36 protein-coding genes and 5 pseudogenes (1 of these 41 running past the window's edge) are annotated in these 57,671 nt (G+C 36.1%); 18 read left to right on the top strand and 23 right to left on the bottom strand.

What is annotated here, in order from left to right:
* Nucleotides 1-218, top strand: the end of a protein-coding gene (locus VKJ25_RS12185; RefSeq protein WP_324236898.1) for a redoxin domain-containing protein. It extends 916 nt beyond the left edge of the window; only the last 218 of its 1,134 coding nucleotides appear in the window; its start codon lies beyond the left edge, outside the window; the stop codon is at nt 216-218.
* Between the two features lie 1,040 nt (nt 219-1,258).
* Here VKJ25_RS12185 and glgX read toward each other — a convergent pair.
* Both glgX and VKJ25_RS12175 read right to left on the bottom strand, forming a co-directional pair.
* A complete protein-coding gene (glgX, locus tag VKJ25_RS12180) occupies nt 1,259-3,382 on the bottom strand; it encodes a glycogen debranching protein GlgX (RefSeq protein WP_324236897.1) in 2,124 nt (707 codons plus the stop codon).
* A 373-nt stretch (nt 3,383-3,755) separates the two neighbouring features.
* Complete coding sequence (locus VKJ25_RS12175; RefSeq protein WP_324236896.1) at nt 3,756-7,553, bottom strand: N-6 DNA methylase; 3,798 nt, start codon at nt 7,551-7,553, stop codon at nt 3,756-3,758.
* 1,117 nt (nt 7,554-8,670) lie between these two features.
* Here VKJ25_RS12175 and VKJ25_RS12170 point away from each other — a divergent pair.
* The gene (locus tag VKJ25_RS12170; protein ID WP_324236895.1) at nt 8,671-10,041 is read left to right on the top strand and encodes an ATP-binding protein; all 1,371 of its coding nucleotides are present in this window, start codon (nt 8,671-8,673) and stop codon (nt 10,039-10,041) included.
* Between the two features lie 655 nt (nt 10,042-10,696).
* Entirely contained in the window at nt 10,697-16,393 is a 5,697-nt protein-coding gene (locus VKJ25_RS12165) for an nSTAND1 domain-containing NTPase (protein WP_324236894.1), read from the top strand.
* A 429-nt stretch (nt 16,394-16,822) separates the two neighbouring features.
* Here the strand turns inward: VKJ25_RS12165 and purB are convergent, their stop codons facing one another.
* Nucleotides 16,823-18,118 carry an adenylosuccinate lyase gene (purB, locus tag VKJ25_RS12160; RefSeq protein WP_324236893.1) on the bottom strand — a complete coding sequence of 432 codons (1,296 nt, stop codon included), beginning with the start codon at nt 18,116-18,118 and terminating at the stop codon, nt 16,823-16,825.
* Nucleotides 18,119-18,919: 801 nt separating this feature from the next.
* On the opposite strand from purB, the gene VKJ25_RS12155 reads away from it, so the two are divergent.
* The 4 genes and pseudogenes from VKJ25_RS12155 (at nt 18,920) to VKJ25_RS12145 (ending at nt 22,764) form a co-directional block, all read left to right on the top strand.
* The gene (locus tag VKJ25_RS12155; RefSeq protein WP_324236892.1) at nt 18,920-19,531 is read left to right on the top strand and encodes a YbbR-like domain-containing protein; all 612 of its coding nucleotides are present in this window, start codon (nt 18,920-18,922) and stop codon (nt 19,529-19,531) included.
* A gap of 108 nt (nt 19,532-19,639) precedes the next feature.
* Nucleotides 19,640-19,951: pseudogene (locus VKJ25_RS12150) on the top strand (LamG-like jellyroll fold domain-containing protein); the annotation flags it as partial.
* Between the two features lie 158 nt (nt 19,952-20,109).
* Nucleotides 20,110-20,544, top strand: a pseudogene (locus VKJ25_RS24615) (calcium-binding protein); the annotation flags it as partial.
* A gap of 309 nt (nt 20,545-20,853) precedes the next feature.
* Nucleotides 20,854-22,764 (top strand): transketolase C-terminal domain-containing protein, encoded by a 1,911-nt coding sequence (locus VKJ25_RS12145; RefSeq protein ID WP_324236891.1) that lies wholly within the window; start codon nt 20,854-20,856, stop codon nt 22,762-22,764.
* A 237-nt stretch (nt 22,765-23,001) separates the two neighbouring features.
* Here the strand turns inward: VKJ25_RS12145 and VKJ25_RS12140 are convergent, their stop codons facing one another.
* The 4 genes and pseudogenes from VKJ25_RS12140 to petL form a co-directional block, all read right to left on the bottom strand.
* Nucleotides 23,002-24,144 carry a HEAT repeat domain-containing protein gene (locus VKJ25_RS12140; RefSeq protein WP_324236890.1) on the bottom strand — a complete coding sequence of 381 codons (1,143 nt, stop codon included), beginning with the start codon at nt 24,142-24,144 and terminating at the stop codon, nt 23,002-23,004.
* A gap of 345 nt (nt 24,145-24,489) precedes the next feature.
* A pseudogene (locus VKJ25_RS24610) lies at nt 24,490-24,594 on the bottom strand (DUF29 family protein); the annotation flags it as partial.
* Nucleotides 24,595-24,980: 386 nt separating this feature from the next.
* Nucleotides 24,981-25,157: pseudogene (locus VKJ25_RS24605) on the bottom strand (lysozyme inhibitor LprI family protein); the annotation flags it as partial.
* A gap of 496 nt (nt 25,158-25,653) precedes the next feature.
* Nucleotides 25,654-25,755 carry a cytochrome b6-f complex subunit PetL gene (gene petL / locus VKJ25_RS12135; RefSeq protein ID WP_324236889.1) on the bottom strand — a complete coding sequence of 34 codons (102 nt, stop codon included), beginning with the start codon at nt 25,753-25,755 and terminating at the stop codon, nt 25,654-25,656.
* 85 nt (nt 25,756-25,840) lie between these two features.
* On the opposite strand from petL, the gene aroB reads away from it, so the two are divergent.
* Together aroB and VKJ25_RS12125 are read left to right on the top strand one after the other, a co-directional pair.
* Nucleotides 25,841-26,932, top strand: a complete 1,092-nt coding sequence (aroB, locus tag VKJ25_RS12130; RefSeq protein ID WP_324236888.1) for a 3-dehydroquinate synthase — start codon at nt 25,841-25,843, stop codon at nt 26,930-26,932.
* A 149-nt stretch (nt 26,933-27,081) separates the two neighbouring features.
* Complete coding sequence (locus tag VKJ25_RS12125) at nt 27,082-27,903, top strand: KilA-N domain-containing protein (protein WP_324236915.1); 822 nt, start codon at nt 27,082-27,084, stop codon at nt 27,901-27,903.
* A gap of 112 nt (nt 27,904-28,015) precedes the next feature.
* Here the strand turns inward: VKJ25_RS12125 and VKJ25_RS12120 are convergent, their stop codons facing one another.
* The 3 genes from VKJ25_RS12120 to VKJ25_RS12110 all read right to left on the bottom strand — a co-directional run bounded on the left by VKJ25_RS12120 (nt 28,016) and on the right by VKJ25_RS12110 (nt 30,691).
* Nucleotides 28,016-28,627 carry a hypothetical protein gene (locus tag VKJ25_RS12120; protein WP_324236887.1) on the bottom strand — a complete coding sequence of 204 codons (612 nt, stop codon included), beginning with the start codon at nt 28,625-28,627 and terminating at the stop codon, nt 28,016-28,018.
* Nucleotides 28,628-29,198: 571 nt separating this feature from the next.
* On the bottom strand, nt 29,199-29,591 hold the full coding sequence (locus tag VKJ25_RS12115) for an alr0857 family protein (RefSeq protein ID WP_324236886.1): 393 nt from the start codon (nt 29,589-29,591) through the stop codon (nt 29,199-29,201).
* Nucleotides 29,592-30,175: 584 nt separating this feature from the next.
* Nucleotides 30,176-30,691, bottom strand: coding sequence for an HNH endonuclease (locus VKJ25_RS12110; RefSeq protein ID WP_483143744.1), 516 nt, complete (start codon nt 30,689-30,691; stop codon nt 30,176-30,178).
* A 527-nt stretch (nt 30,692-31,218) separates the two neighbouring features.
* On the opposite strand from VKJ25_RS12110, the gene VKJ25_RS12105 reads away from it, so the two are divergent.
* The 4 genes from VKJ25_RS12105 (at nt 31,219) to VKJ25_RS12090 (ending at nt 34,413) form a co-directional block, all read left to right on the top strand.
* Entirely contained in the window at nt 31,219-31,554 is a 336-nt protein-coding gene (locus VKJ25_RS12105) for a ribbon-helix-helix domain-containing protein (protein ID WP_324236885.1), read from the top strand.
* A gap of 321 nt (nt 31,555-31,875) precedes the next feature.
* Complete coding sequence (locus VKJ25_RS12100; RefSeq protein ID WP_324236884.1) at nt 31,876-32,034, top strand: hypothetical protein; 159 nt, start codon at nt 31,876-31,878, stop codon at nt 32,032-32,034.
* Between the two features lie 537 nt (nt 32,035-32,571).
* A complete protein-coding gene (locus tag VKJ25_RS12095; RefSeq protein ID WP_324236883.1) occupies nt 32,572-33,024 on the top strand; it encodes an NUDIX hydrolase in 453 nt (150 codons plus the stop codon).
* Between the two features lie 495 nt (nt 33,025-33,519).
* Nucleotides 33,520-34,413, top strand: a complete 894-nt coding sequence (locus VKJ25_RS12090; RefSeq protein ID WP_324236882.1) for an alpha/beta fold hydrolase — start codon at nt 33,520-33,522, stop codon at nt 34,411-34,413.
* A gap of 1,332 nt (nt 34,414-35,745) precedes the next feature.
* Here VKJ25_RS12090 and bioF read toward each other — a convergent pair.
* On the bottom strand, nt 35,746-36,921 hold the full coding sequence (gene bioF / locus VKJ25_RS12085; RefSeq protein ID WP_324236881.1) for an 8-amino-7-oxononanoate synthase: 1,176 nt from the start codon (nt 36,919-36,921) through the stop codon (nt 35,746-35,748).
* Nucleotides 36,922-38,534: 1,613 nt separating this feature from the next.
* Between bioF and VKJ25_RS12080 the strand changes: the two genes are divergently transcribed.
* Complete coding sequence (locus VKJ25_RS12080; RefSeq protein WP_324236880.1) at nt 38,535-38,717, top strand: hypothetical protein; 183 nt, start codon at nt 38,535-38,537, stop codon at nt 38,715-38,717.
* Nucleotides 38,718-38,998: 281 nt separating this feature from the next.
* On the opposite strand, the gene argH is transcribed toward VKJ25_RS12080, so the two are convergent.
* From argH to VKJ25_RS12050, 6 genes are all read right to left on the bottom strand, one after another.
* Nucleotides 38,999-40,393: an argininosuccinate lyase gene (gene argH, locus VKJ25_RS12075; protein ID WP_324236879.1), complete on the bottom strand. Its 1,395-nt coding sequence runs from the start codon at nt 40,391-40,393 to the stop codon at nt 38,999-39,001.
* 373 nt (nt 40,394-40,766) lie between these two features.
* On the bottom strand, nt 40,767-41,006 hold the full coding sequence (locus VKJ25_RS12070) for a hypothetical protein (protein WP_324236878.1): 240 nt from the start codon (nt 41,004-41,006) through the stop codon (nt 40,767-40,769).
* A 588-nt stretch (nt 41,007-41,594) separates the two neighbouring features.
* The gene (locus VKJ25_RS12065; RefSeq protein ID WP_324236877.1) at nt 41,595-43,007 is read right to left on the bottom strand and encodes a GAF domain-containing SpoIIE family protein phosphatase; all 1,413 of its coding nucleotides are present in this window, start codon (nt 43,005-43,007) and stop codon (nt 41,595-41,597) included.
* Between the two features lie 973 nt (nt 43,008-43,980).
* Complete coding sequence (ftsY, locus tag VKJ25_RS12060) at nt 43,981-45,636, bottom strand: signal recognition particle-docking protein FtsY (RefSeq protein ID WP_324236876.1); 1,656 nt, start codon at nt 45,634-45,636, stop codon at nt 43,981-43,983.
* Between the two features lie 516 nt (nt 45,637-46,152).
* Complete coding sequence (gene nusB, locus VKJ25_RS12055) at nt 46,153-46,773, bottom strand: transcription antitermination factor NusB (RefSeq protein ID WP_324236875.1); 621 nt, start codon at nt 46,771-46,773, stop codon at nt 46,153-46,155.
* A gap of 189 nt (nt 46,774-46,962) precedes the next feature.
* Nucleotides 46,963-47,652, bottom strand: coding sequence for a DUF502 domain-containing protein (locus VKJ25_RS12050; RefSeq protein ID WP_324236874.1), 690 nt, complete (start codon nt 47,650-47,652; stop codon nt 46,963-46,965).
* A gap of 723 nt (nt 47,653-48,375) precedes the next feature.
* Here VKJ25_RS12050 and dnaG point away from each other — a divergent pair.
* Nucleotides 48,376-50,382 (top strand): DNA primase, encoded by a 2,007-nt coding sequence (dnaG, locus tag VKJ25_RS12045; RefSeq protein WP_324236873.1) that lies wholly within the window; start codon nt 48,376-48,378, stop codon nt 50,380-50,382.
* Between the two features lie 115 nt (nt 50,383-50,497).
* Complete coding sequence (locus VKJ25_RS12040) at nt 50,498-51,160, top strand: restriction endonuclease subunit R (RefSeq protein WP_324236872.1); 663 nt, start codon at nt 50,498-50,500, stop codon at nt 51,158-51,160.
* A 42-nt stretch (nt 51,161-51,202) separates the two neighbouring features.
* Here VKJ25_RS12040 and VKJ25_RS12035 read toward each other — a convergent pair whose 3' ends face one another.
* From VKJ25_RS12035 to VKJ25_RS12010, 6 genes and pseudogenes are all read right to left on the bottom strand, one after another.
* On the bottom strand, nt 51,203-51,469 hold the full coding sequence (locus VKJ25_RS12035; RefSeq protein WP_324236871.1) for a hypothetical protein: 267 nt from the start codon (nt 51,467-51,469) through the stop codon (nt 51,203-51,205).
* Nucleotides 51,470-51,890: 421 nt separating this feature from the next.
* Nucleotides 51,891-52,352 carry a type II toxin-antitoxin system tRNA(fMet)-specific endonuclease VapC gene (gene vapC, locus VKJ25_RS12030; RefSeq protein WP_324236870.1) on the bottom strand — a complete coding sequence of 154 codons (462 nt, stop codon included), beginning with the start codon at nt 52,350-52,352 and terminating at the stop codon, nt 51,891-51,893.
* Nucleotides 52,345-52,467, bottom strand: a complete 123-nt coding sequence (locus VKJ25_RS12025) for a hypothetical protein (protein WP_324236869.1) — start codon at nt 52,465-52,467, stop codon at nt 52,345-52,347. The genes vapC and VKJ25_RS12025 overlap by 8 nt, the downstream gene beginning before the upstream one ends.
* Nucleotide 52,468: 1 nt before the next feature.
* Nucleotides 52,469-52,669, bottom strand: coding sequence for a hypothetical protein (locus VKJ25_RS12020; RefSeq protein ID WP_324236868.1), 201 nt, complete (start codon nt 52,667-52,669; stop codon nt 52,469-52,471).
* A 458-nt stretch (nt 52,670-53,127) separates the two neighbouring features.
* Nucleotides 53,128-54,970 (bottom strand): annotated as a pseudogene (locus tag VKJ25_RS12015) (SUMF1/EgtB/PvdO family nonheme iron enzyme); the annotation flags it as partial.
* A 761-nt stretch (nt 54,971-55,731) separates the two neighbouring features.
* Nucleotides 55,732-56,259: a pentapeptide repeat-containing protein gene (locus tag VKJ25_RS12010; protein ID WP_375340328.1), complete on the bottom strand. Its 528-nt coding sequence runs from the start codon at nt 56,257-56,259 to the stop codon at nt 55,732-55,734.
* Nucleotides 56,260-56,503: 244 nt separating this feature from the next.
* Here VKJ25_RS12010 and VKJ25_RS12005 point away from each other — a divergent pair, with 244 nt between their 5' ends.
* Nucleotides 56,504-57,040 carry a YraN family protein gene (locus VKJ25_RS12005; RefSeq protein WP_324236867.1) on the top strand — a complete coding sequence of 179 codons (537 nt, stop codon included), beginning with the start codon at nt 56,504-56,506 and terminating at the stop codon, nt 57,038-57,040.
* 204 nt (nt 57,041-57,244) lie between these two features.
* Nucleotides 57,245-57,671 (top strand): DNA cytosine methyltransferase (locus tag VKJ25_RS12000; RefSeq protein ID WP_324236866.1); only part of this gene is annotated, 427 nt, incomplete at its 3' end.

Below are 57,671 nucleotides of genomic sequence, written 5' to 3'. Positions count from 1 at the left end.
TAAAGTTTCCAGAATACGGACCTCATTTCTATAAACCTGATACTGGTAGTGCGGTGATTTTTTCTTGTTCTTTGATGCACGAAGCTACTCCAGTAACATCTCATTTCAGGTTTGCCCTTTTGAATTTTTTCTATGGAGATAAAGAGTCAGAAGCGAGGAAGAATTATGAAAAGAAAGTCCAGAATGATTATAGTACAGTTGTCAGGTTAAATAGTTAGGGCTTGGGTATGGAAATATAAAATCATTGACAGATAAAACAGTAACTTGTTTGTTGGGAAAAAGTACCAGCTTTTAGATCAAAAAGGTTAAAAAAGATAGCACAAAAAGCTCACACAAGAGTAGAAAAATTAAGAGGCAATTTTTTCAAGTAATTCCTCTATAACTCCTATTCCTACTGACTGTTAACTATTCCCTACCTTAACTATCAGACTTTATTCAGCAATCCCTAGTTAATAGTTAGAGTTTACTGAAAAAAGTAGAGGGTGGGAGGAATAATTTTACCTTAGTTTTTTAGTGCTTGTCTATTCAAAATCCTAACTTTTTGAGGATGAAGAATAGAAGAAGGCGCGCTTTTTTCGACCAAAAGAAGACTAATATCAAATCCGTTGGCTTTGGAGAATAAACAGGACTTATGCAAAGGCACTATATATAGAGTATTGGTGCGTTGTGCGTTGCGCGGTTTATATGTCGCGTAGCGTTTCGGCGCTTGAGCCGACATATAAAGCGGAGCTTTGCGGAACGCAAAACGCACCCTACCAATAGCGTTCGTGCGTAAGTCCTAATGAGGAAATCAGGGATAATTATTCTGACTACCGATTCTGTAATTGCCATTTCTCCTGGATTCAGAATTGAGAATTCTCCCCCTACCACTCATACTTTCCATACGCAAACCCTAATTACATTATTAATATCTTCTAAACTTAATTTTAATTGTTGATGTTATCGTTTTAAGATTTGTTCATATTCTAGTATTAATGTTGTTGAAATATTGATTTTTATTTGTCAATCGTTGAGTAGGTTTAAAAGTTTAGTAGGATACTCCATTTTTTGAACGCAATCCTGATCAAATCATGTTAGTATCAATAACTAATTGATATATTTTCATGCTGATTGAATTTTGGTAAATGTTGTAAGATTTGAGCCTAGAGGTTTGGTTTACCAACCCAAATTTAAAGGGTTTTGGAGACCAAACCCCTACAATTTTTTTCTCACGAATGATGTCTGATTTCTATACCAGCATTACTTAATTATTAATTGTTTAAAAACGCTTCAAAACAACAATTGAACGTTCCATCACCGGAATCGGAATTTCACCTTGATAATGCTTACCATTTTCGACAAAATGAGACTTATTCGTATCAACAATAACCACCCAATTTCTATCTTGGAATTTAGGAGAAATTGTAAACTCTATCAACTCATAATGAGCATTAAAAAATATTAGAAAACTATCATCAAAAATCCTTTCCCCACGGTCACCACTAGCCGGAATTTCTTCCCCATTTAAAAATACACCCACAGCTTTAGCAAAATCAATATTCCACTGTTCCTCAGTCATTTCTTGACCATTAGGATTATACCAACCTATATCACTCACAGTTGAACCATGAATTGCCCGACCTTGAAACCACTTACGTCGATGAAATACTGGATGTTGACAACGGAAATAAATTAACTGTCGAGTAAAATCTAATAAATCTGCATTTTCTACTGGCAAATTCCAATCCAACCAAGAAATTTCATTATCCTGACAATAAGCATTATTATTACCTTTTTGCGTCCTGCCAAATTCATCTCCACCTAATAACATAGGTATACCCTGAGATAACATTAAAGTAACTAAAAAATTACGTCTTTGACGATTTCTTAAACTTAATATATCAGGATCATCAATTTCTCCTTCCTCTCCACAATTCCAAGAACGATTATATTCTTCTCCATCATTATTATCCTCCCCATTTGCTTCATTATGTTTTTCGTCATAACTAACTAAATCATTCAAAGTAAAACCATCATGAGCAGTGACAAAATTAATACTTGCATGAGGCAACCTACCATTAGCAGCATATAAATCTGAACTACCAGTAAAACGATAAGCAAATTCAGATAATATTTCCTTTTCTCCTCGCCAAAAATCTCTAACTATATCTCGATATTTACCATTCCATTCTGACCATAATAAAGGAAAATTACCAACTTGATAACCACCTTCTCCCACATCCCAAGGTTCAGCAATTAACTTTACATTAGAAATAACAGGGTCTTGATGCACAATATCAAAAAAAGCTGCCAAACTATCTACTTCATATAATTCCCGCGCCAAAGCTGAAGCTAAATCAAATCGAAAACCATCAACGTGCATTTCTGTCACCCAATAACGCAAACTATCCATAATTAACTTCAATACTTGGGGGTGACGAACATTGAGAGAATTTCCACAACCAGTAAAATCCATATAGTAGCGGGGTTCATCTTCTACTAAGCGATAATAAGCAGCATTATCAATACCTTTAAAAGATAAAGTCGGACCCAGATGATTACCTTCTCCAGTATGGTTGTAGACCACATCCAATATCACCTCAATACCAGCATTGTGCAATGCTTTAACCATTTGTTTAAATTCTCGAACTTGCTCCCCTGCTTTACCACTAGAAGAATAACCACTGTAAGGGGCAAAATAATTAATCGAGTCATAACCCCAATAATTTGATAATTCCTTGTCAACTAAATGTCCTGGGTATCGGAGAAAATGATGTACTGGCATTAACTCTACTGTCGTGATACCTAGAGATTGGAAATAGGCGATCGCACTCGGATGTGCTAACCCAGCATAAGTTCCCCTGAGATTTTCGGGAATGTCTGGATGTAGTTTAGTAAACCCTCTGAGATGAATTTCATAAATTATGGTTTCGTGGTTAGGAATATTTAATAATTGGTCATTTTCCCAATCAAAACTTTCATCAACTACCACAGATTTTGGCATGAGATGAGCATCATCATCTAGGGTGCAGACTAAATCTTTTTCTGGATGATCCCAAGAATAGGCAAATATTTCTTGACCATAAAGTATATCTCCATCTATTGCTTTAGCGTAAGGGTCAATGAGTAATTTATTGGGGTTAAAACGATGTCCTTCGGATGGTTCGTAGGGACCATGTACTCGAAATCCATATTTCTGACCTGGACTAATACTTGGTAGATAGCCATGCCAGACAAAGTTACTTACTTCTGTGAGGGTGAGTCGTGTTTCTTGGTTTTCCTTGTCAAATAGGCAAAGTTCTACGTTCGTAGCATTTTCAGAGAATATAGCGAAATTAGTGCCTTTACCATCCCAAGAAGCTCCTAGGGGATATGGTTTTCCAGGCCAAAGGGGTACATACATAATATAAACGGAGAACTTTTCAAAATTAGAGGACTATTGTTGTAGTTATAACTTATATCATGTCCGATTCACGGAATTTAAAAGTTTGTAGGTTGGGTTGACGAAAGGAAAGCCAACCAAAAGATGTATCTGGAAAAGGGGGAGCCAAACCGGGTTTCTTTGGGTAGTTCAAAAGTTTGTAGGTTGGGTTGACGAAAGGAAAGCCAACCAAAAGATGTATCTGGAAAGGGGGGAGCCAAACCAGGGGAACCCAGAAACCCGGTTTCTTTGTGTAGTCCTAAACTGATTCAAGGAACGTAACCCTGTTCTCGAAACTTATTGATTTCTTGATTTTTTGCCAAAATGCGATCTACGGCGATCGCTACATTTTTTCTCATTCTTCTTCTGAGTCTTGGGTGATATTGGTTTCATCCTCTGCCGATATTGGCGCACTTCTAAGAATACGCTCGCGATCTATAGGTTCGGTAATACTATACAAATCTAGCACTTTGTCATCAATTTCTGCATCTATTTGGACGACTTCATTGAGAAGAGTTTGAATTTCTGTACGTCGTTTTTCCTCGGTAGCAAAGAAAGTATCTAGCTCTTGAGTTTCTCCTGGTAAGGTTGCCTGATCTTTAATTTCGTTCCAGGTTTTACCCTGCCACTGAGGAAGTTTTAAGTAACTGAGTAGATAACGTCTAATTTTATCGTTGTCAGCTACAAGCCAAAGTTTATTATGACGCAATACAATGCTGGTAGGATAGCGAGTGGGAGTAGAAACATTCTTGCTGATTGTGACTCGCAAATCGCAGCGTTCGGGAATAGTAAATAACCCGACGGCTTTAGCATCAAACAAAGTTAGAGTAGAAAAATTGGGATTATTTTCTTGGATTTCACTTAGAAGGCGATCGTAGGGAATTTCGATTTGGATATTACCATCTCTTTGTTTGCGAATAACGTAGCCTTGTTCTCGAAATTTATTGATTTCTTGATTTTTTTTCAGAATGCGGTCTACTTTTTCGACTAACTCGGCTTGAGTTTCAGTATCAGCAGGATAAATAGGAAGTTGACGGAAGGTTTTGGGGTTAATATTAACGTTGTCAAATCGATTTCTATACCAATGATTTAAAACAGATGAGTTAAACAGAGCCAACAAATACTTTAGCTTGTAGTTTGTATCTGCTTGAATTATATTATTAAAGTTGTCTCGGTTATAAAATCCAGTATCATCAAACGTTGCTACAAGACGCCTTTTTAGAGCTTTGTTTCTTAACCGAACCAGTAGAATTTTAGGAGAATCAAAATATTTACGTTCGCGATAACGGCAGAGCCAATGGCCGTACTTAAGATATGGTTGTTTTTCACCCCAGCGCAATTCATATCGCCCCAGAAAGCCAGTGGTTTCAAGTAAAGGATGCCAGTCAGTTTCATTATAACCCACATTGGTTCGGTCTTTAATATATACATTAGCCTGACCTTCAGCTTTTGTCTTATAAACAATAATTCCTTGAGTGCTTTCAGTCACATCTCCTAAGCGCAAAACTTTTTGTGGCGCTCCGTTACCCTTGACTTGAATAAGACAAGCATCTTCAATTTTCTGTATTAGTGCATCATAGCGTATGTCGATCTGATTAGTTGAATTTTCTAACCATCTATATTGTTGCTGTTTAACTGTTTTGCTCCAACTCCTTGTTGTCAATTTATCAAAAGTGTCGCGTACTCCTAATAAATTAATTTGTGGCTGTTGGGTTTGGCGCTGTTCCTCATTACTTTCCTGTGTCAAAAATAGCAAAACACAATCAACACTAGCATCTTTCCAGATTCCTTGGGGCAAATCAACAATTTGCTCGATTCGTCCTGCTTCTAACAAAATCTTGCGCAAAGCAGCAGTATTCTTTCCCATTAAATATGTATTAGGCGTAATAAAACCTAATTTTCCTTGATTGCCTAATAGCTCGATTCCCAGTTGGAAAAAGAATACATAAGTGTCAGGTTGACCGAAAAATACATCTGCATAATCTGACTTCAGTACATTCTTGTATTCATCGCTCAAACTAGGGCCATAAGGTGGATTCCCAACTATAAATGCAAAGCCATTGGCATAAGGTGTGTTGGGCGATCTGCTTTTAATTTGGTCTGCGCGATCGCTTTCCCGTGCAATCAAAGTATTGAACATCAGAGAACGATAGCTTCCCGTCGGACGAGCTAGAGCATCAACATTAAAAATGTTAAAGCGTTCGATTCTTGTAGGTTGACCTCGGTCATTTGCTAGCTTCACCAAATCCAGGACTTGAATCAACAAATTTACTTCTGCCAAGTAACAGGCAAACGGGTTAAGGTCAAACCCATAAAGATTATTTTGTACCCTATCTAAAACTGAAGCAGGATCTTCAATTTCCTCAGTATTGCCTTTATAGCTTTCCACTAACCTTTTTGCTGCTGCCACCAAAAACGAACCGCTACCACAAGCCGGATCTATGAGGCGTTTATTAGCACCAATAATTCCCGATCCAGTTTGATATCCTACCTCATCGAGAATGTAATTAACAATTTCTGGTGGCGTGTAATACTGTCCTTTTTCCTTCTTTTCTTTACGGTCTACATAAGTGCTGTAAACCGTTCCTACTATATCCGAATCTACCCCTGAAAAATTGAAGCGACTAAGTTGATGCAACGTTATCACCAACTCCCTTTGCTCCAAAACAAACCAATTAAATAGATCCCGTCCAGTAAAAAAGTGAGCATAGATATTCTGGGCATTTTTATATGCCATATCTAACAGCGGACTGTAGGGATTACCAGTCGCAAATACCCAATACCGCTCAATATTTTCCTGCCAACGTTTTACCCCACCATCAGAAACAAACCGATGGGGAAAAACTCCTTTATCTTCACAAACTCGGAGCAGCAACAGTCGGATGAAAACAACATAAGCTGCTTGCAAAGCAAATTCATCCTGTCGTTGACTCTCTTCCAATCCTCCTAACATAGTTTCCTCCACTAAAGCAGTCCAAACCATGTAATCATCATGCACTCTAATTTCTGCCTGATAATCTTGCCGAAGATTTGCTTGACGTTGATGCCAGGCAAATACTTTTTCGACGTAGGGTTTGAGTGCATCATTCAGGGGTTGATATCCAGCGGACAATGTAGATGGTGGTTTGGGGGGTTTGGCTTTGTTTTGGTGTTTGCGATTGAATCCCTCATTCAAAATTGCTAAAATTTCGGCAAATACCTCTTTCGGACTGATGTAAGCTCTGGCATCCTGTTCGAGTCGTTTGCATATTTCCTCAATTGCTGCAAAATCGCGATCGCTAAGATCGACCAAACTCTGATTCTGCTGCAAACGAGTTAATACCTTTTCTCGTAACCATTGAATTTCTTGAATAGCAGTTGCTACTGCATTATCGGTAATTCTGTTAGCCCGATCCTGATACTCTGCATACCGAGCCAACTGTTCTGTCAGCAAGCGTCTGGCATTACGCTGAAGCTCTAAAACAAGAGACCGCAATGCTTCCACTAATACAGGTTCGTTGCCACTACCATTTCCCAAAGGTAGAGCTTGCCGTTGCCATTCTTCCTCATCCAAAGCCAGTTCTGCTTCTAATCGTTTCAGACTGGTAAATGCTTCTTTCTGAAACAGATCGAATAAATCGTGCAACTTCTGTTCCGTTGTTTCTGAAAGCGTAGATACTCCTCTTCGATGCCAATCTTGAATCACATTTTTCAGATCGATATTGATAAGATTTTGAGGACGAGCCCAGTTGTAAAATCCCCACACAGTCAACTGTTTGCCATTAGTGAGCCAACCCAAGGTAACGCCCCGGACTCGCATATAACTTCTGAGTTGGGATAGGTGGCTATCGGGATCGTTTAAATCAAAGGTCAAAGAAATTGATGTACTCTTGTTCTCGACAACGAAACAAGTTCCATAGACTGCATCCCTGGGCGCAAAGTCCGGGCGATCGCCCAAATGTTGCTGGTTATAAATTCGTTCTGCTGGTTCAAAGCCCAATAGTCCTAGAAGCGGACTTACTATTGCAGTATCAACTATAGATGCTTCGTCTCCACTTCGTTCATCGTCCGAACGATTTAGATAACTCAAAAAATCCATGCCACTAAAACTTCTTTGAGTGAAAATTCCTAATAAAGCAGATAAAAATTTGTCAAAGCTTTTTGGATGAGTCATGTTATTTCTTATAATCAGGTATTACAAAAACAATTGCTAAGAAAATAATTTCCTAAGTTTTCACCTTGGCATATTTTGTCTTTTCCTTCAAGTGTTTTTCCATAGTTTGATAGTGCTCAATATCTAATACCATTTCTCAAAAAGTTTTCTACATTTTATTGGGCAGGGTAGGGACGTTAGCATTTTTGTTATGCAACGTCCTTACAGGAGTAAGGGAGTAGGGGAAAAGTAAACATCGTTGATAGTCGGGGAGTCGCCAGGGCATTAACTGGGAATATTGAAGGAGCGATCGCTGATTTTCAGGTATATGTAGACTGGACTGATGATGAGGAGGAAAAAGCCAAACGACAAGAATGGATTAAAGCACTGCAAGCAAGGGAAAAGCCATTTACTGATGAAGTGTTGCAGGAGTTGAGAGATTAGACCAAATCCGGGTTCAAAAAATAATCAGTTAACACCTTTTATTATTAGGTGGGGAGATGCAGAAATAGAATCGGGAAAAAAGTAGAAAAATAGTCTGATATTCACCATATTCTCATTCCCCCATCACCCCATTTCCTTAGAAATACTTTTTTTAGCAAGGTAGTGGCATGTCAATAGTAAAATTGTGGATTAGGAACGAGCAACGAGCGAAGACCTCTCCCCCAACCCCTCTCACTCATCAGGAGAGGGGAGAAGTCCCCCCCCAACGCGCTTCTGGGAAAGGGGTTGGGGGGTTAGGTTTTTGCTATATTTTCAAGCTTGACACGGTACTATAGTATAAATACTTAGAGCTGGCTGATTAAATATCAAAGTCTTGACGAGCTTAAGGTTTTACTCTTTTCAGGTACTAATAAAGTACCAGCTTTTAGGTGGTAATGGTACGGTTCCCGAAAAATCATGCATTCTAGGATTTTCGGGAACATAGGGGAAGAAAATCAAGGAACGATTTTTCTGTAGGGACGTTGCATAGTCCCTACTCTTCCATCATTCTCATTCCTTCTGACTTCTGGATTCTCGATTGTGGATCCTTGCTACTTATACTTTTGAGCGTAAACCCTACTTAATAAACCACTGTTTTTTATGCTAATGCGGGATGTGGGCTATAAAATAGAGAAGTAAGTTTATCAAAAACATAATGACTATAAATGTTAAAGCCTTTTTTCAGGCAACAAACCCTGGTAAAGCCTTATTCCAAGATAACCAGGAACTTGAGAAAAAATACTATATTGACTTCTCTTGTGTACGGGGGGGGCAAATAATTGAAGACCTCAAAGACAATATTGCTCTGTGGTCTCCCGACGAACCTACTTGTCAGCTATTCACTGGACATATTGGTTGTGGTAAATCTACCGAACTCTGGCGACTCAAACAACAATTAGAAGCAGAAGACTTTCATGTTGTTTATTTCGAGTCAGACAAAGACCTAGAAATGGGAGATATAGATGTCAGTGATATTCTGCTAACTATGGCGCGACAAGTCAGCCAAAGTTTACATACATTAGAGGAAGTTAAAATAGAGGAGCCAAAAGGATTAAAAAGTATACTCAATGGGGTAAGCAAGCTTCTACACACAGAACTAGATATTTCTGCCGAAGCAGAATTTGGTGTACCTGGAGTTGGTCAGGTTAAAGTTGACCAAGAAGGACTAGAATTTGTGGCTTTGGGAATAGGTAAAATAACAGCTAAAGCTAAAGCTAGTCCACAACTTCGCAGTAAACTAAGAGATTATCTCGGACCTCGGACTAATGGCATTATTGAGACTATTAACCAAGAATTACTGGAACCTGCTCACGAAAAGCTGAAGCAGTACGGTAAAAATGGATTAGTCGTTATTGTTGACAATTTGGATAAGGTTGATAGTTCCCCAAAACCCTGGGGGCGACCTCAACCAGAATATTTATTTGTCGATCGCGGCGAACAACTAGCAAGTCTCCATTGTCATGTAATTTATACTCTTCCTTTAGCACTACGATTTTCTAATGACTATGGTACATTAACTCAACGCTTCAAGAGTACCCCCCAAGTCTTGCCAATGGTGTCGATGGAGTTACGGGATAATAGTCAATGTGTAGAAGGAATGAGATTACTTAGGCAGTTAGTTTTAGCCAGAGCATTTCCTAATTTGAAACCAGAACAACGTCTAGAGAAAATTACTGAAATTTTTGACAGTGAGGAAACTCTAAATCATCTATGTCAGATGAGCGGAGGTCATGTCAGGAATGTATTGCGAATGCTCAATGAAGCTATTAAAAAGCAAAAAGGCTTGCCTATCTCCCGTGAAAATCTTGATAAAGTAATTCAAAATCTTCGCAATGAACGTACTCTGGCAGTAGAGGATGAAGAATGGGAGTTGTTGCGCCAAGTAGCAAAAACTCGAAAAGTTACTGGTGATGATGGATATCAAAGGTTGATTCGGAGTATGTTTGTCTATGAATACCGAGATGATGAAGGCTCTTGGTTTGATATTAATCCTATATTGAAGAATACTGTGGAGTTGAATTATTAAGCAGCAAGAAGTTTAGTAGTGGACTGACACGCCTTAAATGGTGCGTTACTTTTTGGTTATGGGTAGACAAGGGAGACAAGGAAGACAAGGGAGACAAGGAAGACAAGGGAGACAAGGGAGACAAGGGAGACAAGGGAGACAAGGGAGAAAAAATCGCTCTGCACTATTTTAGCTGTGTCAATCCAGTAGTGGACTGTTTCATCTAAAATAGTGCATGATTATTTGTCATTGCCAACGAATGTGTTTACTTAGCATTCCGTCAGGAAAGCAATCTCAGGCCAACTTCCTATTGCATCATTTAAAATGAAACAATCCAGTAGTCCCTATCGACGAAGCGGAAGCAGTCTCCTAAACCTCTGATATCATGTCCGGTTGAATACTTGTTGTATATTTGGCTCTGTGTGGTCTGTGTGGTCTGTGTGGGGAGATGGGGAGTAGAAAGTGTAGATATAATTATGAACATATACTATATAACCGGATTCTATATGAGATTCCTTCCTTAGCAAATTCTGCCCATTCATGCCGCCAAGCGTTTGGCTGCGCGACATATAAAGCGGAGCTTTGCGGAGCGCAAAACCTGCCACTAACTGATAACTGAATTAGATGTGTCTGTCCATTACTGGGCTGATAACTGATAACTGATAACTGAAATAGAATGCCAGATTTTAATCATCATCGAGAATCATTGTCCGAGCTAATGTTTGGCCTAGAAATGTCTCAAGGAGAATTTCGGCTATTTTTAGCTTGTTGTAATACTCTGACTCAGCGCGATCGCCTAATGCAAAAACTCCAAGAATCTTTTTCTGGAGACTTAGCAAGGTTACAGTTAGATGGGTCAGCGAAAGAACTTTATGCCACTATCTCCCAATATTTAGGAGAGCAACAACCAGATGCTCTTATGGTTTCTGGTTTGGAGTCGGTGGCGGATCTTGATGGACTGCTCATTTCAATGGGGTTAGTGCGGGAAGAATTTCCCAAAAATTTTCACTTCCCAATAGTTTTATGGATAGATGCAGAGATTTCCCGAAAGTTTATTCGTTTAATTCCTGATTTTGAAAGTTGGGCAAGTCTGACTGTCTTTGAAACTCTCACTCAAGAATTAATAGATTTTATTCAACAGATGGGTGAGAGTGTTTATCAAAAAGTATTAGAAAGTGGGGCTGGAATATTTTTAGATTATGCCGAGCTAGGTTTGCTAGATTCTACTTATCAAGAATTAGTAAATGCTCGACAGGAATTAGTAAATAGAGGAGTTAATTTAGAAACAGAATTAGAGGCTAGTCTAGAATTTTTGTTAGGAAGAATAACAGATAATTCTACTGAAATAGCATTAGAACATTATCAACGGAGTTTAGAACTTTGGCAAGAAGTTAACAACTCTTTGCGAGTGGCTCATACTAATTATTATTTGGGTTTATGGTGGCGGAGTTATGGGGTGAGACATAGAACAGCAAAACATCAAGCTTATGAGAAAGCTGGCTGTTATTTTCAACACTCCATAGAAGGCTTCGAGACAATTAATCGTTCAGATTTAGTTGCTAAATTTATCAATGCTTGGGGAGAAGTTTTGCAGACTTTGGAATGTTGGAATAAGTTAGAGACGATTGCGAATAGGGCAATAGAACTTTTTAATTCCTCCCAAAATGGAAGTGGGGGAAGTGTCGGAGGTGTCGGAGGTAAATCCTTTTTGAGAAATATCGCTTCCAGACCCTCTACTTCCCCATCTTCCCCCTCCTCCCCATCTTCCCCATCTTCCCCCTCCTCCCCATCTTTCCCATCTTCCACCTTTTCCCACACCCTAGAAATGAAGGGGGATTACTCATCATTTAGATTAGCTTGTGCTTATGGTTTTCTCGCAGAATGTGAATTAGCAAAAAGTCACTATAAACCAGCCAAAAAATTTGCTCAAACTGCTATAGAAATTTTCCACAAAACTTTAACTGCTGCATCTTCTTCTACTTCTGAAACAGACAAAATCACATTAGATTGGGAACAGTATTCTCATCTGGGTAGATATTTATTTTCTTTGGCTAAAGCGGAAAAATATTTAGGTGAAATAAAATCTGTTATAGCTATTTTTGAAGAAGCAAAAAATACGACAAAACCTGAATACAATGCCGATTTTTATCTTGATATTCTCACAGATTTACAACTAATTTATTACCAAGAAAAAGCATATTTAAAAGCTTTTGAAATCAAGCAAGAAAAACTCAAGATAGAACAACAATTTGGGTTTCAAGCTTTTGTTGGTGCTAATCGTTTGAGAGATATAAAACTAAATATTAATCCGGCTTTACCTCAGTCAAAATCTAAAATTAATCAACAAAAACTCACTCAAGAAATAGCTGCATCTGGACGACAGCTTGATGTCAAAAAATTGGTGGAAAGAATTAGTCGCCCTGACCATAAATTAATAGTTATTCATGGACAATCAGGGGTAGGTAAAAGTTCGATTTTACAAGCTGGATTAGTTCCGACTTTAGAAGGAAAATCAATTGCTACTCGTGATGTAGTAGTAGTTTTACAACGAGTTTATGTGCATTGGATTTCCGAATTAGGGAAAATTTTAGCAGAACAACTACAAATAATTGCTAATTTAACAATTGATTCAGAGAATCTAAATTCGGCTGAGGAAATTTTTGTTCAGTTGCGAAATAATGGTAATGATGAATTAAATCTACTCACAGTTATTATTTTTGACCAATTTGAGGAATTTTTCTTTGAAAATAGCGAACCAGAGGATAAACGAGAATTTGCTAAATTTCTCCAAGAATGTTTAGAAACATCTTCTGTGAAAATAGTTTTATCTCTGCGGTCAGATTATATTCATTATTTATTAGATTTTAATCGTTGGGGAAATTTAGAGACAATTAATAATAATATTTTAGATAAAAATATCCTCTATTACTTAGGAAATTTTTCTCCCTCACAAGCCAAATCTGTTATTCAAGGATTAACCGCAAATTCTCAGTTTAAAATAGATAAAAATCTCACAGACAAATTGGTAGAAGATTTAGCTGAGGAGTTGGGAGAAATTCGTCCCATAGAGTTGCAAGTAGTAGGGGCACAATTGCAAGCTGAGAATATTACTACCTTAGAAAAATATCAAGAATTAGGAGATAATCCCAAGGCAAAATTGGTAGAAGAATATTTAGCATCTGTCGTGAAAGACTGTGGGGATGAGAATGAAAAATTAGCTTGGTTGGTGCTGCTATTGTTCACTGATGAAAACAATACTCGCCCTCTGAAAACTAAAGCTGAATTGGAGAAAGAAAGTAAGTTTAATATGGAGGAGTTAGAGTTAGTATTAAATATTTTTGTAGATTCTGGTTTAGTATTTTTGTTGCCAGAAAAACCAGCAGACCATTATCAGTTAGTACATGATTATTTAGTAGGGTTTATTCGCCAAAGAAAAGGCACTGAAACATTAAAAGAACTAGAAGAAGAACGCAAAAAACGACGGGAAGAACAAGAAAAAAGACAAAAATTGGAAAAGCGGGTGTTTAAAGCTTCCGTTTTTGTTTCCTTATCGATGGCGCTATTGACAGTAGCGATGGGAATCTTTGCTGGCATGGCAAAACAAGAAAGTCAAAGGGCAGAAAAGCAAACCATTATTGCTCAGGCAAATGAGGCTAGAGTTTTGTCGTTGTCAGGACAGCGGCTAGATGGGTTGCTCAAAGCTATGGAGGCTAGGCAAAAACAAGGAGATGCTAATTTTCCAGCAACAGGTAAAGCTAGCAACATTATAAATGCTCTCCGAGTAGCAGTTTACAGACGCAACCAAGAAGCATTTAAAGAGTTCAACCGTTTTCAGGGGCATGATAATTCGGTCAACAGTGTAACATTTAGTCCCGATGGAGAGACTATTGCTACTGCTAGTGGTGACAAGACAATAAAGTTGTGGAACTGTCAGGGGAAACTTTTACATACTCTCAAAGGCCATAAAGATTGGGTAATAGATGTAGTTTTTAATCCTGCTGGAGATACAATTGTTTCTGTCAGTCGTGACAATACAGTAAAGTTGTGGAACCTTCAGGGGAAACTTTTGCGGACTCTCAAGGGCCACCAGAATTGGGTTAATGGTGTAACATTTAGTTCTGATGGAGAGACTATTGCTACTGCTAGTGGTGACCAAACTGTGAGACTCTGGAACCGCCAAGGGAAACTTTTGCAAATTCTCAAAGGGCATCAGGGAAAAGTCAGCAGTGTCGCATTTAGTCCGGACGGAGAGACTATTGCTACTGCTAGTGGTGACCAAACAGCAAAACTATGGAACCTTCAGGGGAAACTTTTGCGGACTCTCAAAGGGCATCAGAGTTGGGTTAATAGTGTAACATTTAGTCCGGACGGAGAGACTATTGCTACTGCTAGTGCTGACAAAACAGTGAAATCGTGGAACCTTCAGGGAGAATTATTGCAAACTCTCACAGGGCATCAGGAAGGGATAGCTAGTGTAACATTTAGTCCGGACGGAGATACTATTGCTAGTGCTAGTGCTGACAAAACAATAAAATTATGGAACCTCCAGGGGAATTTGTTGCAGACTTTGGTTGGGCATAAGGATCGGATTTATGGTGTAGCATTTAGTCCGGATGGAGATACTATAGCAACTGCAAGTGCTGACAAAACAGTGAAACTATGGCAACCTCAGAAGCAGTTTTTGCAGACTCTAACGGGGCATGAAAACTCGGTTTTTGGTGTAGCATTTAGTCCTGATGGCAAGACTATAGCAACTGCTAGTTGGGATAATACAGTAAAATTGTGGAACCATCAGGGGAAACTGTTGCGGACTCTGGTTGGGCACAAGAGTTGGGTTTATGGTGTAGCATTTAGTCCTGATGGAGAGACGATTGCTACTGCTAGTCGTGACAATACAGTAAATTTATGGAACCTCCAGGGGAAACTATTGCAGACTTTAAAAGATCATAAGAGTTGGGTAATAGGTGTAACTTTTAGTCCGGATGGAGAGATGATTGCTACTGCTAGTGGTGACAAGACAGCAAAATTGTGGAACCGTCAGGGGGAACTGTTGGAAACTCTAATCGGCCATGATAATTTGGTCATGGGTGTAGCATTTAGTCCGGATGGAGAGACTATCGTAACTGCTAGTCGTGACAGTACAGTGAAATTGTGGAACCGTCAGGGGAAACTTTTGCAAACTCTAACCGACCATGAAAATTCGGTCAATGGTGTAGCATTTAGTTCTGATGGAGAGACTATTGCCACTGGTAGCCACGATCAAACAGTCAAACTATGGAACCGCCACGGGAAACTTTTACACACTTTAGAGGGGCATGGAAATTCGGTCAATGGTGTAGCATTTAGTCCCGATGGAGAGACTATTGTTTCTACAAGTAATGACAATACAGTGAAATTGTGGAATTTTCAGGGGAAACTGTTGCAGACTTTAGAAGGCCATGAAAATTCGGTTTGGGGTGTAGCATTTAGTCCGGATGGAGAGACGATTGCTACGACAAGTGATGACAGAACTGTAAAATTGTGGAAAAATTGGCAGATAGAAAAGTTAACTGATATTGGTTGCGATTGGTTAAATGATTACCTAATTTCTCATCCCCAGGAATTAGATAAACTTAAGGTTTGCCAAACTTATGGACGCAAGAAAGTAGCTTCTGGTAATTTGGTAATAGTGGGAGAAAAATTAGCCAGAGAAAGCAAGGGAAAAGCAGAAAAACTTGAGGAAGCAGTTGCAGTGTTTAAAACAGCTCTGCAATGGAACTCCGATCTTGACCTCAGCCCAAATTTAAAAGCTTGGGCTGTCTCATTGTCGGAGGCAGAAAAATTAATGGAGGAAGGAATAAAATTAGCAAGGGAAGGAAACATTCAAGCAGCAGTGGTAAAGTATCAACAAGCAAAAGAACTTGATATATTAGCATTTAGCTCTACTTGGGAAAATATTAATCTAGAAGCTAAAGCTAAATCTGAGGCAGTAGATGAATTTTTGGATAACGGCAGGGAGCTTGTCAGAGATGGGAAAGTTAAGGAAGCGATCGCTTCCTATCAGCAAGCAGACAAAATTGACCCCACTCAAATTTCTGCTCGTGATTGGGCTTACCTTTGTCGTCAAGGCAGCCTTAATCAACAAGCTACTGATGTGATGTTTGCTTGTGAAAAAGCAGTCACTCTTGATTCGGCAAATGGCAATATTGTTGATATTCGGGGACTTTTCAGGGCTTTAACTGGGGATATTGAAGGAGCGATCGCTGATTTTCAGGTATTTGTAAAATGGACTGATGATGAGGAGGATAAAGCACAACGACAAGAATGGATTAAAGCACTCCAGGCAGGGGAAAATCCATTTACTGATGAGGTGTTACAGGAGTGGAGGGAATAGGTATGATACTAAATCTGGTTTAGAAGAGAGCATTGACTTAATCAAAGAATGAAGGGTTGGCGAAGAATTCCAGAACGGAAAGCAATCACAGCACTTTGAGATTACTTCACTCTGCGATAGCGGAGTGCGTAATGACAACTTCAGGACTTACGCAGCCACCCTAGATATAGTGCTTAAAACCCCATACGCAATAGTTTTTCGACTCTATATTACATTTGCTTAAGTCCTGAACTTTTCAACTGAACATGATATTACACAAACTAAACAAGAAACCGGGTTTATTGCCAGGACTTACGCAAGTGCAACGTATTTTCGTCCGATACGACCCCAGGGAAGCAATCTCAAACCCCTGTTTTTCGTACCTCATGGCTTTAGCCCTAATTGCCTTTTGTTGATAAACCCGGTTTATGTGTAAGTCCTGATAGACTCTTAAATACCTAATCTTTGATACACATCATCTAAATTTTTTAAATGATGTTTCGGGTCAAAACAAGTTGCAATTTCTGCCTCAGATAATTGACTTTTTATCTGTTCATTTTTACTGATTAATTCTTGGAAATTACCATTGGGTTGATTCCAAGCTTGATGAGCGCAAGACTGCACAATTTTATAAGCATCTTCTCTAATCATGCCTTTTTCTACTAATGCTAATAGCACTCTTTGGCTAAAAATTACTCCTCCATAAACATTCATATTTCGCTTCATGTTTTCTGGATATACTAACAATTTCTGGATTAATTCAGTGGTTTCTTTTAGCATAAAATGAGTCAAAATACAAGTGTCTGGTAATATAACTCTTTCCACTGAACTATGAGAAATATCTCGTTCGTGCCACAGGGCAACATTTTCCAAGGCAGCAATAGAATGACCCCGCACTATTCTGGCTACTCCGCTTAACCTCTCGGAACGGATGGGGTTCCGTTTGTGAGGCATGGCACTGGAACCTTTTTGACCTTGAGAAAAATATTCTTCAACTTCTAAAACATCAGTCCGTTGCAGGTTCCGAATCTCTACTGCAAAACGTTCGATAGAAGCAGTCAGTAAAGCCAGAGTTTGTACATACTCAGCATGGCGATCGCGAGAAATTACTTGAGTAGATGCTGTATCTGGTTTAAGTTCCAGTTTTTGACAAGCGATCGCCTCTACTCTGGGGTCAATATTGGCATAAGTTCCTACTGCGCCAGAAATTTTACCTACAGCAATATTCTGACGGAGTTGCACTAACCTCTGGCGATGACGACAAACTTCTGCTAACCATCCTGCTAATTTAAAACCAAAAGTTATTGGTTCCGCATGAATACCGTGGGAGCGACCAACCATAACTGTTTCCCGATGCTGTTGTGCCTGATAGCGAATAGCTTGTCCTAACTCTTCCACGCATAATAACAACACATCTAGACTTGCCACCATTTGTAATGCTAGGGCAGTATCCAAAATATCAGAACTGGTTAAACCTAAGTGAATATACCGTCCGGCATCCCCAACATATTCGTTCACATTTGTCAAGAAGGCAATCATATCATGGCGGACTTCTGCTTCTATTTCCAATACCCGCTGCTGGTCAAAATTTGCCTTGGCCTTAATTTCTTCTACCGCATCAGCAGGAATATAACCAAGTTCTGCCTGAGCTTCACAAACAGCTATTTCTACTTGGAGCCAAGTTTTTAGTTTGGCATTATCAGTCCAAAGTTCACCCATTTCGGGTAAAGTGTAACGTTCTATCAAACTCTTTATATAAAAAAACAACCGTTACATTGTACTACTGGCAACCAGAAATACTGAAGTTACAATTCAAAATTCATGCATTTAAAATTGCAAAGTAGAGTTTTATAACAGGACTTACACAAAGGTACTATATATAGAGTTAAAAAACTATTGTGCAATAGTTTTAAGCACCATATCTAGGTTTGCTGCGTAAGTCCTGAACCACAAACCCGGTTTCTTGGTTGCTTTCCATTGATAGTGAACTGTTAGGGAGTGGGGGAGTAGGGGAGTAGGGAAGTGGGGGGAGAAAGATTTTTCTTGGGTTACTCCTGCACAAAAGCAAGCTACATACCTCAACCCAATCTACATCTGTAGTATCGGCAAAAAAATAGGTTAAAAATCAGGTCAAAACCTTATACACAGGACTTATGTAGACAAACCTAGAAACCCGGTTTCTTGTAGAAACCGGGTTTCTTTGCGTAAGTTTTATTAATATTACTTATTATATATATTAAAAAATAATTATAATAATCTTGGTTTTAATAGAATGTAGTAACCTTAATAAATTAAACAAATATCTATTAATAAACATTTCAATTTATGTAGATTTATAAACTATGAAAACTTCTCAACCAGGAAATTCATATCCCTACTAATATACTTACCATAGTAGCAGTACCTTCTGTTGCTAATTTCCAACCCATCACTCCAGCTAAGGATGGTACGGGTACAACGGTAAATCAAAATGGCGATCGCTTCAATAAGAACTTGAAGATGTGAGGATTTCTAATGTAACTAATTTTAGTTATAAAACAATAGTAGTTGACGATCTATCAAGCTATTCAAACTCATTATCAATGTAATTACAGACAACGATGTACCAACCAATTTACTGAATCAAGCGATCCCTCTATCACCTTCTTTGTCGAAGACAGTGGCGCTTGTGCAGCGGGGATAGCTTTTAGCGATCGCTTTGGAGACGAAATAACCGACGAGAATGATATTGTTGCTCAAAGTACAGGAGAAGCTAGCTTCACAGTCAAACTCACCTCAGAACCAACAGATCACGTAACCATTACCCTGTCGTTAGCTAGTGGTACTCTCAGCGACAACAGGATAACCTTCGATTCCAGTAACTGGGATACAGAAAAAACCGTTACTATAACTGGCCTGACCGAAGACTTGGATACCTTCGATATTACCGCCAGCGATAGCAGCAACGAGGACAACTACAACAGTTTAAACACTACTTTAGGAGTTGTCGAGTTCCCCCCCACCGATACCGCCAAAATCAAAGTAACGGAGGGAGGAAGCACCCAAGACACTGCAGAAATAGCCGTCAATATTAATGGGGTTCAAGATGCCCTAGAAGGACAGCCCACACCAGGACAGTTTACCGTTAGTTTAAAAGATGAAGCATCCGCAGGAGGATAGGAAGTTCCTTATGTAATTTCGGGTACGGCAGATATAGACGATTATATTGTCACCGAAACAGATAATAATATCCCTCCCGAACGAACTATTTCCTGAGATGGAGACAACGATGATGTGGAAATATCTGAGAGCGATGCTTATAATTTCTCTGATTCCTCCTCTTTTACAGTAGAAGCTTGGGTTAAGAACGACCAAAGTAGCGGTGTAGATCAGAATAGTATAGTAGCGAAAATAGGAGGAGGAGGAACTTCACAAGGGTGGGATATGGGGTTGAATCAATCTAACCAACCTCAATTACTTTTGGGAGATGGTCAAGTTTTGGCAGATGGTCAAAACCGAATAAGCATTGAAGGCCCCGACCGTCTGACAACAGGAGAATGGTATCATTTAGCAGCAGTTGTAGATCGCTCCACAAATTAAGCCAAGCTCTATGTAGATGGGACTTTAGTAGATACTCAAGATCTTAGCGTTCTGGGTAGTCTCAGCAATGATTTGAATGTTCAATTTGGAAGTAGGAATAATAGTGATTGGTGGGAAGACGAACTTGACGAAATTCGTATCAGCCAGATGGGGGCGATGTTCTCAATGGTGGTCAAGGTCGCGATCACCTCAATGGTGGTCCTGGTAACGATACACTTACTGGTGGTGCAAGTATTGATCGCTTTATCTTTAATACTAATGAGCCATTCCAAAGTGAGGAAGTTGGTGTAGATAGAATTACTGATTTTTCTGAAACTCAGGGAGGTACAGGAGGTATTATTCTCTTAGACCTTGATACCTTTACTGCCATCAATAGCGAACTAGGGGAAGGATTTAGTATTGTTGATGAGTTTGCTGTAGTTACTAATGGTAAAGAAGCAAGAACTTCTGATGCAGTTATTGTTTATAACAGTAAAAATGGTAGTTTGTTCTACAATCAGAATGGTAGCGCACCTGGTTTCGGTCTGGGTGGAAAGTTGGCAGTTCTGCAGAATCCACCCGATATTACTGCTGATGATTTCTTTCTCCGATAGAGACTGAGAAGAAACCGGGTTTATTGAAGGTAGATGGTAGGGACTATGCAACCTCCGTACAAGGGGATTTGAGACCAACCCGGTTTCTCTGGGCGACATGAAACGTCTTTCTTGGGAACCGTACCAGCAAATTTGATATTACAGCCTAGAAGGCTGTGCTATATCTAGAGACAAAAGTCATAATTAAAAAGCTATAAGTCAAAAGTCATATTATCGAAGAAAGTAAGGTATAAGACAAAAAGAAAGACAATGTTAAATTTTGCACAAATTATGAGAATATAAACTATTAAATTATTACCTTTATTAACCATGACAACTACTACAACAAAATTTCCAATTGACATAGGCAGCTACAAACCTTTGTCCCTCGACCCTACAAACTCCACCCTTACAAATGAACAACGAGAAACACTCAAAGCAAATATTCAACTTTGTCGTGATACAATTATATTCTTTACTGCCACTGGCGCTGCGAGAGGAGTAGGTGGTCATACAGGTGGCCCTTTCGATACAGTTCCAGAAGTAATGATTCTAGATGCCTTCTTCCGAGGTATGGCAGAAAAGTTTGTACCAATTTTCTTTGATGAGGCAGGACACCGTGTAGCTACCCAATACTTAATGGCAGCTCTACAAGGAGACATTCCTTTTGAACATCTTGTAAATTATCGGGCAGCTCACTCTCATCTCCCAGGACATCCAGAATTAGGATTTACCCCAGGAGTGAAATTTAGTTCGGGAAGATTGGGACACATGTGGCCTTACATTAATGGTGTGGCTATGGCAAATCCTGATAAAGTAGTATTTTGTCTCGGTTCTGATGGTTCTCAACAAGAAGGTAATGATGCTGAAGCTGCAAGATTGGCAGTAGCACAAAATCTGAATGTTAAATTGCTGATTGATGATAATGATGTGACTATTGCAGGTCATCCTTCCAGCTATTTAAAAGGTTATGACCTCAACAAAACTCTTACAGGTCATGGTTTGACTGTACTTGAGGGAGATGGAGAAGATTTAGATAGTCTTTACCAAAGAATTTGTCAAGCTGTTACAACTGAAGGTCCGATCGCTGTAATTAATAAGCGGAAGATGTGTCCCGGAATTGAAGGTTTAGAAGGTTCTACCCACGGACATGATGTAATTCCTTTAAAATTAGCGATCGCTTATCTAAAAGATAGAGGCATAACTGAAGCTGTTAACTATCTGGAAGGTATCGAAAAACCCAAACCAAGCTACACTTACTTGGGAGTTAGCGAGAAAGCTGGTTCTAACCGGAACGTATTCGGGGAAACTGTGGTATCTGTTCTCGATGCTATGAGTGAAACAGAACGTCAGAACCACTTATTTGTTGACAGTGACTTAGAAGGTTCCTGCGGACTACAACAAATCCGTAAAGCTTACCCAGAGCGATTTGTTAGTGGGGGTATTATGGAAAGAGGCAACTTTTCTGCTGCTGCTGGTTTTGGTATGGAAGCTGGAAAGCAAGGTATTTTTGCTACTTTCAGCGCTTTCCTAGAAATGTGCATTTCCGAAATTACTATGGCGCGGTTAAATCAGTCTAATGTTTTATGTCATTTCTCCCATGCTGGGATAGATGACATGGCAGATAACACTTGTCACTTCGGTTTAAACAATATGTATGCTGATAATGGTTTAGATGATGGTTATGAAACTCGCCTCTATTTTCCAGCGGATGCTAATCAAATGAAAGCTTGTGTTGAGACAGTATTTACTCAAACTGGAATGCGGTTTATTTTTTCGACTCGCTCCAAAGTGCCTATTATGCTTGACAGTGAAGGTACAGAAATTTTTGGCGAAGGTTACAAGTTTACTCCTGGCAAAGATGAAGTGATTCGCGAAGGTACTGCTGGTTACATTGTTAGTTTTGGTGATGCTTTGTATCGTTCCCTTGATGCAGTAGAACGTCTGAAGCAAGAAGGAATAGATGTTGGTTTAATTAATAAACCGACTCTGAATGTCATTGATGAGGATATGTTGCAGAAGGTAGGTGCTGCTCCTTTTGTATTAGTAGTTGAAGCTTTCAACCGTCGTACTGGTTTGGGTAGTCGTTTTGGTTCTTGGTTATTAGAACGTGGTATGACTCCAAAATTTGCTTATCTTGCTACTCACAAAGAAGGTTGTGGCGGTCTTTGGGAACAGTTCCCTCATCAAGGAATCGATCCAGAAGGTATTATGAGTAAGGTAAAAGAGTTAGTTAAGTAATCTAGGTTAATGAAGACCTTTCCCCCAACCCCTCCCCTTGCAGGAGAGGGGGGAAATTCTCCCCCGGTTCAGACACCGGGTTTCTTTAGCTCTGGACCTAAAAAACAAGCGGAACTTTAGACCAGTTAATCTCCCATGGGATCAAACAGAACCCTGAAAAATTCGCAGCATGAAAAGGGAAACTCCGACCCAGGAGGCTAACTGATAACTGATAACTGATAACTGATAACTGAAATGTCATCTGGTATGAATTCTATTTAACTGTTGTAAAGCCCATTTTGCCGTTTGCTCAACTTCTATATCTTGGTCATATTCTGCTTGTTGCAAGAGATTAGTTATAGGAATCATTAACTCATAAATTCGAGTTAAATCTCGGATAGCATTTTTTCTGACTTCTGCATTATCATTCTGAAGTGATATCGCTAATGCTCTACTCATTGGTTTTAAAGTTCTAACACTAATTTCTGAGAGAGTCGCTAAAATTAAACTTTGCTGTTTAGAATCAGAACTTATAAGTAAATTAACTAATGGTTGAACAGCTCTAGAATCTCCTTTTTGCCCAAGTTCCCAAATAGCTTGATGCCGTTTCTTAGGGTCAAAGTTTTGTAATTCATTAATCAATTGTTCAACAATATTAACTTGAAGTACGGGATAATTATTTTGCTGATTAGTATTGTTAGCATCTTGAACTATATAATTTTCTTGAGTTTCTGGTTGCTCATAATTATTATTATTTTCTTTATTAATCAAAGAATGACTATCAACTATAGGATATTTTTCTACTTCAATATCTTGATGATGCTGTTGGAAACTATTAGGAGAAATTGGGACAGTACCATCTGAATAATTTTTTAGATTGGCCATAAAAGGATTTTCTGCAGCTTCTGGCCATTGATGGCTATAGTTATTTTCAGAATCAGGTAAAGTTACTTCTGATATTTCTTCTGAAGGGGATAAGTCTTCTGGTTCTTGCTCTTCAGGTTGATTATCGTCAAACAGCTTGAGTAAAATAAATACAGCCGTAGCAGTAACCAAAACAGATATCATGCTCAGTAAAAAGAGTGTTTTTCGCCCTCCTAGAGATTTAAGTATGGAACGAATTTTTTTAGGGACTTTTGAAACAGAGGAAGAGGAATTTGATTTTTTTTTCTCGGCCTCTTCAGGTTTTGTCTCTTTCTCCTCTGAGTTGTTATCTTGAGCAAGATACAGAGGGACTGGATAATTTTGATGAGATTTTTGTAGGTTTGCCGTTTTTGTAAAGGTATGATTACTGAATGCCCCTGTAGTAGAATCATAAATGATGGCTTTACTCGCAGTTGGAGAAAAGCAGCAGAAAGTCAACCATGTAACAATAAAAAGAGTGGATTTGTGCTGGAGCATGATGTTCTCTCAGGAGTTTTCAGAGGCAATTTTTACAGACTATATACATAATTATAGTTTAACCTGAGTATTGCTGACATTACTCAAAAACAAGAAAATTTTAGCTGTACAATCTCGAATATTTAGTACAGTTAAGGTTTGACAAAATTGACATAACTATGGCATTCTTTTTCACTTTTGATATAATACGAACCAGGTTTCTATACTTTAGATTTATATTGATACTACTGGATTTAATATTATTCCGGATTTTTATTAATTGATTAAGGTAAGGCAGATGGTTTAGAGGAATAAAGTAAAAATTTCTCCACGCCAATGTTGAGAATTATTAGTTCTTTCTTCTTCTTAATATTGATAAAGTAGTAACTGTTGAATAATTAAAGTTACGAAACTTTGAATAGCACTTTTTTCACTTTTACCCAATGCTTCTAATTCTGCTATTAAGTTTTCATAGTCTAGGTTTTATAATTGATGATTATTTAGTAGTTAAATTGTTTTTTATAACTACTCCAAATAATCTATTTCAGAAAGTAATTTTAAGTCAGCTATCTGTAGGGTCGTTACGCTGACTAACGCACCAAAACTCTATATATAGTGCTTCCCGTGTAAGTCCTGATCAAGTAATTTTAAGTCAGTAATTTGATTAACCATATTTTAATTTTCTGTCTATTTGTGAGAAGATTTAGCGATCGCGTGGCAGAAACCTGGATGGTTTTTGAACCCGTTGTTCAGTTCGGTGAGGCGAGTTAAGCAGATACTATCGCTGGTGGAAAAATAATATAGGGCTAATAGGCAATAGGCAACAGGGGGAATAAATTACTGAGAAGATAAGACTTTTAGCTATTTAGCCCCTCCGGCAACTTGTAAATATACCAGCGCTCATTCCTATAACTCTCAAACTCGCAACTAGCATCCCTAAATTCTAGCCAGGCAATTTGGGCAGACTGAAGTTTCTGTGGTTCTCTTAGAGAAGAGGGCAGTTGCTGATCAACTTGGTTAAGATGGCGATCAACTACTTGATAATTTCCACTTTTAGTTTAGATCGTAAGGTTTGACGACGAATATAGGTTTGTAACTCAAGGGTAGGTTTTTTAGTAAAACCTGTATAGAAGTTTGATTTAATGCCAGGGTACATACTGCCACCAGGACTTAACTCTTGCCATTGTGGATAAACTAAATACCCATTCTTTGTTTCTAACAGGACTTACGCAAAGGTACTATATATAGCGTATCGGTGCGTTATGAGATACGCTTTCCATGTCGCGTAGCGTTTCGGCGCTTGAGCCGACATATAAAGCGGAGCTTTGCGGAACGCAAAATGCACCCTACGGATAGCGTCCATGGGTAAGTCCTATTAAACTGAAAATAGCTGATATTTTTAAAACTTGTTTCATGGTAGTTAGTGATTTATGAGAATAATTTAGATTTTATTACTGGCGGTTTATCCTAACCTCGATAATAACAAAACCCCGTCAAACTTTTGATAGTTTGACGGGATAATATACAATTCTAGATTAACTTAACAACCCGCAAGCCAAACATCAGAACTGTAGCTACACTTAAAGCAGCAAAATAAATCCCAAAAAAAGCAATTATTCCTTCAACAGTCATTAACTTTTCTCCAAAATGGTAAATAAAACTATTAAGATATAAGTTTAATACCAAATGTTCAAAATAGCAAAATCTTAAATTTCTCATGGCATCTATAACTGTCCAACTGCCCCAAAAGTCCTATCAAATAGCGATCGCTCCTGGCAACCTTGACCAACTTGGCCTAAAAATGTCACCCCTTAACTTGGGCAAAAAGGTCTTGCTGGTCTCCAACCCAGAAATATTTGCTCATTATGGGGAAAGAGCGATCGCCTCACTCCAAAAAGCCAATTTTGATGTCTCTCACTGTATTCTCCCGGCAGGAGAGGAATACAAAACTCCCCAAACTCTGCACAATATTTATGATGCTGCTTTAGCACACCGTCTGGAAAGGTCTTCTACAATGGTTGCTCTGGGTGGTGGAGTGGTTGGGGATATGACTGGGTTTGCTGCTGCGACTTGGTTACGGGGTTTGAATGTGGTGCAAGTTCCTACTTCTTTGCTGGCGATGGTGGATGCTGCTATTGGGGGCAAAACTGGAGTTAATCATCCTCAAGGGAAAAATCTCATCGGTGCTTTCTATCAACCACGGTTAGTATTAATTGACCCTGATGTACTGAAAACTTTACCTGTGCGAGAATTTCGGGGTGGAATGGCAGAAGTAATTAAATATGGGGTAATTTGGGATGCTGAATTATTTGGTCATATGGAGAATAGTCAAGGTCTGGATGAAATTAATAGTTTAACACCAGGGTTATTAGAGGAAATTTTGATTAGGTCTTGTCAAAGTAAGGCAGATGTGGTAGCAAAAGATGAGAAAGAGTCTGGGTTAAGAGCAATTTTGAATTATGGTCACACCATAGGTCATGGGGTGGAAAGTTTGACTGGTTATACGGTGGTGATTCATGGGGAAGCGGTTGCTATTGGGATGGTGGCAGCGAGTCGGTTAGGGGTAGAGTTAGGAATGTGGGATGAAGAGAGCGATCGCCGTCAGTTAGGTTTGATAGAAAAAGCTAGTTTGCCGACAAAATTGCCTAGTGGATTAGATATTGAGGAGATTTTGGTTTCTTTGCAGACTGATAAAAAGGTAAAAGCAGGTAAGGTGCGGTTTGTGTTACCGACGGGAATAGGAGTTGTCACAGTGACTGATAAAGTGAGTGCTGATGTATTGAGGAAAGTATTGCTGAGAATGAGTTAATAAATAAAGTCAAAAACTTTAATATTTTACAACAAAAGTTGATTTTGTGATTTAGTGGTTAACGAACTTTTTAGTTCGGAAAATAGCCACTGAATTATTTATAAGAAAACATTATTTTTTATATTATGAATTATTTGGAAAGGAAATGAATCAGAATACACTATATTGAACATCCTGTTGGCGAATTAGTAGTTACTCAGTGCTATTCTGATGGCTATATAAATGTAAGTAAGTTAGCGAGAGCATATAAAAATCAAACAGGAAAGTATAAAAACCCCAATAGCTGGTTTGAAACAGATAGAGGAAATGAATATATAGAGCTTTTATCCGATAGAACAAAACTTGAGGTTTATCAGCTTGTGGAAAAAAAAGGAGAAGGTAAAAATAGAGAAGTTTGGATTCACCCTAAACTTGCTATTTCTTTTGCTATGTGGCTATCGCGTGAATTTGAAATGATGGTGTCTGAGTGGGTTGAGCAATGGCTTTTCGCAAGTCAAAAACCTGCTACTCAAGAACCTATAAATTTGCATCCTTATCAACGTGTTTGGTACGAACGCTTAAGGTTGTTTGAGGAAAAAACTGAACTACCAAAAGGTAGATGGTGTGTTTTTGAAGAAATTGGTAAATTAATGAGGAAATTAGAATCTAAGAATGTGATTTTACATGATAGAGCAACTATTGAAATTTCGGTGGGTAAAACTTGGTGTTATTGGTTAAGAGAGAACGGATATGAAACAGATTTTGAACAGTATCTTCACCATTATCCAGATAAAAGAGGTGAACAACTTGCTAATATTTATCCCTATAAATTACTGGGAGAATTTCATCAGTGGCTACAAGAAACTTATATTCCAGAAAAACTTCCTGAGTATGTCAGAAAATTGGTTACTTCAGAAGAATGTAAACTAATTTCACAAGCTATTGGTTATGAAATTAAACCAGTTTTAAAAAAACTTAAAGCAAATGTTTAAGACAAAAAATCAATATTTATGTTTATACTGTAATGTGGGATATATTGCCCACTAACAGTAGAGCTGAACTGAGATTAAACTCCCTATAATAACCTAAATTTTACGACGATTATCAACCAGAATAAGTATTTTTAATAATAGAAACTAAAATTCCCAACAAATATTGCAAATTTCCAATAAAATACTCACCTACTTCAATATCAACTTGATTTTCTGTTAACCTTAAAAATTTCCAATTACTGCCAGTTGTAATAATTCCATAAATACAATAAATTTGATTATTTTTTTGTTGGTTAAATAATTGAGCAGCCACCATTTCTGCTATACACTGAGCTAATCCAGATTTAATATTATCGTTTTTTGCTTCAATAATTGTCACGACAGGAGCAGTTATTTCTGATTGTTTTGCAGAATAACTAATAATAAAATCACATCTTCCTGTTAATCCTTTACTTTGATTTACGTTAAACTCTGTTCCAGAAAATAAACTAATTTGGCGATTAAAATATTTTCTAAGTTCTACCATGATTGGAGAAATAATTAATTCTGAACGAGCTTTTTCTGTATCAATTTCTAATGCTAAAGGAATATTTTCAGCTAAAATTTCTTTTAGTAAAGCACTAGGATTTACAAATTCTATTGACTTGAATAATTCTACTCGTTGCTGAAGTATTAGGTTAAATTCAGATTCTAATTTTGAGAGAGTAAATTCATTGTAAGACATATTATGGAGGAAGAGGGAAGAGGGAAGAAGGAAAAGGGAAGAAGGAAAAGGGAAGAAGTTATAAAAAACCTCGTCTAGAAATTTATTTTAGCAATAATACAGTATTTGACAACTAAAGTAAAATTTTTTTGCTGAAAACTGCTTTCAATGTTAAATTGAAAGCAGATTAAACTATATGAATAATAGATAAAAATATTGTAGGGATATTTCATAGAATATCCCTACATTCTCAGTTAATATTATTACCTATTTGCCAATGGATAATTAATAATTAGGTCTGGCGTATGGAAATATAAAAGAATATAAATATAAAGCTTTTAGCTTTTTTAAGTCTGGAAAAAGTGTCAGTTTTTAGGTCAAAAAGGTTGAAAAAGTTAGCATCAGAAGGCTCACGCTTGAGGTGAAAAATTAAGAGACAATTCTTACTTCTAATTCCTCTATAACTGTCATTCCTTTTGGGAGGGGTTAGGGGTAGGTTGACTCCCTACTCCCTACTCCCTACTTTCACCAAAAGAGTTTTTCAGCAAACCTTAATTAGAGATAGTTTTCATTATGAATTATGAATTATGAATTATCCATCTAAAATTACTGACGCATTTTCCTCAGTTGCTTGCCACAAGTTAAAAAGTAATAATTCAATGCGATCGCTTAAAGCAGCGATAAAAATTCCATTCTGTTGTTCTGGCTCAAGTGTAATCCAATTTCCTCCTAAACTAACTTCTGCAAACTCATCATCAGCAACACAAAGGGCAATATTTTCCCCACCCTCATCTCTGACAGCTACCTCTAACATTGACAACTCAGGTAAATTTATAGGTAGTAAAAATGCGGCAGAACTTGGTTGAACTACAATTTTTTGACCAACTCGCATAGCCAATATTACCCGTAGTGCTACCAACTGTTCGGGAGATTGAGCTAAACGCTCCATATAAAAGTCAGATTCAGTATAAGTTAATTTTAGCATTCCCGGTGGTCTCTCCTTTTTTAACTAGCTGTTAGCTGTTAGCATTCAGCGTTCGGCTTTTAGTAGCTCTAGGTTAACTAGCTGTTAGCTTTTAGCAGGTTTGGGTTTAAATCCCTAATTTCTATAAACCTGATGGTTGAGGAGGAATTTCAATTACCTTGACTCCTTACTGCTGATTGTTAACCCCTTTATTTACCTAAAAAACTTGTTTGTGCTGATGGCTAAGTGCTGACTGCTGCCTGCTTTTTTAATTTGAAGAGCTTCGGATGTTATTGAGTAATTAATCAATAACTCAAAACTCAAAACTCTGTGCAGTTATTAAAATTCGTTTTTTTCACAACATCTGGCATCTGTAGGATAACTTCCTTGCTATTCTCTTCTTTCAATGACCAAAAAATCAGCTCTCAAGCTACCGGATGAAAAAATAAACTTTAGTATTTCAAGTCTCTGACTTCAAGCAACTGATAACTGATAACTGATAACTGAAAAGGCAGCATCAAAATTTAGCTCTAGTTACTTCACTAGAACTAACGAAACTTATCAGCAACTTTTCCGGTTTTCTCCTGGAAAAAAAATAGAAATTTCTAAACCTCGTGTTGCCGTTCGCGCCAGAACTGTTCAGCAAATGCAATAGTCGGATGTATTGGTGTTTTCGGTTGATGTAATAACTTCATCCCTGCTTCGGTGGGAGTACGACTACCCTTAAAAGCATTGCACTGTTCGCAAGCTGTAACTACATTATCCCAACTATGCTTACCACCTTTTGAGCGAGGAATGACATGATCTAAGGTTAAATATTTAGTAGTTCCACAATATTGACAACGATGATGATCTCGCTTTAATACTTCCCTTCGGTTCACTGGGGGAACTTTCCACACCCGTTCTTGGGATGCCATTGTTAAGCGAATCTGCTCGGGTACATATAAAACTAAACTAGGGGAACGCAGAGGCCAGCCACTTCCTTGCTCAAAATTTAGGGGTTCAGCTTTTCCAGTCACCAATAGAGCGATCGCTCGCTTAATATTCACGCGAGTCATGGGTAGGTAATTCTGAGAAAATACTACTACAGATTGGTTTAATACTTGAGTCATACTGGTCACTGCTTTACCTCCTAATTTTAAGATTTTAGATTTTTATAGCGACTGGTTTCTCAATTAGTTGTCCAAATTACAAAATTTACTTTTATTTCTTTACTTCTTTATCTTATTTAAAATCAACAACCCCTACTTCGGGTTATTCGGAAGCGGGGGCTACAAAAAAGATATTTATACCTTTTAGTTTGACTTATGTACAGATATTTTTGGTCTGTACCTGCCCCTTCTTCTTCCTATTTGATTTGACCTGATATTTTGCCTTTCAATTGGAAAAATGTTATGAATTTTGGTAATTAGTCTCAAGCCTCCATAATCAATGGCAAAATTTCTTTCATCAAATATAATTTTTGCCAAAATTAGCCACGAAGCAGTACGACAACCCTTGAATGGGTTGCTTTTTGACCGATCGATGGTTTGGACAAATGAAAGTTTCACACGAAGGTTCTTTAAAAATTGGGTTTCACATCTAATCTTTTTTATACTACACTAATATTACAGATATGTCTAGCTAAATTTTCAAGGAGAAAAAAATCATGTACACAATTCCCAAAACCTCAACTACTGAAATGGAAGTTACTAGCATTCGTCTAGAAAGAGAGTTAAAGGATAGATTGAAAAAACTGGCCAATAATAAGGGCTATCAAGCTTTGATTCGGGATATCCTCTGGACTTATGTCCAGCAAAAGTCTGGGGATTATAGGCCACAGTTATCTAATTCGGATATTCGGGCCAGTTTACCTGCTACTGCTCAACAGGAGGAACGGTGTGTTCTCACTGGCAAGGTGATACGGCCAAGTGAGGAGATGTTATTAGGACTTACGATTAATGGTGATATGGTCCCCCTTTGTATGGATAGTTTAGAAAGTTAACTAGGATTAAGTATTTGGTGATGGGCAATGGACTATGAAAAAGTATGAAAGATGACGACGCCCAAATTTATTTGTCTATTAGTCCATCACCGGAATTAAAGTTAAGTTTCTCAGAGTTATGAATTTGATGTGGATTTTGTCGCCCCTACTTTATTTTCTTTTGTTGAATAAAAAGTCATGTGTATATACGAATAGTCCTAGTTAAATATACTATATCAGAAATTTAGATGGAATGCAATACCTAAATTCCGGGAAAAATTTTTGGGGTGCTTCAGAGGATGAAAGGGGGAAATTAAGGAAAAATTGTGGAAGGCGATCGCTTTGACTGGAGTTATAGTAGTTGAAGCAAAGAGTGCAGACCCATCACATATCTGGCCAGTAGTCTCTGAATTTGAGGAGGTCGAGTTGATTTCTGCTGGCAATTTATTAACTTTAGGGAATGTCTTACGCTTAACTAAATTAATTTCTTTACTTGAATAAAAAGTCATGCTTGTAGACGAACAACCCCAGTTAAATATACTATATCAGAAATTTAGATGGAATGCAATACCTAAATTCTAGGAAAAATTTTTGGGGTGCTTCAGGGGATGAAAGGGGGAAATTAAGGAAAAATTGTGGAAGGCGATCGCTTTGACTGGAGTTATAGCAGTCGGCAGTCTGTGAATTTGAGGAGGTGGCAATTTATTAACTTCAGGGAAAGTCTTACACTTACTAACTAAATTTATTTACTTGAATAAAAAGTCATATATGTAGACGAGTGAGGACAGTTAAATATATTATATCAGAAATTTAGATGGAATGCAATACCTAAATTCTGGGAAAAATTTTTGGGGTGCTTCAGAGGATGAAAAGGGAAAATTAAGGAAAAATTGTGGAAGGCGATCGCCTGTAGCTTGGTTATCTTAGTAGTTCTACTTAAGAAAAGATGAAATCCCCAATTATTTGATAAAGTCTTTTTTGCTGACTATAAATGTCAAAATAATCAGTGAAAGTGCTTTAGCTTAAATACCTAAGCCTATGCGTAGATTATGGCAATTTGGACAAACTGTACTCGGCTTAATATTCCGTCATCCCCTGACAGGTGCCAGTGTAGTCCCTATATTACCCGATGGCCGGATAGTTTTAGTTCGTCGTCGGGACAACAATAAATATGCTCTACCTGGAGGTATGGTTGAATGGGGCGAAGATATTTCGACCACTGTAAAAAGGGAGTTATTTGAAGAAACAGGGTTAGAATTAGTAAAAATTCGTCGATTGGTGGGAGTATATTCTGCACCAGATCGAGACCCAAGAGTACATTCTATTAATATTCTAGTGGAAGCTGAGGTTCGGGGAAATATGGATGTTCAAGACACCTTAGAAATTAGTCATGTTCAAGCTTTTGAACCGACATCTTTACCGCAGGATCTTAGTTATGATTATGGCCAACAATTAGAGGATTATTTGAGTGGTTTAACCGTTTTAGCTTAAATATTTCTCTATCTAAATTAGGGATTAGGGGTTGCTGAAAAAGTCTGATGGTGGAGGTAGGGAATGGGGGGGGGTAGGGAACAGAGGAAATAATTGAAAAATAGTTCCTTAATTTTTCTGTCTTAGTTAACCTAAAATGCTCATATACCTGACCCTGAGTAGCCTAAAAATTTGTACTTTTAGGGTTCCCGATAAATCAGATACTAAAAAGACTGAAAACTTTCTGTATCAATGCTTTTATATTTATTCAGTAAGCCCTAATTAATTTGTAAGTATTCAGCTATTCTTCTGGAATGCTGCGCAAACAGCTTTTTAACTTATAGCACATTTTTAACTAGAGAATTGAAGTACAAAAACGACAGTTTGAGTTGTTAATCTATACAATTAATTGTGTGGCGGTAATGTAGATTTTGTTTGGAAGCTGATAGCTGAAGGATGAATGCTGAATGTTTACATTAATTCTATTCTTTTAGCTGATAATAAAATTGAATATATATGAATTTTTTATGGCTTAATTCTCGTGTCAAGTTATCTGATGGGCTATTATTTTGGCGTGAAATTGGTACTGGTTCAAGTTGTATAGTTTTTCTACATGGAACTTCTTTTGATAGTAGTCAATGGTTATTGATTATGGAGGAATTGAGTCTAAACTATCATTGTTTTGCACCAGATTTGCCTGGATTTAATAAGTCAAAGTTTTCCTCTAAGTATAATTCAATTAGTGAAATGGTAGAGTCTTTGGCTGAATATATAGCTGCTTTAAAGTTAGAGAGGATATATTTAGTTGGTGAGTCTCTGGGAGCTTGGATAGCTGTCAGTTATGCTCTTAGATATTCTGATAAGTTATTGGGTTTAATTTTAGTATCTCCTGAAGGAGTTGATATTCCTGAAGTGAAGGCACGTTGGCAATTTTTTGGTTGGTTGTCTCTCAGGCTTTTTTTGTTGCGTTTTATTTTAGGATTAATATATCGTTTTTATCGTTTATTAAGGCTTAAAAGGAAAGCAAAAAGGCTGCTACAAGTCAGAGAAAAATTATTGCTTTGTATGGGAGGAAATAAAGTTTTATTTTGGCGGAGGTGGTTAGGGATTAAAGTTGAGTTGTTAGGAGAAAGTTTGAATGATTTAAGATTATCAACATTGATTTTACAGGGTGATAAAGATCAAGAAATTTCTCTGGCTATGAGTAAGTGTTATGCTGATTTATTACCAATGGCTAAACTTGATTTAGTTGATTCTGGTGAGGATAATTTACCTGAACAAATGCCGGATATGGTAGTACAAAAGATTCTAGATTTTTTGCAGCAGGAAGAGGGGAAAAGGAAGAAAGAAGAGGGAAGAGGGAAGAGGGAAGAGGGAAGAGGGGTAGAAGATGAGTCTATAGATAATTAATAATAGATAATGTAAGTATTCAGCCACCAGCTAGCTTTTTTCTTTGGGAATGCTTCGCAAAGAGGGGAGATACGCTTTTCATGTCGCGCAGCAAAACAGCTATCAGAAGAGTGCTTCTAGTTTTTGATAGAAGGGTTATTATACGGTTCCCGAAAAATCATAAATTTTATTTGACTATAAAAGCCAGTTTTGACTTTCTTTATTCCTTTAAATATCTTGCTTAAACTTGAGGTTTTTGTTGCTGACATATCACAGGTAATAGCTGAATGCTTGCTTGATAATTACTTTTCTTTAAAAGGAAGAGAATTGATAATTAGATATGCTGAGAAAACCTTGGTATCTCTCGACTGCTTTTTTACATTAAAAAGGGAGGCTAATAAATCTGAATTATTGAATTATTAGTTATTCAGTAATAGTTTTGAAGTTTATTTCTAGTCTTTGAGTTGTTATGACATATTTAGGGTTTGTCTGTGGAAAGTCTGATGGTTAAGGAGGGAGTAGGGAGTCGTAGGGAAGCCTTTCTGCAAGGTTTGTACAGAGTTAGGAGGAATGGGAGTTATAGAGGAGTAGGGACGTTGCATGCAACGTCCCTACAGAAGAATTGTCTGTTAATTTTTTTACTCTTGTGTGAGCTTTGTGTGCTAACTTTTTTAACCTTTTTGATAGAAAAGCTGGTACTTTTTCCTGATAAATAAGTTGCTAAAACGATTAATATGTCAATAGTTTCATATTTAATCAGTAAGTCTTATTTAGTCTCTTGATTTTTCCTGAAATTAATATTGATTCTGTGTTTTACTAAAAGACTTTATTATGTAAACTATAGTTAGTATTTTAGGCTAACTTTTTTAATCTTAGCTACTTAAAAGCTTGTACTTTTTTTGAAACAAATAATTAGGGTTTACTGAAAAAGTATGAGTGGTTAAGGATAGGAGTCAGAATCCAGAATTCAGAATTCAGAATTCAGGAGCATTATTAAAGGAGGTAGTCGTATGGAATCGTCTCTTGATTTTCTTGCCCTATCTTGCTTGCCCAAAATACACTACTTGTTGACTATGAAGAGCCAAAAAACAGGTACTTTTTCCAGACATAAAAAGGCTAAAACCTTGATCTATCAATCTTTTTATATTTATTCGGTAAGCCCTAATTAATTCTTAAATATTTATCTGTTAATTCTTTTAGATTTAATCAGGAAGTCTTATTTATTTTATGGTTTTGATATTGAGGTAAATTACGTCTTACTATGAAAGCTTTCTTTATAAGTTATATTCATTGAAAGCTCCTTCTTAATATTTGGATATTCTTGCTGAATGCTGAATGCTAATAGCTAAATGGTTAGAAATTAATTAATGCTTTTACTAATTTCTGAAGATGATTTTTTTGATGGGTAGCCATTAGGGAAATACGGATGCGACTGGTATTAACAGTGGGTGGGCGAATGGCTGGAGCCAATATTCCTTTTTCTTTCAATTTTTCTCCTATTGTTAATGCTTGAGCTGCATTTTTGAGAGGGAAACAAATTATTGGTGATTCATAATTTGAGATTTTTTTCTCTGTGTAAAAAGGTTGATTTTCTGTTTCTAATAAATTTTTGAGAGTTTCTACATTTTGCCATAATTTGCTACGACGTTCTGGCTCTTGTTTAATAATTTTTATGGCTGTTAATGCAGCAGCAGTATCTCCTGGTGTTAAACCTGTGGTATATATCCAACTTGGCGCTCTATTTTGGAGAAATTCTATTAATTTTTTTGAGCCAGCAACGTAACCTCCTAAACTTCCTAATGCTTTGCTTAATGTACCTATTTGAATTAGTTCTTTTCCTGTGCATTTAAAATGTTCAACACAACCTCCTCCGTTATTTCCAAATATTCCTGTTGCATGAGCTTCATCTACTAGAAGCATACTGTTATATTTTTCTGCTAATTCTAATAATAATGGTAATTTACATAAGTCACCATCCATACTAAAAACACTGTCTGTAATGATTAAAGTACGACGATAATTTTCTCGTTCTTGTTCTAGTTTTTTTTGCAAATCTTGAAGATTGTTATGATTATATTCGATAATTTTTGCACCACTCAGAATTGCTCCGTTTTTGAGGCTAGAATGATTATTTTTGTCTGATAATATTAAGTCTCGTTGACTAACTATTGAAGATATGACACCGATATTTGCTAAGTATCCTGAACTAAAGACTAATGCTGCTTCTGTTTGTTTTAATTTGGATATTTCTTGTTCTAATTTTTGATGTATTTCTCGATGTCCTGTTAATAAACGGGAACCTGTACTTCCAGTACCAAATTCTTTGGTTGCTTGGATGGATGCTGCTATTAAACGTTCATCTCCTGCTAATCCTAAATAATCGTTACTGGCAAAATTGATGAGTTGTTTTCCTTCTATTTTTATTATTGCTCCGGGAAGAGTTTCGATTGTTTTGACTGAACGATACCAGTTAGCTTTGTTTATTGTTGATAGAGCTTTATCTATCCAGTTATATGGATTAGTTGGCATTATTTAAAGTTTTTTGCTTATTTTTAATGATTATTTATTAGTAAGTATTTAGCTTTATAGGGGTTCTATTTTGGTAGTGGTTATGAATTAAGTAGGGTAGTATTCAGTTCAGCAATTAATAATGAACAATTAATAATTAATAATTACTCCTTCTTTAAAGAAGGGGATTGACTAATCATGAAAATTTTTGATTTATCCCCAATCCTTGGGGAGGCTTCCAGGTGTGAATTGTTGAATGAATAATTATTAATTATTCGGTAAGCATTCAGCTATTAGCTATTAATATCAAATCCATCTTGAGAGGATAAAGTTAATATGGGCAAAAACTCCTGTCTTGCTGAGGTCTGGAAACGAAACTTTTACAATATTGGATTGTACCAATACTACTAGATTTGATTTTATTTATTAAATTTATTCTCTAAAAGCTGATAACTGATAGCTGACGGCTGAATCTTCACATATTCAGATTGGCATAGTACATAATTTTATAGTTTTTTGGCGGGAATTAACTATGACTCTGCTGATTAAATTTCAAAGCATTGATAGATAAAAAAGTTACTGTTTTTATGGTCAAAAAAAAGTGCAATTGTTTAAGCCTAAAAGGTTAAAAAAGTTAGAATTTAGGGGTAACTATAGCAGACAAATAAATAAACTATTCTGAAAAGCTATCTTCTCTATAACTCTTGATTACCTCCTAATTCTTAATCCCCCCCCTTGATATAACTGTTAGGACTTGCGCAGAGATGCTATATATAGCGAAACTATTGTGCAATAGTTTTTTGACTCTACAAATAAACAAATAAATAGTGCCTTTGTGTAAGTTCTGATTTTAAAAAAATAGCAACTCATAGGGGAAAAACTATTTATCAACTGAAACATCAATTCTTATCTGAATATCTAGCATCTGAACTCAAATATCCGACAATTAAAATGACAGTTATTTAAGTTTTTATGGATTGTTTAAAATTAACGTTCGTTGGGCGATAGCTATAAAAAAATAGAGCGATCGCTTTATTTACCATGACCTATATTATATATAGCGTCTTTGCTTAAGTCCTGATACAGTAGATTCTATTTTGGTTAGATACATCTAAGCTAGCAAGATGCTTCCTATTTGAACAAAAAGACTTTTCATAAGCACCGCCTAACTATTATCAATTTGGTATCCTAATAAAAATACTGAAGAAACTCTTGCATAACCAAAAAATAAGTGCTATGGTTAGATAATGTTCTGACTCGTAAAGTAGTAGTCCCCCGGAGAAAGTCTAAAAAAAATGTGGGACTAGGACTGTATTGGTGTACTGTGGAATTGCCATAAGACCTGAGAAAAAAGGACTTTTGAGGGCAGGTACTATAAACCAGAAATTGTGCTGAGATGAGATGAAAAAATTTTCTAGTATAGCATAGTTCATCAAAGTATTACCCATACATCCTTCCCCTTAATTTAGGGACTTTTGATGAAAATTTAAGAAAATTGTACCATTAAACATAAGTTCTTATGCTACTGTTAGTCTAGATTATAAGGAACTAAGGTTTATAAATCGAAAAGTGTATCAATCTTTGAGAAGCTATTTTCCTATAGCTTTAGTAAGATCTAAATTAGAGAGGTAGTAATGGCTAAACGCCGTAATCCAAAAAAAGAAAAGGCACAACGTAATCAAGCTTACGCACGGAAGTTTCGTAAAAAAAAGGCGGGTTTTTTCTCGAAGCGATTTTCATCTAAGTTTGCATCTGGCAATAACCAAAATGGTAATGAACAGGGTGCAGAAGAGGGTGCTGGTGCTGTAGAAGAATAGTCAGGATTTAGTAGTCAGCAGTTAGCTATCTACTTTGATATTTATCACATAGTGAACAAGTCTACCTGATCATTATTATACTTTAAATCTTTGGTTGAAAATAATGTATTATAAATTGAATGAAATGATTGTTTCATTCATTTTTATTGTTAAGATCTAACTGCTAATAGCTGAATGCGAGAGCATTGCGCAGGAAGTGCTGATTAACCATAATACATTTTAGTTTTCAAAAGATGAAATCTAGATTTGGTTTTCTAATACTCAAATCTAGATTTTAAAAATTAGATTAAGCTATGAAGCTTCTGTTTGGCCAGGGTAATTTCTGTTTTTACTTGAGCAAAACCTGTTCCACCATAACTATTTCTGGCAGATACTACTTGCTGGGGGGCGATCGCCTCATAAATATCTGCTGCAAAAGCTGGATGTAATTCTTGCCATTCTTCTAAAGTTAAATCTTTAAGTAGTTTACCACTAGAAATACAAGTTTTCACAACTTTACCTACTAAATTATAGGCTTCTCTAAATGGTACACCACGAGTGGCTAAATAGTCAGCTACGTCTGTCGCATTAGAGAAATCTTCTGCTACTGCTTCTGTGAGACGCTTTTTATTAAATTCTAAACCTTCTTGGAATAAAATTGTCATTGCTTCGAGACAACTTTTGACAGTTTTAATAGTATCAAATAAACCTTCTTTATCTTCCTGTAAATCTTTATTATATGCAAGTGGCAAACCCTTCATTACCACTAACATAGCTTGTAAATGCCCAAAAACTCTACCTGTTTTTCCTCTCACTAACTCTGGTACATCAGGATTTTTCTTTTGCGGCATAATACTCGAACCTGTGGCACAAACATCAGTTAAAGTAACAAACTTAAATTCTTCAGAAGACCATAAAATTATTTCTTCTGCCAAATTACTTAAATGTACCATAATTATACTAGCTGCAGAGAGAAACTCAATAATAAAATCTCGGTCACTTACTCCATCTAAACTATTAGCATAAGGTTTTTCAAAGTTTAATAATTCCGCAGTGTAGTGTCTATCAATAGGAAAAGTTGTACCTGCTAAAGCACCACAACCAAGAGGAGAAATATTCACTCGACGATAAACATCTCCCAACCTTTCCCAGTCTCTTTCTACTTTATGAAAATAAGCTAAAAGATGGTGAGCTAAACTCAAAGGTTGCGCTCTTTGTAAGTGAGTATAACCAGGAATTAAAGTGTCAATATTAGACTCTGCTAATTCTAAAATAATCTTTTGAAAATTTCTCAATAAAATCTGAATTTCTGTAATTTTTTCTCGGAGATAAAGTCTAGTATCTGTTCCTACTTGGTCATTTCTCGACCTAGCTGTGTGTAGTTTTTTGCCAACGTCTCCAGTTATTTCTATTAGTCTTTTTTCTATAGCAAAGTGAACATCTTCTGCATCTTCAATTATCTGAAATTTTCCTGCTTGATATTCTTGACGAATTTGTTCTAAACCTGTCAATAATTTTTCTCCTTCTTCAGCAGAAATAATTCTGGTTTTAGCTAACATTTTTGTATGAGCTATTGAACCATTAATATCATGTTCAATTAATTCTATATCAAAGTTGATACTAGCATTAAATCTAGCTATGGTAGGATGCAATGCCTTTTCAAATCTTTGGCTCCAGGTTGGTTTATCTTGAGTCATTTCAGTTATTAGTTATCAAGTAAGCATTTAGCTATTAAGCAAAGCATTCAGCTATCAGCTTTTTCATCAATAAAGCCGGGATATGCTTGATTTCATATTAATATATTTTCAACTAATTTATTGGAAATATATTTATTATTTTTTTCTCCTTTAAATCAAGGTAATCAAAAAAGTTGAGAGCTGATAGTTGATGGCTAAATACTTACATTATCAATTCTTGTGGCTAAAGCTAGAGGTGAGGTTTAAAATACTAAATTTTATTTCTTGTAGAGATAGCTAGGGGTGCAGCGAATGCCAATTATCTATAATTCCCTATTCCCTATTCCCTATTCCCTATTCCCTATGTCCTGTTCCCTAAATAAATAATGAGTAATTATGGCAAAATACTTTTAACCATCCAACCGATTATTAGACCAACTAATAGTGCGGTCCCTTGACCACATTCTATAAATTTGTTCCAAGCTTTTTGCACATCTGCCCATAAGTCTACATCAACTTGTTGAGCAAAAGTTGGCCAATTATATAATATCTTTATTTCTAAAAAATGCAAAAAATTAATGTAGTCATGAATTAGATTAAAGTTTATTTCTGTAGTTGCTATATGTTCTACCATTTATAAATTATTCTCTCTAATAAAAGTAAAAGTATTTGATAAAAATAAAAATATAGTTATTGTTCTGCTGATTAAATTTCCCAGAACTGATATAAACTGCTCTAGTAAGTAGTCGTGCAAAATTAATTTCTTAGATTGAGAGAGGAGAGAGGAGAGAGGAGAGAGGAAACAGGAAACAGGAAACAGGAAACAGGAAACAGGAAATAGGGAGGAAAAATTGATAGTTTTTTTTTATAATATTGGAAATTTATATATTAATTATCCATTATTAATGATCAATAGACCATAATTCAATCTCTCCACCTTTTCCAAACTCTTCTCTTTTCAGCGAACCCTGATTATCAATTAAGCTGTTAATGATTTAAAGCGTATATTTTTTTTATGTACCTAGTTAAGAATATAATTATCATTATGGATTATGTTATAAATTCTGAATTATAACTTGCTAAAAAAACATTTTAAATCAGTCTTAGCTTGTCAATCATTCATTATTAATTAATTATCCATTATCAATTGAATTATAACTTGCTAAAAAAACATTTTAAATCAGTCTTAGCTTATTAATCATCCATCATTAATTAATCATTATTAATCTACTCTCATTACCACTAAAGTCATATCATCTGGATTATAACTTCCTTGTCCCACAAATTGCTCTACCTCCTGAAATAAATAATCTAATATTTCTTGTGGTTTTTGATAATTTTCACAGGCAAATTTACAAGCTGCACTTAACTTAGTATCATCATAGCGATCGCCATTTTTATTAGCTGCATCTGTAAATCCATCTGTGTAATAAATAATAGTATCTCCTGAATAAAGTTGTACTTGTGCTTCATTATATTCGGAATCTGTTTCCAAACCAATTAACATTCCCAGAGTATCCAAATTCATAATAGAACTATTAGCAGCTTGCCATAACATTGGTGGATGGTGAGCTGCATTACTATAATACAAAATTCTGGTTTCTGGATCATACTCCGAATAAAACAAAGTGACAAATCTATGAGAACTTTCCAGGTCAGCATACATAACTTGGTTAAGGTGTTGTAAAACTTGTGCTGGTGAATGGCGGTTCAACACCTCCGCTCTTAACATACCCCTGGTCATAGTCATAATCAAACCAGCAGGAACACCCTTACCCATCACATCTCCAATTACAATACTCCAGCGACAGGGTTGCTGTTTTTTCTGCTTAGAGTTTACCTGGTCATAGTTAGAAGGAATAAAGTCATAATAATCTCCTCCAACTCGGTTTGCCGTTTCGCACCGAGCGGCCAGAGAAATACCAGGAATTTCTGGACATTCTGGTGGTAAGAGTCGGACTTGAATTTCTGCCCCTATTTCCAACTCTCGGTCCAAACGTTCTTTTTCTCGTAAGGACGTAGAGAGTTCATCATTAGCGATCGCTACTGCGGTTTGGTCTGCTACTAGGCGAATTAATTTTTGTTTTGCTGGTGTCCAAACATATTCTGGGTCGTGACTAAATACATATAAACGACCTCTTTCTGAGTTTTTGACGATAATTGATGTCCCAAATAATTTAACATCATTTCCTAGATAGTTGTTTACTTGGTAGTCTAAACTTGCTGTTTGAATAGGAATTTCCTCTAATTCAGTAGGTAGAGTTGTTTCTGTAGTCAATTGGCGAGTTGCTATTTCCAATGCTTGTTGAATATCTTGACATTGTTGGCCTTCTTGGCAGTGTAATTGTTGAAATCTCACTTGTCCATTAGGCTTAAATAATACTAATGCTCCACCATCTGCATCGGTTACTCGACTACCCATGAGTGGAATCAATTCTAGAAATTGATTTAGATTATTGAAGCTACGCAAGGCAAAACTGAGGGAACTTAATAAGTCATTAACATTTTGTTGTTCTTTATGTAAGCGGGCTACGGTTTTTTGAAGGTCGTATACAGACATTATGGGTGAGGAATTACCATTGGCAATATGGTCAGTTGGTTCGGGGGAGTTTCGATATATAGGCACTACAGTCATTTTAGTTATTAGTTAGTATTATTTATTGGTTATTCAGTTAGTCTCCTGGGTGATAATTGCATTAAGTAGGGGAGTTATTAAAAAACAGAGTACCCATTGTCGGTTGGGTAAAGTGCAATGGCACCCAAGATATTGGTTATTTGATTAAATTGCAGTTCCCTAACAGTACCTTTGGCTTCAACAGGAGGCAACCAAATCCGGAATTTTCTTTATTTATTTTCTGGAAAGATGAAAATAAATCCTCTTCTGATCAAGAAGAGGTGATTATTAATTATTAATTGTTATTTAGGGCTTGCTGATTAAATCTCAAAACATTGAGAGATAAATGTTTTAGCCATTTTATTCCGAAAAAAGTTCCTGGTTTTTAGCTGTTGTATTCTCTAAAATGGTAAAGTTTCTACCCTGACTATCAGAAAATTTGGCCATAGCAGTATAGTCTAAACTTTTTCCCTGTTCCCTGTTCCCTGGCTGCACTAACAGAGTTCCACAAGCAAACCCTAGTCATTAAAAAAGAAATTGGTTGGAAAAATGGCTTGAGTGATTTTTCTGTGATAGTGAGCCAAAGATACTAATATGGATGAACTTAAGCGACCTCAAAGCTAGCACTTTTTGATACCTAAAAATGCTAAATCCTTTACCTATAAAGGTTTTTAAATTTAATCAGCTAGCCCTATTGAAACTGAAAAAAATTTATGTTTTTTTCACAACTACTACTTGGATAAAGTCGCTCATTTTCAAGAATAAAAGCAGTAAATCTCTAAGCATTCAGTTAGCCTCCGGAGGAACAGGGCAATCAGCAATAAAAACCTCAAGCTTAAGGAGGAGATTTAAACGAATCAAGAAAGTGAAAACTGAATTTTGTAGTCAGATAAAATTTCTGATTGATCGGGAACCTTATCATAAAGCTTTTATCAATAAAGTAAAATAAATAGCTGATCCCTAAATACTGACTGCTGACTGCTTAGATAAATCTTTAGCCACTGATGAGAGCTTCCACAAATTCATAACTAGAAAATGGACGGAGGTCTTCTATACTTTCTCCCACACCAATAAACCGAATAGGTAGACCCAATTGCTTAACCACTGCCAGTGCAACACCACCTTTAGCAGTTCCGTCGAGTTTTGTCAATACCACTCCACTTAATTTAGCAGCTTTGGCAAATACCTCTGCTTGGCGTAAACCATTCTGACCAAGGGTAGAATCTAATACCAGCAAGGATTCTACTATCGCATCTGGCGCTTTTTTTTCTACTATGCGATGAATTTTACTTAATTCATCCATCAAATTTTTCTTATTTTGTAGTCTACCAGCAGTATCTACCAATAGTAATTCTGTATTTCTAGTTTTAGCTGCTACTATAGCATCAAAAACTATAGCTGCTGGATCAGTATTCTTACCAGGATTAGCAATTACTTCTACCCCACTTCGTTGTCCCCAGACTTTCAATTGTTCCACAGCCGCAGCTCGAAATGTATCTGCTGCTGCTATTAAACATCTATAATCTGACTTATTAGCTAAATGGGCAATTTTACCAACAGTTGTGGTCTTACCAGCTCCATTGACTCCATTCAACAGCCAAATATTTAAGGTATCCTTTTCCGGGATAAAAGTTAAATTATATGCGGGAGTAGCTATTTCCAAGTCTTTAAATGGCTCATCTAGAATATCTCGTAAGATTTGTTTCAGATAAGCGATCGCCTCTTTTGGAGGTAAAACCTCTTGACGCAATTTATTTTGTAATGTTTCTATAATATAATCTGTAGCCTCGACTCCCACATCAGCTTGTAGTAACATAGATTCTATTTCCATTACTGCATCTTGATTGAGAGGACCTTGACCAACAATTGCCCTTAATTGGTTGAGCAAGTTCCGTCGAGTTTTATTTAAACCTTGTCGTAATTTCTTGAGCCAAGAAATTTCTTCAGCAGAGACTTGATCTGGGCGACGACCTTGAGCTGCTAAAACTTCTGCTGACCAGAGAAATGCTTCATCAAGAATTAAGGGATCTATTTCTTCTATTTGATAATCTACGGTTGTTTGTGGTATAATTCCTGGCTCGGATTCTTCTATGGCAGTTTCTTTGAGACGTTCTACTCTTGCTTGTCTTTCTGTAGCAGCTTTAGCCCAAAATGGTAAATTTTCGGATGCTGAAGTTTCTGGAGTAGTTTCTTCTATTATTGAATCTGATTCTACGGAAATTTCTAATTCTGGGGATTCTATTTTTTTAGGGGTACTTTCCTCTAAAGTTGAAATTGATTCAGCTTGAGTATCTGTGGATGTAGATTCTATTTTTTCTGCTGGAATATTTTCTGGTTCTTCTGTTTTGAGCTGGTCTGATATAATAGGCTCAACTTCTGTTGTTGTTAAAGTTGTTTTAGTTTCTTCCTGTTCGTCTGTTACGACTGTATCTGTTGAAGATACTTCTTGAGTTTTTTTCTGTTTTTGAATGTTTTTATAAGCTGTTTTTGCCCAACTCAAATAATCTTCTGTACTTTTTGCAGACTCCTGGGTTGATTTTTCTTGTGACTGAACTGCTGTTTCTACCTTTTCTTGGTTAGGAGTAGATTTTTCCTCTACAGTTTTTTCGGGAGTGTTGTTATATTGACGGCGGAACCAATTAAAAGCCATATTTATTTTAGATATTAGTATTTTAAATATTCTATTCTATAATGAATTTGTCTAGCTATGAAAATTTTATTTCATCGGTAGGGAGTAGGGAGTAGTTGAAAAAGTGGTTAGATAATAGTCAGGAAATGGAATATTAACTATAGGGCTATAGTTTCTCTGAACTAATTTTAGTTTATTGAATTTTTAGTTTTGATTTAAGTAGATGAGTGGTTAGATAATAGTGAGGAAATGGAATATTAACTATAGGGCTATAGTTTCTCTGAACTAATTTTAGTTATTTTGTCTAATTTTTATCTGAGTCAAATTCTACTTTTAATTATGGTTTTAGCAACTTGAGGTTTAGAAAAAGTATCAGCTTTTAGGTCAAAAAGGTTAAAAAAGTTAGCACAAACAGCCCACTAGGACAGAAAAATTAAGAGACAATTCTTGGAACTAATTCGTCTATAGCTCTTATTTCCTGACTCTTAACTACTCCCTACTCCCTGCTCCCTACTCCCTCCCTACTAAAATTATTCCTCAAATTTGAATCTTATTAATAACTCTTCGCAAAACCCCATTAATAAACTTATGCCCATCCTCCCCACTATAACGTTTAGCTAATTCCACAGCTTGACTAATCGCCACCTGTTTTTCAATTCCAATAAACATCATTTCTGCTACTGCAATTCTCAGTATATCCAAATCAATTCGAGGTAAACGTTCTATTTGCCAATCTACTATTGATTCTCTCAATAATTTATCAATTTCTTCCTTATTACCATTTACCTTTGTCAGAATTTCCATTGTATAACTCCGAACTTCTAACTGATTAGTAAGTTGAATAATTTCTGGTAATTCCACAGCAGCACCAATAAGATTAATTCCTGTTTTGCCTAATTCTATCGCCTCATAAAGCATTACTCTAGCACTTTCAATATCAGTAGCACCAATCTCACTACTTAGAAGACGATCACTCCCCCTTTGTAATTCTACTGCGGCAGTTTCTAAAATATCATGAACTTCTGTCCTTAAAGTCCGAACTGCTGCTAATACAAATTCTTGAAGTTGCTTTTTTTCCAAACTCCCTAAACTTGTTGGTAATTGACTTAAACCAAGGAGAGCTAATTCGCGAGCTGTTGAACGGGGTGCTTTTTTCATAATAGACATCTCGAATAATAAAAAATCAAATCAATTATCCCACTATTTGTCATCAATTATTGTCCGCTATTCCCGATTTATTCTTATTAGATAAACATTTAGCCCTCAGCTATTTCTTTTAAGATCAGAGGTTCACTGATAACTGATAACTGATAACTGGAATAAGGAGATATCTATTGATATTTTTCTCTAGTCTGGAAGTCTTGGTTGAAGTTGATTTTTGAATATTTTTTCTTGACTAACAGGGGTTGATGAATTAGGACTTACTATTCCACCAGATATTAAAACTTTAAAAGCATCTTCTACCGACAAAGAAACATTAATTACATCCTTTTCTGGCACAATAGCATACCAACCAGATGTAGGATTTGGAGTTGTAGGAATAAAAAGACTCAACATCTCATCTCCTAGATGAGATTGAATTTCTTTACTTACTGCGCCAGTCACAAAAGCTATAGTCCAAACTCCTCGACGTGGGTATTCTACCACTACCACACGGCGAAATTTCTCATTGGAATCTTTGAGTAAAGTTTCTAATATTTGCTTAAGAGTACCATAAACTGAGCCAGCAAATGGAATAGCTTGTAATATTTTCTCCCCTAAATCTAACAGCCATTTTCCGGCAATATTTCTTGCCATCAATCCTATGATGAGGATACTAAGCAATGGTACTGCTAATCCTACTAAAAAGTTTAGTAAACCCACTAAAGCTGGATGTAAACCATCAAACGGATTAATTTGTTTGGGAATTTTGGTGAGAAAATTAATTACCCACCTAGCAATAGTTATAGTCAGCCAAATTGTGGTAGCCAAGGGTATTACTACCAATAGACCAGCGATTAGGTCATTTTTTAAGCTTTGCGTTATACGTTGGAACACCGAACACCCACTTCCTCATAACTGGCTAGATATTTTGATGTTCTAGCCGAATATCAAGTTTATTTATTATATTTTATATCTAATGGTTACACATTAATTATTTTTAAGCAGAGAACAGGGAATAGGGAATAGGGAGCAGGGAATAGGGAGAAATAATTGATAATTTATGGATAAGATTGGAAGTTCCTAATAGAATATATAATTAATTTTCCTTATGAACTTATACAACTTATATTAGGGTTTGCGTATGGAAATCTCAAAGCATTTACATATAAAGGTAAGTGCTTTCTTAGGTGGTAAGATAGTAATATATTTTTGGTTAATAAGACTTCTCAAGTAGTATTTAGATAAGAGTTGGGGGGTAACGAATTCAAAAGTTAGAAGTCAGAAGTCAGAAGTGATTTTTGTAACGGAGATTTGAGCTCCGCTCCAAAAATATTTCGCCTTAAAAGGCGAGGTTTTAGACCCATATTATTTTGATAATTTTTCCAATTTATCGGGAACTGTGCATCTCTTCTATAACTCCCTATTCTTCTTGAATATTCACTATTCCCTGTTTTGGCAAACAGACTTTTTCAGTAAACCCTAATTATCAATTATCCATTATAAATTATCCATTATCAATTATCCACACTATTCCCTGTTTTGGCAAACAGACTTTTTCAGTAAACCCTAATTATCAATTATCAATTATCAATTATCCATACTCTTCCCTGATTTAATATGAATAACTTTCGTTTTCATCAAGATACTATAGCAGAAGTTAAACAAAGAGCTGATATTTATGATGTTATTTCAGAACATATTGTCTTAAAAAAACAAGGGAAAGATTATGTAGGGTTGTGCCCTTTCCATGAAGAAAAAACTCCTAGCTTTACTGTTAGTACCACTAAACAAATGTACTACTGTTTCGGTTGTGGTTTAGGTGGTAATGTTTTGAAATTTTTAATGGAAATTGGTAAGTCTTCTTTTGGTGATGTAATCTTAGATTTAGCTAGACGTTATCAAATACAAATTAAAACCGAATCACCAGAAAATAGACAAGAATTTCAACGGCAAATTTCACTCCGGGAACAACTTTATGAAATCTTAGCAATAGCTAATAATTTTTATCAATATGCCTTAAGCCAACCTCAAGGAAAAATTGCTTTAGAATACTTAAAAAAAACACGTCAAATTTCCGAAGAAACTATTCAAAAATTTCAACTTGGTTACGCTCCCAATGGTTGGGAAACTATTTATGGTTATCTCGTAGAACAAAAAAGTTTTCCTGTAGAATTAGTCGAAAAAGCAGGATTAATTTTGCCGAGAAAATCTGGTAATAGCTATTACGATAGATTCCGCGATCGCTTGATGATTCCTATTAATGATGTGCAAGGTAGAGTTATTGGTTTTGGTGGGAGAACTTTGACTGATGAACAACCTAAATATTTGAATTCTCCAGAGACGGAATTATTTGATAAGGGGAAAATTTTGTTTGCTTTGGATAAGGCAAAAACTGCTATTTCTAAACAGGATAAAGTTGTAATTGTAGAAGGATATTTTGATGCTATAGCTCTTCATGCTGCCGGAATTAATAATGTTGTTGCTTCTTTAGGTACGGCGTTAAGTTCAATTCAAATTAAACAACTTTTACGTTATACAGAATCTAAACAAATTATCTTAAATTTTGATGCTGATAGAGCGGGTATTAAAGCTACCGATAGAGCCATTGGAGAAATAGAAAAACTTGCTTATAGTGGAGAAGTTCAATTAAGAGTTTTAAATATTCCTGATGGAAAAGATGCTGATGAATATTTGAGAACTTATTCTGCTGAAAAATATCAGGAATTATTGGTAAATTCTGCTCTATGGATTGATTGGCAAATTCAAAATATAGTAAAAAGTAAAAATCTAAGTCTGGCAGATGAATATGCTCAAGTAAATCAAGAAATAGTTAAAATTTTAACTAAGATAACTAACGATAGTCAGCTTACTTATTATCTACAATATTGTGCCGAAATTTTAAGTAAGGGAGATGCTCGGAGAGTTTCATTAATTTCTGAAAATTTATTAACTCAAGTTTTTATTAATTGGAGAAAGTTATTAGCTGAAGATGAACTTTTATCACCGCCCTTACTCGTAGCTAAACAATTAAAATCTCATCCGCGAAATCATAGAAATTTTACTAAAGAGAAAAAAAATAATTTATCACTTTTATCTGCACCTGTAGAAAGAAGTTTATTGGCAGAAGCAGAATCTTTATTATTGCGCATTTATTTACATTGTCCGAAATATCGTCAAGATGTGAAAGATGCAATGGAAGCTAGAGATTTACAGTTTAATTTATCTGACAATAGATTCTTGTGGCAGCAAATTATTGCTGTGGAAAATGAAATGAATGAATCAGATAATTTAATTTCAAAATTACAGGATAGTTGTTTAGAAACTCCAGATAAACTTGTTAATGTCGAGCATCTTTTTCATTTAGACGAAAAGACAAAAAAAAATCTTCTCAGAGCGCCTTTAGAAATTCGTTCTACAATAGCAACTATAGAATTAATTATGTCGATAAAACGTCGGAGTGCAATTTTAAATAAGTGGCAAAAAACAGATTTATCGGTTGAGTCTGAATTAGCTAAAAAGTATCAAGAAAAATTTTATTCGGAATCAGAATGGATTCGAGAATTAGAAAGATTAAGACTAACTACTATTCAGGATTTAATTAAAGTTCCATTAGGAGAATTATAGTAGGTTGGGTTTCACTCCGTTCAGCCCAAAACGCACTTTACTATTGTTGGGTTTCGTACCTCAACCCAACCTAAGCCTACAAAATTTATTTTGCACAATTACTTATTAACAAATCATGGTTAAAACTATATCAGCACAAGAAATAACTTTAGAGAAACTTAAAGAAAAATTCAACCTAGAGTTAGTAGAAAATGATAATTTTTTTCCAGAATGGCAATATAAATTACCAGAAATATCCGCAGCAGAAAAAGAAAGATTAGACCGAGTAAAAGCCAGCTATTCTAATTTATTAGAAGACCCACCTATCTTAGAAAATACTGTCAAAATGGTAGTATTATCTCCTTTATTAGATTTAGCTAATCTCTACCTTCCTCCTTTCCGCATTAAGTCAGAAAAAACTATAAAAATTTCCCTAGAAAATGAAGGAATTATTATCAAAGGAAAGATAGATGTATTAGTTGTATACGAACAAATTTGGGTAATGGCAATCGAATCTAAACAAGCTGCTTTTTCCCTAGAAGCTGGTAAGTCACAATTACTAACTTATATGTTAGCTAATCCTAATTCTAATCAAGCAACTTATGGTTTAATTCTGAATGGTAATAGCTTTAGATTTTTTAAATTAGTAAAAGGAGAAATATCGCAATATGCTGTATCTAGAATATTCGATATCTTTAATCCAGGAAATGATTTGTATTATGTACTTAGTATTTTAAAAAGTTTAGCTAAGAAAGTAGTTAATAGAGAAGAGAAAGCAAAGAATAAATATTTGGGATAAGCGGTGCGTTAATTAAATGTAACGCATCCTACTTAACTATCTTTATTTAAGATAAATTTGCCGTAATTGCTCGATAGTTTCTACAGTTTTGAGAGAGGAAAGAATTGTTTCTAAAACTTGAATATTTTCCAGGGTATTAATCTCATAAAATATCTCTTTTCCTGATTCACCAAATTTTAATTCTAATCCTATTTTTATTCCAGAAAGTATTCCTATTTTTTCACCTCGTTGTTGACTAATATTAATTCCTTCTTGCAAGATTTGTTGGTACCAAGGAGATTGTTGTAATACTGCGATATCCCACCTCATTATTTGTTGTATTATGCTAGCTATTGGCTTTTAGTTAAAATTCTCTTCTCGAACGTTAAAAAATAATCTTGCTGACTGCTGAACGCTTATTTAATACAAAGGTAGCAAAAAATGCTAGTAATTTTTCTAATTCTAATAGTTGTTCATCTTCTTGTAAAAGTTCCAATGCTTTTCTAAGGGCTGCTTTTTTTTCTTCCTCCTTTCATAATAGGAATAAAAGGCATTCAACAATTAATAATTACGCTAGAGTTACTGATAACTGAGAACTGAAAATACTTAACCATTGGAAGTCTGAAGAAGCTATTTATTCGACGGTAACATTGGTAATTTATGTCACCCATTCTCCCCAACGAGTGAGGGAAATTCCAATTGTTCGTTTACTACTAATATCAACTTTTTTTGTCATTGATGAAATTGATAACTATTCGCTGATTTTTCGGGAACTGTAAAGGCTAATAACTAATTCTTCTGTTTCCCAGTCTTCAATTTTTAATCCTTTAATTCGGCTAAATTCTCTTAAATTATGAGTCATTAATATTAAATTATTTGCCAAGGCAATAGAGGCAATTAAAAGATCGTTTGAACCAATAGGTGTTCCGATTTTAGCTAAATAAGCTCTAATTTTACCATGAATTTCAGTACAAAAATCATTAAATGGTAAAGATACAAATTGCGATATAAATGATTTTTGCAGATTCAAACTTTTTTGAGGATTATTACTTCTCATAGCTCCATAAAATAGTTCTGCTTTTACTACGGAACAAACGGCTATTTTTTCAATCTCTAAATTATCAATACGACTCTTAATATTTTGATATTTTCCCTTTAAATACATGATACAAATATTTGTATCTAGTAAATAAATTAAAGAATTATTACTCATTAAAAGCTCCGACTAAATCATCATCTATCTCGTCATAAATTCCTTGGTTATCTTCTACTAAATCAATATCGGCACAAGTACCATATAAATTCAGTATTCCCTGAGAATGAAGCATATTATTTTGTTGGAAAAATTCCATAAGTTCGGCATCGGAGAAAAATTTGAGCAGTTCTTTTTTGTTTTAGTTCATCAATATCAATTAGTCCTTCTCGAAAAGCTTCTAATGCAAGATTAGCTATTATCTTTTGTTGTAAATTTTCCCATTTATCTCCTACTTTTTCGGTTAATTTATCTGGTAAATTAATTTTAATTTGCATTATTTATAATTTCCTAATTCTATTGCTGAAATATTCATCCGTGTATCTGTGGCCAAATCTCTGTCTGGCGCTGGCGTTGAATAAAAAGTCATGCGTAGGTACGAACAAACCCCAATGATATAATCTTACCATGATTTTTTTGCTGACGCAAGGAGAATCTCCTTTTTACGCCGATTTTTTTGGTGCTTCACAGAATGAGACCTCTCCCCCAACCCCTCTCCTACGAGGAGAGGGGAGAAACTCTTACCCCCCCTTCCCTGCAAGGGAAGGGGGCTGGGGGGTTAGGTCATCTTCATCGGTGTATCCGTGGCCAAATCTGTGTCTGGCAGGAAAAAGAGAAAAGAAAAAGAGGGAAAAGGGGAAAAGAGGAAAAGAATAAAGGGGAATAATTCTAGGAACGAGAGACAGAAACCACCGAGACAACCGGAAAACCCCATATCGTTCTTGGAGATGTCCCCATCGTTGTTGAGACGCCTGGCGCAAAGGCAATCCCAAGAATCGTAGTACAAGCTGCCGCCACGGAGCACTCTTCTATAACTATCTCCTCCAGTTTCCCAAGCACTTCCATCAGTAGGCGCTCCATTATAGTTACTATGCCAAACATCCTGAGACCATTCCCAAACATTGCCGTGCATATCATACAAACCAAAACTATTGGGTGGAAAAATTCTCACCTCTGTTGCTTCTTGGTGATATTTTCCTTTCGGTGCATCACCATAAAGAAAATTTCCATTATAGTTAACTAACTCAGGCGTTATAGTTTCCCCAAAATAAAAAGGTGTAGTTGTTCCGGCTCGACAAGCATATTCCCACTGACTCTCACTGGGTAAACCATATTTTTTACCCGTCCTTTCTAAGAGTTTCTGACAAAACTCTGTGGCGTCGTTCCAACTTACTCTGTTTACAGGGCGACTTGCACCTTTAAACTTAGAAGGATTATTTCCCATAACCGCTTCCCACTGTGCTTGAGTAACTGGATATTTTCCCATGAAAAATTCTGGCACATCTACATAATGTTGCGGACTTTCATTATCTCTTCTTTCTGCTTCTGTCTCTGGAGAACCCATGAGAAACCTACCTCCAGGAACTTTTACCATTTCTAGGGAGACTCCATCACCGACGTTTTCTGTCATTACTTCTGCTCTACCTTCAGATCGACTGATTATTTCTCCTCTTCTGTTAACTTTGACAGTAGCAAATGTTTGAACAGGAAATTCTGGTTCGGGAGAAGGGCTAATTTCTGGTATTGGTTCAGGAGAAGAAATAATTTCTGGAGAAACTTCTTCTGTTGGTTCAGAAGTAGAAATATTTTCTGAAGACCTTCCACTCCACAAATCTTTCAGTTAACATAGCTGCCAGAAACCCACCTCCTGCCAAACCTCCTAATGTCAATATTTGTCTTCTGGTTTTATCAAACTGGGGTGGAGTTTTAGATACAGGTGAGACTGCTAGTACTGGTGTTGGTTGTGGAGCAGTTTGAATATTTAACGCCTCTAATACCTCCATCGCATTTTTATAACGCTCTTTTTAAAATACTCCCGCACCATCTTATCTAAATATATGTGCCAGATAGTTACTTACTATTGCCTCGTTTCGCCAGAGAATATTTCCTGTGTTTGGGTCTACTGGTAAGTCTTTCGGTTCCTTTCCGGTGAGTGGTTTTATTTCTACCATCCCCACTGCATAAATATCGCTACTTAATCTGGGTTTGCCGTTGCTCTGTTCGCTGGGTATATATCCAGGATTTCCCACTACGATAGTTAAAGTTGTTGTTCTTGCTTGAGTGGTAGTCATTACACTTATTTCTTTTACCGCCCCAAAGTCTATCAATACTATTTTGTTATCCAACTTTCGACGCATCAAATTTTGTGGTTTAATGTCTCGGTGGATAATATTTTTTTGATGAGCTACTGCTAATACTGATCATATTCCTCTGAGTAGGGCAGTGGTGTAAGACTCGCTTAATTTTTTCCCAGGCGTCAGTTCTTTACTTATATCGTGCCCTTCTATAGATTCTTGTACTAAGTAAAATTCTGTTCCTTCCTGGAAATGAGCAAATAATTTTGGTATTTCGTTTGAGTCTGTACCTAATTTATATAAGGTCTCTGCTTCTTTCTAAAACAACCTTTGAACAATAGGCAAAACTGTTGGCTCTGAAGTTTTAGGTTTAAGGTGTTTAACAACACATTTGCGATTTCTTGGTAACTGTAAGTCTTCAGCTAAGTAGGTATCTCCAAAAGCTCCACTTCCGAGAATGTCAATAATTTTGTAACGTCGTTCTAAGACTTTTCCTAACTGCATGGGTTTTTCAGTTATCAGTTATCAGTTATCAGTTATCAGTTATCAGTTATCAGCTTTTTTAGTTATTAGTTATGAAGCTTCCTCTTTTGAGTTATCAGCTTTTTTAGTTATTAGCAGCTATAGGAAAATATGTTTTTTTGGAGCCAAATTGATGGGAATATATCTGAGCGCACCTTCTCCATTATAAGTATAATACCATGTCAAGTTTTTTTGTCAATCCCCTTTTTCAGTTAACAGTGCTCAGCTTTTTTAGTGATTAGTTATTCAGACTTTCTATTTTTCAGTTACTCAGTGCTCAGACTTCTTCTTTTTCAGCCATCAACTTTTCCTGTGATTAGTTATAGGAAAATATGTTTTTTTGGAGCCAAATTGATGGGAATATATCTGAGCGCACCTTCTCCATTATAAGTATAATACCATGTCAAGTTTTTTTGTCAACCAGATTTGAGCGATCGCTAATAAAGACAATAAATATCTCAGAGAATAAAAAATAAAATCAATTCTGACAGAGAAATTATCAATTCTTTTTCCCTATAAGGGATAATCATCGTTAAACCCTTACTCTTTTCGTGGAAATGTCTAATTATAGATAATTTTAGTCATCTTTTAGATGACTTCAGCTATTAGCCAAGGATTGAAATCCTTGGCTTTTTTTGCTCTTAGCTTTTGTCAAACTTTGTCTTGATATAAACGGTGCGTTACATTTCATTAACGCACCCTACTGGACTATAAAAATTGACCGCTAAATAACTGAATTATAATTAATCACAAAAGAGTGTATCTCTTGTTTCATTACCTGTAATAGGATTCGTACCTTCAGCAATTTTACATAACTCTTTTTGAGTATCTTCTCGTAAAAAAGCATCAGTAAAATCTGCTCCATCAATAATTGCACCACGAAATTGAGTATGGAAAGCAAAAGCACCTTCCAAAATAGCATTAGTTAAATTTGCTTTGTTAAAAATAGCATTATCTAAAGTAGAATAACTAAGATTAGCTCCTTCTAAATTAGCTCCTTCTAAATGAGCGCCAAACAAACTAACTCCACTCAAATTTGAATTGCTCAAGTCACTTTTACGCAGAATAGATTTAGTAAACGAATCATTAGTTAAGTCTCGACCAGAAAAATCAACACCTACTAAAATTTGTTTGTCATACTCATCAGCTAGAGTAGGTATTGCCTTAGTAAAAGTTATGGCAGTTATCGTCCCCATAGCAACAATATATAATGCTAATGAACAAACAAAGCTGACTAAAATTTGGAAAGTTTTTTGTTGTTTAAAATTCATGTTACTTCTAGCTAATTTACTTTAAGCAGTTCATAATTTAGTAAGCATTCAGCTCTCAGCAATAAGACTTCAACAAATGTAGTAAGATTTAATACTAGCTCCTTCAAACACCACTCTTAAGGATGTGGTTCAAACAAAGCTTTTATCGCACAACCAAAAGCAATAAATAGCTGATAGCTGAATACTGACTGCTGTTTGCGTAGCATTCCGCAGGAAATGTTTACATAATTTAGAATAAACCAAAATGAGCTTTTATTCATCTAGTCAAACTAATATTTCTCCAAAAATTGACAAAGGTATTTTGGGAGAAGAATTAGTGGTACAATGGTTAATTCAACAAGGTTGGCAAATACTCCATCGAAGGTGGCAATGTCGTTGGGGAGAATTAGATATTATTGCTATGAAAACTTCTCCATTAAGAAATAATTCTGGTCAAAAATTCCCAATTTTTCCTATCTTAGCATTTGTGGAAGTAAAAACTCGTAGTCGAGGTAATTGGGATAAAAATGGTTTACTAGCAGTAACAGAATCAAAGCAGGCTAAACTTTGGCAAACCGCAGAAATCTTTTTGAGCGATCGCCCAGAATTAGCAGATTATTCTTGTAGATTTGATGTAGTTTTAGTCAGGTGTAATTCTATTCAGAATAGTTCTCCCTTGCTGATAAGTTCATCACTACAAGAGCAACTATCTAAATTAACTATTGAAATTGGAAATTCTGTAGAATTAGGAGGTTATCAACTAATTTTACAAAATTATATTTCTTCTGCTTTTAGGGAATAGGTATGGAGGTAACAGGGAACACTTAACTGGGAAAAGAGAACAGGTAAGAATTTCAGTTTTTTTATCTAGTTTTTTATTTGTTGCAACTTATTTAGGAGCTATATCGGCAATAATCTTAGTGCAAAATTTTACAATTACCAAATATCTAATATTTAATATAATTCCTATAATATTAATCCTAGTAATAATCAGAAAAATTAACTAATGTCTAGTCAGATAATTAATTCTCCAACCAAATTAAGCTTTTTCAATCTTGAGAAACCTATTAATTTACAAATATCTGAATATCGGTTTACTTTTATAGATTTATTTGCAGGTATTGGTGGATTTAGAATTCCTCTAGAAAAATTAGGAGGTAAATGTTTAGGATATTCAGAAATTGACTCGGATGCTATTAAGGTTTATCAGCAAAATTTTTTGAATCAATATATCAATAATGATGAAAAATATTTGGAAGATATTACCAAAATTTCTGAGTTACCTTGGCAAGTCAATCTGATAGTTGGTGGTGTTCCTTGTCAACCTTGGTCTGTAGCTGGAAAGTTAAGGGGTTTTGATGATTCTAGAGGAAAACTTTGGTTTGATGCTATCAGAATTGTGGAGAAAAATCAACCAGAAGCTTTTATTTTTG

This window comes from Okeania sp., assembly GCF_035285525.1.
In the GTDB taxonomy this organism is placed as follows: domain Bacteria; phylum Cyanobacteriota; class Cyanobacteriia; order Cyanobacteriales; family Microcoleaceae; genus Trichodesmium.
Note: the sequence above shows the minus strand (reverse complement) of the source record. Positions and strands in the feature narration are given on the sequence as shown.

Excerpts from the sequence above, each read along its gene's own strand:
- glgX (WP_324236897.1), bottom strand. The coding sequence starts at position 3,382 with ATGTATGTACCCCTTTGGCCTGGAAAACCATATCCCCTAGGAGCTTCT.
- VKJ25_RS12175 (WP_324236896.1), bottom strand. The coding sequence starts at position 7,553 with ATGACTCATCCAAAAAGCTTTGACAAATTTTTATCTGCTTTATTAGGA.
- VKJ25_RS12170 (WP_324236895.1), top strand. The coding sequence starts at position 8,671 with ATGACTATAAATGTTAAAGCCTTTTTTCAGGCAACAAACCCTGGTAAA.
- VKJ25_RS12165 (WP_324236894.1), top strand. The coding sequence starts at position 10,697 with ATGCCAGATTTTAATCATCATCGAGAATCATTGTCCGAGCTAATGTTT.
- VKJ25_RS12145 (WP_324236891.1), top strand. The coding sequence starts at position 20,854 with ATGACAACTACTACAACAAAATTTCCAATTGACATAGGCAGCTACAAA.
- VKJ25_RS12140 (WP_324236890.1), bottom strand. The coding sequence starts at position 24,144 with ATGCTCCAGCACAAATCCACTCTTTTTATTGTTACATGGTTGACTTTC.
- petL (WP_324236889.1), bottom strand. The coding sequence starts at position 25,755 with ATGACTGTTGAAGGAATAATTGCTTTTTTTGGGATTTATTTTGCTGCT.
- aroB (WP_324236888.1), top strand. The coding sequence starts at position 25,841 with ATGGCATCTATAACTGTCCAACTGCCCCAAAAGTCCTATCAAATAGCG.
- VKJ25_RS12120 (WP_324236887.1), bottom strand. The coding sequence starts at position 28,627 with ATGTCTTACAATGAATTTACTCTCTCAAAATTAGAATCTGAATTTAAC.
- VKJ25_RS12115 (WP_324236886.1), bottom strand. The coding sequence starts at position 29,591 with ATGCTAAAATTAACTTATACTGAATCTGACTTTTATATGGAGCGTTTA.
- VKJ25_RS12105 (WP_324236885.1), top strand. The coding sequence starts at position 31,219 with ATGTACACAATTCCCAAAACCTCAACTACTGAAATGGAAGTTACTAGC.
- VKJ25_RS12095 (WP_324236883.1), top strand. The coding sequence starts at position 32,572 with ATGCGTAGATTATGGCAATTTGGACAAACTGTACTCGGCTTAATATTC.
- VKJ25_RS12090 (WP_324236882.1), top strand. The coding sequence starts at position 33,520 with ATGAATTTTTTATGGCTTAATTCTCGTGTCAAGTTATCTGATGGGCTA.
- bioF (WP_324236881.1), bottom strand. The coding sequence starts at position 36,921 with ATGCCAACTAATCCATATAACTGGATAGATAAAGCTCTATCAACAATA.
- VKJ25_RS12080 (WP_324236880.1), top strand. The coding sequence starts at position 38,535 with ATGGCTAAACGCCGTAATCCAAAAAAAGAAAAGGCACAACGTAATCAA.
- argH (WP_324236879.1), bottom strand. The coding sequence starts at position 40,393 with ATGACTCAAGATAAACCAACCTGGAGCCAAAGATTTGAAAAGGCATTG.
- VKJ25_RS12070 (WP_324236878.1), bottom strand. The coding sequence starts at position 41,006 with ATGGTAGAACATATAGCAACTACAGAAATAAACTTTAATCTAATTCAT.
- VKJ25_RS12065 (WP_324236877.1), bottom strand. The coding sequence starts at position 43,007 with ATGACTGTAGTGCCTATATATCGAAACTCCCCCGAACCAACTGACCAT.
- ftsY (WP_324236876.1), bottom strand. The coding sequence starts at position 45,636 with ATGGCTTTTAATTGGTTCCGCCGTCAATATAACAACACTCCCGAAAAA.
- nusB (WP_324236875.1), bottom strand. The coding sequence starts at position 46,773 with ATGAAAAAAGCACCCCGTTCAACAGCTCGCGAATTAGCTCTCCTTGGT.
- dnaG (WP_324236873.1), top strand. The coding sequence starts at position 48,376 with ATGAATAACTTTCGTTTTCATCAAGATACTATAGCAGAAGTTAAACAA.
- VKJ25_RS12040 (WP_324236872.1), top strand. The coding sequence starts at position 50,498 with ATGGTTAAAACTATATCAGCACAAGAAATAACTTTAGAGAAACTTAAA.
- VKJ25_RS12035 (WP_324236871.1), bottom strand. The coding sequence starts at position 51,469 with ATGAGGTGGGATATCGCAGTATTACAACAATCTCCTTGGTACCAACAA.
- vapC (WP_324236870.1), bottom strand. The coding sequence starts at position 52,352 with ATGAGTAATAATTCTTTAATTTATTTACTAGATACAAATATTTGTATC.
- VKJ25_RS12025 (WP_324236869.1), bottom strand. The coding sequence starts at position 52,467 with ATGCTTCATTCTCAGGGAATACTGAATTTATATGGTACTTGTGCCGAT.
- VKJ25_RS12020 (WP_324236868.1), bottom strand. The coding sequence starts at position 52,669 with ATGCAAATTAAAATTAATTTACCAGATAAATTAACCGAAAAAGTAGGA.
- VKJ25_RS12010 (WP_375340328.1), bottom strand. The coding sequence starts at position 56,259 with ATGAATTTTAAACAACAAAAAACTTTCCAAATTTTAGTCAGCTTTGTT.
- VKJ25_RS12005 (WP_324236867.1), top strand. The coding sequence starts at position 56,504 with ATGAGCTTTTATTCATCTAGTCAAACTAATATTTCTCCAAAAATTGAC.